Source organism: Parabacteroides vesiculifaciens (genome assembly GCF_049860805.1).
Classification (GTDB): domain Bacteria; phylum Bacteroidota; class Bacteroidia; order Bacteroidales; family Tannerellaceae; genus Parabacteroides.
Map to the genome: position 1 here is coordinate 2,652,888 of NZ_CP187555.1, position 57,671 is coordinate 2,710,558.

At 44.8% G+C, this 57,671-nt stretch carries 41 protein-coding genes, 3 tRNA genes and 1 pseudogene (2 of these 45 cut by a window edge); 29 read left to right on the forward strand and 16 right to left on the reverse strand.

Features of this window, described 5'->3' with window-relative positions:
* The 6 genes and pseudogenes from tnpC to ACPYIV_RS10880 all read right to left on the reverse strand — a co-directional run.
* Positions 1-459: the beginning of an IS66 family transposase gene (gene tnpC, locus ACPYIV_RS10855; RefSeq protein ID WP_425882967.1), read on the reverse strand. Its footprint begins 1,122 nt before the window's first position; only the first 459 of its 1,581 coding nucleotides appear in the window; its start codon is at positions 457-459; its stop codon lies beyond the left edge, outside the window.
* Positions 460-520: 61 nt separating this feature from the next.
* Positions 521-1,054, reverse strand: coding sequence for an IS66 family insertion sequence element accessory protein TnpB (tnpB, locus tag ACPYIV_RS10860; RefSeq protein WP_336527059.1), 534 nt, complete (start codon positions 1,052-1,054; stop codon positions 521-523).
* 295 nt (positions 1,055-1,349) lie between these two features.
* Positions 1,350-3,170 (reverse strand): reverse transcriptase domain-containing protein, encoded by a 1,821-nt coding sequence (locus tag ACPYIV_RS10865; protein WP_425886488.1) that lies wholly within the window; start codon positions 3,168-3,170, stop codon positions 1,350-1,352.
* Between the two features lie 565 nt (positions 3,171-3,735).
* Positions 3,736-4,737 (reverse strand): annotated as a pseudogene (locus ACPYIV_RS10870) (phage integrase SAM-like domain-containing protein); the annotation flags it as partial.
* A gap of 243 nt (positions 4,738-4,980) precedes the next feature.
* Positions 4,981-5,054 (reverse strand) — tRNA-Asp (locus tag ACPYIV_RS10875).
* Positions 5,055-5,065: 11 nt separating this feature from the next.
* Positions 5,066-5,142: transfer RNA gene (locus ACPYIV_RS10880), tRNA-Asp, on the reverse strand.
* A 430-nt stretch (positions 5,143-5,572) separates the two neighbouring features.
* Between ACPYIV_RS10880 and hisH the strand changes: the two genes are divergently transcribed.
* From hisH to ACPYIV_RS10925, 9 genes are all read left to right on the forward strand, one after another.
* Complete coding sequence (gene hisH, locus ACPYIV_RS10885; protein ID WP_293734781.1) at positions 5,573-6,163, forward strand: imidazole glycerol phosphate synthase subunit HisH; 591 nt, start codon at positions 5,573-5,575, stop codon at positions 6,161-6,163.
* 6 nt (positions 6,164-6,169) lie between these two features.
* On the forward strand, positions 6,170-6,889 hold the full coding sequence (hisA, locus tag ACPYIV_RS10890; protein ID WP_293734780.1) for a 1-(5-phosphoribosyl)-5-[(5-phosphoribosylamino)methylideneamino]imidazole-4-carboxamide isomerase: 720 nt from the start codon (positions 6,170-6,172) through the stop codon (positions 6,887-6,889).
* Between the two features lie 18 nt (positions 6,890-6,907).
* Entirely contained in the window at positions 6,908-7,663 is a 756-nt protein-coding gene (gene hisF, locus ACPYIV_RS10895) for an imidazole glycerol phosphate synthase subunit HisF (protein WP_301704150.1), read from the forward strand.
* A 75-nt stretch (positions 7,664-7,738) separates the two neighbouring features.
* Complete coding sequence (gene hisIE / locus ACPYIV_RS10900) at positions 7,739-8,335, forward strand: bifunctional phosphoribosyl-AMP cyclohydrolase/phosphoribosyl-ATP diphosphatase HisIE (protein WP_005640797.1); 597 nt, start codon at positions 7,739-7,741, stop codon at positions 8,333-8,335.
* 5 nt (positions 8,336-8,340) lie between these two features.
* Positions 8,341-9,018, forward strand: a complete 678-nt coding sequence (locus tag ACPYIV_RS10905; RefSeq protein WP_425882969.1) for a cell division ATP-binding protein FtsE — start codon at positions 8,341-8,343, stop codon at positions 9,016-9,018.
* Between the two features lie 64 nt (positions 9,019-9,082).
* Positions 9,083-10,396 carry an aspartate kinase gene (locus tag ACPYIV_RS10910; RefSeq protein ID WP_293734776.1) on the forward strand — a complete coding sequence of 438 codons (1,314 nt, stop codon included), beginning with the start codon at positions 9,083-9,085 and terminating at the stop codon, positions 10,394-10,396.
* Between the two features lie 117 nt (positions 10,397-10,513).
* Positions 10,514-11,671, forward strand: a complete 1,158-nt coding sequence (lysA, locus tag ACPYIV_RS10915; protein ID WP_293739604.1) for a diaminopimelate decarboxylase — start codon at positions 10,514-10,516, stop codon at positions 11,669-11,671.
* Positions 11,672-11,985: 314 nt separating this feature from the next.
* The gene (locus ACPYIV_RS10920) at positions 11,986-12,597 is read left to right on the forward strand and encodes an outer membrane beta-barrel protein (protein ID WP_425882972.1); all 612 of its coding nucleotides are present in this window, start codon (positions 11,986-11,988) and stop codon (positions 12,595-12,597) included.
* Between the two features lie 947 nt (positions 12,598-13,544).
* Entirely contained in the window at positions 13,545-14,723 is a 1,179-nt protein-coding gene (locus ACPYIV_RS10925) for a glycosyltransferase (protein WP_293731834.1), read from the forward strand.
* Between the two features lie 2 nt (positions 14,724-14,725).
* On the opposite strand, the gene ACPYIV_RS10930 is transcribed toward ACPYIV_RS10925, so the two are convergent.
* From ACPYIV_RS10930 to ACPYIV_RS10965, 8 genes are all read right to left on the reverse strand, one after another.
* The gene (locus tag ACPYIV_RS10930; protein ID WP_425882974.1) at positions 14,726-15,970 is read right to left on the reverse strand and encodes an ABC transporter permease; all 1,245 of its coding nucleotides are present in this window, start codon (positions 15,968-15,970) and stop codon (positions 14,726-14,728) included.
* A 13-nt stretch (positions 15,971-15,983) separates the two neighbouring features.
* The gene (locus tag ACPYIV_RS10935; protein ID WP_425882976.1) at positions 15,984-17,183 is read right to left on the reverse strand and encodes a pyridoxal phosphate-dependent aminotransferase; all 1,200 of its coding nucleotides are present in this window, start codon (positions 17,181-17,183) and stop codon (positions 15,984-15,986) included.
* A gap of 63 nt (positions 17,184-17,246) precedes the next feature.
* On the reverse strand, positions 17,247-18,146 hold the full coding sequence (locus ACPYIV_RS10940) for a YitT family protein (RefSeq protein WP_293731832.1): 900 nt from the start codon (positions 18,144-18,146) through the stop codon (positions 17,247-17,249).
* 137 nt (positions 18,147-18,283) lie between these two features.
* Positions 18,284-18,640, reverse strand: a complete 357-nt coding sequence (locus ACPYIV_RS10945) for a hypothetical protein (RefSeq protein WP_293731831.1) — start codon at positions 18,638-18,640, stop codon at positions 18,284-18,286.
* Positions 18,641-18,960: 320 nt separating this feature from the next.
* Positions 18,961-20,139 carry a DUF4221 family protein gene (locus tag ACPYIV_RS10950; protein WP_293731830.1) on the reverse strand — a complete coding sequence of 393 codons (1,179 nt, stop codon included), beginning with the start codon at positions 20,137-20,139 and terminating at the stop codon, positions 18,961-18,963.
* A 6-nt stretch (positions 20,140-20,145) separates the two neighbouring features.
* Entirely contained in the window at positions 20,146-22,464 is a 2,319-nt protein-coding gene (locus ACPYIV_RS10955; protein WP_425882979.1) for a hypothetical protein, read from the reverse strand.
* A gap of 104 nt (positions 22,465-22,568) precedes the next feature.
* Complete coding sequence (locus ACPYIV_RS10960; protein ID WP_293740879.1) at positions 22,569-23,744, reverse strand: MFS transporter; 1,176 nt, start codon at positions 23,742-23,744, stop codon at positions 22,569-22,571.
* Positions 23,745-23,774: 30 nt separating this feature from the next.
* Complete coding sequence (locus ACPYIV_RS10965) at positions 23,775-25,658, reverse strand: ABC-F family ATP-binding cassette domain-containing protein (RefSeq protein ID WP_425882982.1); 1,884 nt, start codon at positions 25,656-25,658, stop codon at positions 23,775-23,777.
* 346 nt (positions 25,659-26,004) lie between these two features.
* Here ACPYIV_RS10965 and nhaD point away from each other — a divergent pair, with 346 nt between their 5' ends.
* The 3 genes from nhaD to ACPYIV_RS10980 all read left to right on the forward strand — a co-directional run bounded on the left by nhaD (position 26,005) and on the right by ACPYIV_RS10980 (position 28,815).
* On the forward strand, positions 26,005-27,435 hold the full coding sequence (nhaD, locus tag ACPYIV_RS10970) for a sodium:proton antiporter NhaD (protein ID WP_293740880.1): 1,431 nt from the start codon (positions 26,005-26,007) through the stop codon (positions 27,433-27,435).
* Between the two features lie 170 nt (positions 27,436-27,605).
* On the forward strand, positions 27,606-28,238 hold the full coding sequence (locus tag ACPYIV_RS10975) for a hypothetical protein (protein ID WP_293731826.1): 633 nt from the start codon (positions 27,606-27,608) through the stop codon (positions 28,236-28,238).
* Between the two features lies 1 nt (position 28,239).
* Positions 28,240-28,815, forward strand: a complete 576-nt coding sequence (locus ACPYIV_RS10980; RefSeq protein WP_425882984.1) for a uracil-DNA glycosylase family protein — start codon at positions 28,240-28,242, stop codon at positions 28,813-28,815.
* A 107-nt stretch (positions 28,816-28,922) separates the two neighbouring features.
* Here ACPYIV_RS10980 and ACPYIV_RS10985 read toward each other — a convergent pair whose 3' ends face one another.
* Positions 28,923-30,425, reverse strand: coding sequence for a glutamine synthetase family protein (locus ACPYIV_RS10985; RefSeq protein WP_293740882.1), 1,503 nt, complete (start codon positions 30,423-30,425; stop codon positions 28,923-28,925).
* A 137-nt stretch (positions 30,426-30,562) separates the two neighbouring features.
* Here ACPYIV_RS10985 and ACPYIV_RS10990 point away from each other — a divergent pair, with 137 nt between their 5' ends.
* A complete protein-coding gene (locus ACPYIV_RS10990; RefSeq protein WP_425882986.1) occupies positions 30,563-30,775 on the forward strand; it encodes a hypothetical protein in 213 nt (70 codons plus the stop codon).
* 444 nt (positions 30,776-31,219) lie between these two features.
* Positions 31,220-31,292, forward strand: a tRNA-Trp gene (locus ACPYIV_RS10995).
* A 10-nt stretch (positions 31,293-31,302) separates the two neighbouring features.
* Here the strand turns inward: ACPYIV_RS10995 and ACPYIV_RS11000 are convergent.
* Positions 31,303-31,638 carry a helix-turn-helix domain-containing protein gene (locus ACPYIV_RS11000; protein ID WP_293740884.1) on the reverse strand — a complete coding sequence of 112 codons (336 nt, stop codon included), beginning with the start codon at positions 31,636-31,638 and terminating at the stop codon, positions 31,303-31,305.
* 537 nt (positions 31,639-32,175) lie between these two features.
* Here ACPYIV_RS11000 and ACPYIV_RS11005 point away from each other — a divergent pair.
* The 15 genes from ACPYIV_RS11005 to ACPYIV_RS11075 all read left to right on the forward strand — a co-directional run.
* Positions 32,176-35,211 (forward strand): SusC/RagA family TonB-linked outer membrane protein, encoded by a 3,036-nt coding sequence (locus ACPYIV_RS11005; protein ID WP_425882989.1) that lies wholly within the window; start codon positions 32,176-32,178, stop codon positions 35,209-35,211.
* A 12-nt stretch (positions 35,212-35,223) separates the two neighbouring features.
* Positions 35,224-37,131, forward strand: a complete 1,908-nt coding sequence (locus tag ACPYIV_RS11010) for a RagB/SusD family nutrient uptake outer membrane protein (RefSeq protein WP_425882991.1) — start codon at positions 35,224-35,226, stop codon at positions 37,129-37,131.
* Positions 37,132-37,222: 91 nt separating this feature from the next.
* Complete coding sequence (locus ACPYIV_RS11015; protein ID WP_293740887.1) at positions 37,223-37,639, forward strand: hypothetical protein; 417 nt, start codon at positions 37,223-37,225, stop codon at positions 37,637-37,639.
* A gap of 640 nt (positions 37,640-38,279) precedes the next feature.
* Positions 38,280-38,507, forward strand: a complete 228-nt coding sequence (locus ACPYIV_RS11020; protein WP_425882993.1) for a carboxypeptidase-like regulatory domain-containing protein — start codon at positions 38,280-38,282, stop codon at positions 38,505-38,507.
* A gap of 26 nt (positions 38,508-38,533) precedes the next feature.
* The gene (locus tag ACPYIV_RS11025; RefSeq protein ID WP_425882995.1) at positions 38,534-41,413 is read left to right on the forward strand and encodes a SusC/RagA family TonB-linked outer membrane protein; all 2,880 of its coding nucleotides are present in this window, start codon (positions 38,534-38,536) and stop codon (positions 41,411-41,413) included.
* 12 nt (positions 41,414-41,425) lie between these two features.
* Positions 41,426-43,360 (forward strand): RagB/SusD family nutrient uptake outer membrane protein, encoded by a 1,935-nt coding sequence (locus ACPYIV_RS11030; protein ID WP_293739247.1) that lies wholly within the window; start codon positions 41,426-41,428, stop codon positions 43,358-43,360.
* Between the two features lie 603 nt (positions 43,361-43,963).
* A complete protein-coding gene (locus tag ACPYIV_RS11035; protein WP_293731813.1) occupies positions 43,964-44,347 on the forward strand; it encodes an HU family DNA-binding protein in 384 nt (127 codons plus the stop codon).
* 27 nt (positions 44,348-44,374) lie between these two features.
* A complete protein-coding gene (locus tag ACPYIV_RS11040) occupies positions 44,375-46,462 on the forward strand; it encodes a BT4734/BF3469 family protein (RefSeq protein ID WP_425882998.1) in 2,088 nt (695 codons plus the stop codon).
* A gap of 249 nt (positions 46,463-46,711) precedes the next feature.
* Positions 46,712-48,913 carry an alpha-galactosidase gene (locus ACPYIV_RS11045; protein WP_425883000.1) on the forward strand — a complete coding sequence of 734 codons (2,202 nt, stop codon included), beginning with the start codon at positions 46,712-46,714 and terminating at the stop codon, positions 48,911-48,913.
* A 127-nt stretch (positions 48,914-49,040) separates the two neighbouring features.
* On the forward strand, positions 49,041-49,754 hold the full coding sequence (locus ACPYIV_RS11050; RefSeq protein WP_425883002.1) for a hypothetical protein: 714 nt from the start codon (positions 49,041-49,043) through the stop codon (positions 49,752-49,754).
* Positions 49,751-52,504 (forward strand): carboxypeptidase-like regulatory domain-containing protein, encoded by a 2,754-nt coding sequence (locus ACPYIV_RS11055; RefSeq protein ID WP_425883004.1) that lies wholly within the window; start codon positions 49,751-49,753, stop codon positions 52,502-52,504. Before ACPYIV_RS11050 ends, ACPYIV_RS11055 begins: the two co-directional genes overlap by 4 nt.
* Positions 52,505-52,507: 3 nt before the next feature.
* Positions 52,508-53,665 (forward strand): DUF4249 domain-containing protein, encoded by a 1,158-nt coding sequence (locus tag ACPYIV_RS11060; protein ID WP_293731808.1) that lies wholly within the window; start codon positions 52,508-52,510, stop codon positions 53,663-53,665.
* 12 nt (positions 53,666-53,677) lie between these two features.
* Entirely contained in the window at positions 53,678-55,369 is a 1,692-nt protein-coding gene (locus ACPYIV_RS11065; RefSeq protein ID WP_425883006.1) for a hypothetical protein, read from the forward strand.
* Between the two features lie 86 nt (positions 55,370-55,455).
* Positions 55,456-56,622, forward strand: a complete 1,167-nt coding sequence (locus ACPYIV_RS11070; protein ID WP_293731806.1) for a Gfo/Idh/MocA family protein — start codon at positions 55,456-55,458, stop codon at positions 56,620-56,622.
* Between the two features lie 32 nt (positions 56,623-56,654).
* On the forward strand, positions 56,655-57,671 hold the start of the coding sequence (locus ACPYIV_RS11075) for a glycoside hydrolase family 2 TIM barrel-domain containing protein (RefSeq protein ID WP_301704346.1). The gene runs 2,082 nt beyond the window's last position; only the first 1,017 of its 3,099 coding nucleotides appear in the window; the start codon lies at positions 56,655-56,657; its stop codon lies beyond the right edge, outside the window.

Here is a 57,671-nt window from a genome sequence, read left to right on the forward strand (position 1 = left end):
CTGTCCTATATGGCGACAAGACGACAAGTCCCCTGCCGGGTCCAGAATCTCCTGCCGCCGAGGAATATCCAGGGGGAAAGGCTTACGGATATTTCCTTTATGTTTCTTCTTTTTGAACCCGTCGCGATCATGCAAGTAGTTTTTCTCTTCCTTTTCTACTTCCCCACGTGCTTTTTCACGCACGGTTTCCACCGGAGCCGAGTCTACCGGCGTTTCCCAGCAGATATTCAACTGGGAGGGATCCCGGGGAAGTCTTTTTTCGCTTTTGGGACTCCAAAGGCGGCGTTTGAGGTCGTAAATCTCCCACACATACTGTTGGTTCAGGTCCAATAAGCGCTGACGTTCGAGTAGCCATTGCATCCGCTCCTCCTCTAACGCCTTGCGTCGGGCAAGCAGCGCTTGGTAATCGGCCAGCGGGACCTTGACTTCGGGGACTTTATTTGCCGTCTTTGTTTTCATCTCTTTCACGTAATAAAGATACGAATAATATTTGATATTATGGCACTGATTTATAAATATATTACTTGCTTTTACGCCTTTTTTTCGGACAATCGAGCAACCGGACGAGAGAGGTACGGTTTACCTGTTCGTAAGATTGTTTTTCAAATTGCCGGGGAAGGTCATAAGTCCCTTCCGAAAGATGGTAAAGGTAAACCCGTTCCTGGTTAGGGGACAGGTAATATACTTTAAGCTGCTTGTGTCCGCCGTTGATGAAGACATAGATTTCCCCCTCTTTCGGATAATGTCCCAAACGGCTGTTCACGATGCCGCTAAGGCACGGGATGCCGGCATGGAAATTCTTCAGGGGAAACAAATAGACACGGTCCGTTGAGGGAAGGCCATAATGCCGGTCTTCTTTACTTTTGACAAGATCGGATACGTTATAAATGCCCAAGCTCTCCGGAGAAAAGCGGTAATGGTGAATCCTGAAGCGGACCGCACCGCCCGATTGGTAACGCAGGTACTCGAAGGTTATTTCATTCAGTTCACCCGGTTCTGACAACATTGATAACAATTGGGCGTTTTCAAAGATTTCTTTTTCACGATTTTTCATCTGAGTCCTTTTTTTTGTTTTTTCGGAACAAAGATAAAGAGCACATATAATTAGAGGAGGATGTACTGGGGCGGATGCTTACGATACATCATTGGCGAGAAAAACTACGGTAGCCGCAGTATGGCGTGCTACATGTGTAGTTAAGCGTTTGGTAATGCCGCATAAATCAGCGATTTCTTTTAGTAGGCTAGGCCCGCAGCGCTTTTCCACCTTTCGGTGGTAAGTTTCCGCTAACCTGCCCCCGAACCGTACGTACATGTCTCCATGTATACGGCTCTCCATTGTCAACATCACTTTACTTATCATAGCTTTTATGGATTAATGCATCGCAATCATGACAGACTGCGAGAGTTTTACGATGGCGTTTAATCATCACAACATTCCACTTGGTGTCAGCTTTAAGCTGATTGATGTTGCGTATGTGATGCATCACAAGGTCTCCTATTGCACCGCATAATTCACACTTTCTCTCTTTGAGCCTTTCCACAAGTGTGGGGGCAGGAAGATACATGGTGTTCGGTATGTTGTCGTAATGGTTATCCTCATAGATGTCGGTGAAGCGTTTGCATCTGAATCCGCCGTTATACCATACTCTTTGTTTCGCATTGCCTTTGCTATCCTTATAAGGGATAATCACATCCGTTCCGTCTTTGTACTTTTCAAGTATTTGTCCGACGGTTCTTTTGTGCTTGCGACCGAGAGTTTTGAGCATACTATACTTCATGAAGTAATTGAACTTCCACCCCCAATAGCCGATATTGTCCGCAATGGAATAGTAGTTGTAGAATCCCCGCAATTCAAGATTGTATTGCGCCAGGATATCTGCGTCTTGTCTATTTACCATATACTTACGAGACGAAGGCTTAAGTGTCTCTTTTCTGTTTACTTGTGTGATAAGCACAGCATCATAGTATTGAAGACGCTTAAGTACAGTTTCGTAAGAGACTTTCAACACAATTGTTCCCAGCCACGGGCGTCGTTGTAGTCCACTCCGTGTGCGTGTGTGGTCCATAGAACGGCGTGCATTGATTTCGTACCCAAGGAATTTTGCAGGTTCCTGTGCGTTCGTAATCAAGGTCTTTTCCTGCGACATCTCCAATTTGAGTTTATCACTCATGAACGTCGTAATATCAGCCTTGATTTTCTCGCATTCCTCTTTGCTGCCAATCACTCCTATAAGAAAGTCATCGGCATACCTCACATACTTCAATCTTCTGAACGCATCGTCTATGTCCCTTGTTGCTGGAATATCCAGCATCTTCTTGCGCATTTCGGCAATTTTTGATTTCAGTTCAACCTTGCGGTTTTCATCCGTTTCTGCTTCTAGTTTCCATCGTAATACATTCCTTTGATTCCGGTTACGCTGATACTCTTGGGTTAGTCTACGTCCTCTGCCTCTATTGAAGTTATCGGCATACTCCTTTATATACTTGTCGAACTTGTCAAGGTAGATGTTAGCCAAAATAGGGCTAATGATACCACCTTGTGGTGTTCCAGAGTAGGTGTTGTTGTATGTCCATTTCTCCATATAGCCTGCATTTAAGAATTTGCGGATTAATCGCAGGAACCGTTCATCGGAGATGCGCTCTCTGAGGATATCAATCATAATGTTATGATCAATATTGTCAAAGAAGCCTTTGATGTCACCTTCGATAAACCATCGTGTTCCTTTGAATGTCACCTTTATGTCTCTTAATGCCGTGTGGCAACTTCTATTGGGGCGGAATCCATGCGAGGTATCTTCAAAGTGTCCCTCGTAAATGGCTTCCAGAATCATATGCACTACCTCTTGCACAAGTTTATCCTCAAAAGATGGAATGCCCAGCGGGCGATTCTTCCCATTCTTTTTAGGAATATACACTCGACGTGTCGGGTGGGGCTTATAAGATTCATCCCTCAGACTTGCCACTATTTTCTGTATACGGTCAATGCTCATTCGGTCGATGGTTCTACCATCGCTGCCGGGCGTCATATTACCTTGATTGGCATATTTACGCTGATAGGCAATGAAGAACATCTGCTCATTAAACAGAATCCGGTAGAGTCTTTCGTATCGGTAATCCGAATCTTTGCTATGTTCGCATAAAGCGTTTAATACTTGCTGTGGATCTCTCATACGTCTCACACGTTTTCCTTAGTTTGTATTAAGTTGACAACTGCTTCCCTTCGCCATGTGCAAGGCGTTACCTTGCTCGGACTACTACGGAAGCTCCGTTTCCATATCGGGTATTCAGTATCTTTATACATAGCCCTTGTTTCCATAGGCATCCCGATTTAGGAAATCCCCGTTTAGTTTCGTAATGACTATTAGCGCGACAGACTGTCGGATGCGACTTTCGTTCTTTTCTCCGCTTATTGCGGTTGTGCCGTAGCTATGTTCTATGCTCTCAAAGGCTACCTGACAAATGAGAGAGCCACGGTGTGACAATACAACTGCCTTTCGTCACAAGTCCAACATGCCTCACTGAACTATCGTTCAACCAGTATAGGTTTCATCCTCGTGTCTGTCTTTCTCCCCAGCGATGCACTCGCTCTTGGCAATTAGGGCGGCCATGCTGCAACCGACATGCGATACTCCCCATTGGGTTTCCCCGCCGGATAAGTCGGTTGGGAGTAGACTTAGAATCTAGTCTAGTCTCTTGCTAAAGAGACATTCATTACGCAACCTTTACGGGCGCACAGTAAGCATTCATACGCTGATTACTAATTATGGGTAAAAGCACTCCTTTCTTTATGCATTCTGCATTATCTTCATATTTCCTTAATATCCTTTGAGGAATGGATAAAACGGGAATGTTACACATCTGATTAGTTTTCTGCCGTGCCTTGCGTATCCACAAAGCACCGTTATTGTCTTTTATCAGGTGTTCACGGCTTAACTGCTGCACATCGACAAAAGCAAGTGCGGTAAAACAGCAAAAGACAAAAATATCCCTTACCTGCTCTAAACGTTTGATAGTAAATTCTTTGTTCATCAAAACATCCAATTCTTCACGTGAAAGGAACTCTACATTAACTTCTTCCTGCTTGAAGTGGATGCCGTAAAACGGGTTTTTCTTTATCCAGTCGTTAGCCAAAGCAATACGAACAACTTTTTTCAAGTTCTTCAAATGTTTCAATGCAGAGTTGTTTTGGCAATGCTTCTCTGTTTTCAACCAAAAATCAAAATCACGAATAAATTGCCCATCCAGTTCTGCCAGCATTATATCATCACGGTGGTAGCAACTACGGATATATTCTTTCAAGCGGTTTATTGAAGTATCAAACTTAGTAACGGTGCTTTCCGTATATTCTTTGCCAATCAGGGCACGACATTTTTCGTTATGCTCTGCATACACTTCCAGCAAGGTGCGCTGTACCTTGTCCCGTCCGTAGAAACAATCCTTTATAATATCGGCTGTTATCGGTTTGTTGTCTATCTCCAATTCACGGTGTATCTGCAATACTTTGGCACGAACCGTATTGATATAGTGGTTCAGTTCGATGGCTACCCGGTCTTTTCCTTTGGAACATTCCTTTTTCTGATTCCATAAATCTACGGGAATGCTCCGTTTAATCATAACTTCGGCTACTCGCTTGTTTACGGTGATGCGCATACAAATAGGAGCTTCACCGTTTTTCAGAAGTTTTGATTTCTTGATGATGAACAATACGCTTAGTGTGTTTCTTTTCACTGCTCCCATAATTCTTTGATTTTTAAGTGGTACAAAATTAGTTTGCTACACTCAAAAACCAGCTACGCAAAAAGCTGACAATCAAAGACAAAAGCGTCAATTCGTGGGAGCAAAAACAGCTTTCAAAAAGTCCCACGAATAAGCCACGTGAGAACTGCCTGAAACTGCTATTTTTTGCCGAAGTAGAGAAAAAGAAAAAGCTCTGAAATCCTTGAATTTCAGAGCTTTGCTTTAATTTTGTATTTACTTTTGCGGTGCGTACGGGACTCGAACCCGTGACCCCATGCGTGACAGGCATGTATTCTAACCAACTGAACTAACGCACCAAAATGTTTTTTGGCGGTCCGGACGGGACTCGAACCCGCGACCCCATGCGTGACAGGCATGTATTCTAACCAACTGAACTACCGAACCATTACTTTTTCAAGTGCTATTCCTCTGAATTGCGATGCAAAAGTAGGTGGTTTATTTGAATTATGCAAGAGTTGCACACATATATTTTTTATTATTTTTCAATCATCTCTGATAATAAACCTCTTACACCGAAACTTTTTTATTTATATTCTGAAAGACACATCCGTTGTAGTCTTGGTATTATTCCATAGTTCCGTCTGTTATGTATTGCAGCACCCTTATTAAGCGAAAAATATAGGAACAGAAGAATCCATTTTTGCCAAAAAGAAACGAATTCCAAGCAGATTCATAGCCGATACAATAAGCCAAGAATGGCAAACACGGCAGTTTATCACGAATAACATCTATTCTGCAACTTTTCATAAAGCAGACATCTATATGTCATGATAATTTGTTAGTTTTGCAGCTCAATATAAAAAAGGAAGCAACAATGGATGTCGCCATTATCAAATACAATGCCGGAAATATTTATTCTGTGAGTTATGCACTGAAGAGACTGGGAGTCGAAGCAACGGTCACAGCAGATCCGGAACTGTTATGTAAAGCGGACAAAGTGATCTTTCCGGGGGTCGGTGAAGCACAGACCACGATGGAGCACCTAAAAAAACATAAACTGGATGCGATTATAAAAGGATTGAAGCAACCCGTTCTGGGCATTTGCCTCGGCATGCAATTGATGTGCCGCCATTCGGAAGAGGGAGATGCGGAATGCTTGGGCATTTTCGATACGGAAGTAAAACGTTTCATCCCGCAGCAACATGCAGATAAAGTCCCGCACATGGGATGGAACACGATTACGAATGTTAAAGGCGAACTGTTCAACGAGCAATTGGAGAACAAGTTTGTTTACTTCGTACATAGTTATTATGTACCCGTAAACGAATGCACCGCCGCCACAACCGAATATATTCTTCCGTTCAGCGCTTCCTTGCATAAAAACAATTTCTATGCGACTCAGTTCCACCCGGAAAAAAGCGGTTCGGTCGGCGAGGTTATATTAAGTAACTTTTTAAAACTGTAATGTGATATGATAGAGTTGATTCCGGCAATAGATATGATCGACGGGAAATGCGTACGCCTCACCCAGGGCGATTACGACACCAAGAAAGTGTATAACGAAGATCCTCTCGAAGTAGCCAAGATGTTTGAAGATCATGGCATCCGCCGCCTGCATGTGGTAGACTTAGACGGAGCGCGGCAAGGACGGATCATCAACTACCGCACATTGGAACGGCTGGCGACACGTACTTCGCTTATTATCGATTTCGGAGGCGGACTGAAACAGGAAGGAGATCTGGAAATAGCTTTCGAAAGCGGTGCGCAGATGGTTACCGGAGGAAGCATCGCCGTGAAGAACCCGGAAGTATTCACCTCCTGGATCACCAAGTTCGGTCCGGGGAAAATAATCCTCGGAGCAGATGCCAAAGATAAAAAGATCGCGATAAGCGGATGGGAAGAGACGACAGACAAAGAGTTGATCCCTTTCATCCGGGATTATTACGACAAAGGAATCACGAAGACAATCTGCACGGACATCAGTCGCGACGGCATGCTGCAAGGCCCTGCCATCGAATTATATAAGGAGATACAGGAACAAATACCTCTGCTCTACCTGATAGCCAGCGGAGGCGTCAGTTCCATACGAGATATTGAAAAACTGGCTGAAGCAGGTATTCCGGCTGTCATCTTCGGTAAAGCGATTTACGAAGGAAAGATACAGCTGAATGATTTGATCCGCTTCACCTGATAAAAACAATAATTATATATGCTTGCCAAGAGAATAGTACCCTGTTTGGACATAAAAGATGGAAAAACCGTTAAGGGAATCAATTTCGTAAACTTCCGCGATGCCGGCGACCCGGTTGAACTGGGAGCACAATACAGCCGGGAAGGAGCGGACGAATTGGTATATTTAGATATAACCGCTTCGCACGAAGGGCGTAAGACATTTACGGAACTGGTAAAGAAGGTTGCGGCCAATATCAGCATCCCTTTTACGGTCGGGGGCGGCATCAATGAGCTGAAAGATGTGGACCGCTTGTTGAGTGCCGGAGCCGATAAGGTTTCCATCAATTCGGCAGCCCTGCGCAACCCGAAGTTGATCGAAGAGATTGCCAAAAACTTCGGCAACCAGGTTTGTGTGGTAGCCATCGATGCCAATTTCGAAAACGGCAATTGGATATGTTACCTGAACGGCGGACGTATTCCGACGGAAAAGGATCTTTTCCAATGGGCTTCAGAAGCGGAAAGCCTGGGAGCCGGAGAAATCCTGTTTACCAGTATGACACACGACGGAGTGAAAGACGGCTACGCCAACGAAGCGTTGGCTACGCTGGCTGACAACCTGCACATCCCGGTCATAGCTTCGGGAGGAGCCGGGAAAATGGAGCACTTCCGCGACACATTCGCTCTGGGAAAGGCGGATGCGGCGTTGGCGGCAAGCGTGTTCCATTTCGGGGAAATCGGCATAGGAGCTTTAAAAGAGTATCTCCATAAAGAAGGGATCAACGTCCGCATTTAATATAACATATCATGGCGGATCAATTCCGCCATGATATAAATACCGATACGAAAGTATATAACAACAAGATAGAAAATGAAATTAGATTTTGAAAAAATGGGCGGCTTGATTCCCGCCATCGTTCAGGACTACAACACAAACAAGGTATTGATGTTGGGCTTTATGAACGAAGAAGCTTACGAAGAGACAAAAGCAACCGGTAAAGTAACATTTTTCAGCCGTACGAAAAACCGTATCTGGATGAAAGGCGAAACCAGCGGAAACACCTTGCAGGTAGTCACCATCGCAGCCGATTGCGACAACGACACACTGTTGATCAAAGCTATTCCCGCCGGTCCCGTATGCCATACCGGCGCCGATACTTGTTTCGGCGAAAAGAATGTGGAAGACATCATGTTCCTCAAATATTTGCAGAACTTCATCGAACAGCGCCGCCAGGAAATGCCGGAAGGTTCCTACACCACTACCCTGTTCCAGAAAGGTATCAACCGCATGGCACAAAAAGTGGGCGAAGAAGCTGTCGAAACAGTTATCGAAGCCACTAACGGAACAGACGACCGCCTCGTCTACGAAGCTGCTGACATGATCTACCACCTGATCGTATTATTGACAAGTAAAGGACTTCGCATCGAAGACCTCGCACGCGAATTAAAAAGCAGACATAAAGGATAATAGCAATGGAAGAGACAACCCTGCTCAAACTGGATAAAGTGGAAATCTGCCGTGAAGAGAACGTAATCCTTCATGAAGCCTCCTTTACGCTCCACAACGGAGAATTTGTGTATGTGATCGGAAAAGTAGGTTCCGGCAAGAGCAGCCTGTTGAAATCTTTGTACTGCGAGATTCCCATCAACCAAGGGGACGCATGGCTGTTAGACTATAACCTCTGTAAGATGAAACGGAAAGACATTCCCTACCTGCGCAGGAAATTAGGCATTGTCTTTCAGGATTTCCAGCTTTTGACCGATCGCTCGGTACACAAAAATCTCGAATTCGTCCTGAAGGCGACCGGATGGAAAAAGAAAAGCGAAATAGACGAGCGGATCGACAACGTGCTGTTCCAGGTCGGAATGCAGGATAAAGGCTACAAGTTGCCGCACGAGCTTTCGGGCGGCGAACAGCAACGTATCGTGATCGCCCGTGCCTTGCTGAACGATCCGGTATTGATCCTTGCCGACGAACCGACCGGAAACTTAGACCCGGAAACAAGCGGGCAAATCGTACAGCTTCTGCACGACATTTGCCGCAAAGGAACGGCTGTCGTCATGACGACCCACAACTACACGCTGGTACATAATTATCCCGCGCGTATAGTAAAATGTGAGAATGCCTGCCTAAGTGATGTTGGAGAATAATTTTTTATGTAACTTTGCACACGCATTTAAAGCGAAGAAGAACAAATTAATATAGTAAAAGAAAATGAAAGTTTTAAAGTTTGGCGGTACTTCTGTGGGATCTGCACAGAGAATAAAAGGTGTAGCAAAACTGATTACGGGAGAACGTAACATTGTAGTCTTGTCTGCCATGTCCGGTACAACCAACTCATTGGTTGAAATCTCGGATTACTTGTACAAGAAAAACCCTGACGGAGCAAACGAGGTCATCAATAAACTGGCGCAAAAATATTACGGCCATATTGAAGAACTCTACAGCACCGACGAATATAAGCAGAAGGCCAAAGAACTGATAAAACATCATTTCGATCATATCCGCACGTTTACGAAAGATCTTTTCACACTGTTCGAAGAAAAGGTGGTCCTGGCACAGGGCGAACTGATCTCTACCGGTATGATGAACCTCTACCTGAACGAATGCGGCGTAAACTCCGTTCTGATTCCGGCATTGGATTATATGCGTACGGACAAGAATGCAGAACCGGATCCCGTCTACATTAAAGAAAAGCTCGTCAAGCTATTGGACGAACACAAGGATGCAGACCTCTTCATCACACAAGGTTATATCTGCCGCAATGCTTATGGCGAGATCGACAACCTGCAACGTGGCGGCAGCGACTACAGCGCCTCTCTGATCGGTGCGGCTATCGGTGCGGAAGAAATCCAGATATGGACAGACATCGACGGTATGCACAACAACGATCCGCGCATCGTTGAAAAGACATCGCCGGTTCGCCACCTGCATTTCGAAGAAGCTGCCGAACTGGCTTACTTCGGAGCCAAGATTCTGCATCCGACCTGTATCTTGCCGGCCAAGTTGAACAACATCCCTGTCCGTTTGCTGAACACGATGCAGCCGGAAGCTCCGGGTACCATGATCTCCAACATGACGGAAAAAGGGAAGATCAAAGCTGTCGCCGCAAAAGACAATATCACTTCCATCAAGATCAAGAGCGGCCGTATGCTGCTGGCTACCGGCTTCCTGCGCAAGGTGTTCGAAATATTCGAAAACTACCAGACTCCGATCGACATGGTAACCACTTCCGAAGTGGGTGTTTCGGTTACGATCGACAGCCGCAAGCATCTGGAAGAGATCGTGGACGACCTGAAGAAATACGGAACGGTTACGGTGGACGAAGATATGGTAATCGTTTGTGTAGTAGGTGACCTGGAATGGGAGAACGTCGGCTTCGAAGCCAGCATCGTCCAGGCGATGAAAGATGTTCCGGTACGGATGATCTCGTACGGCGGCAGCAACTACAACGTCTCGCTCCTTGTGAAAGCCTCCGACAAGACGAGGGCATTGCAAGCATTAAGCGATCATTTGTTCAACAACTAACAGTACATACATAAGAAAATTTCAGGCACGGATTACATGGATTACATAGTTTGAGCGAACTCAGAAAACAGTGAAATCCGTGTAATTCGTGCCTATTTTATATACTAATTACCATATATGTTAAAAGGGAAATTTCCAATAGACAAATTCAAGGCTTTGACAACGCCTTTCTATTATTATAATATCGAGCTGCTGAAAGAGACGCTCGATATGGTGAAAACGGAAGCCGGAAAGTATGGCTATCATGCCCACTATGCAGTCAAGGCGAACGCCAATCCCCGTATCTTGTCTGTTATCGCAGAATACGGCCTGGGAGCCGATTGTGTGAGTGGCGGTGAAATACAGGCTGCACTCGATGCAGGTTTTCCTGCCGGCAAAATCGTTTTTGCCGGTGTCGGCAAAGCGGACTGGGAGATCAACTTAGGACTTGACAACGATATTTTTTGCTTCAACGTCGAATCGGCTGCAGAACTGGAAATATTAGATGAACTGGCTGCTGCCAAAAATAAAGTGGCCTCGATCGCCCTCCGTATCAATCCGGAAGTAGACGCCCATACACATGCCAAGATAACGACCGGCATGAAGGAAAACAAATTCGGTATCAACCTGAGCCAGCTCGGGCAGGTGTTAGACTTAGTCAGCCGCCTGGAACACGTCAAACTGATCGGCATCCATTGCCATATCGGTTCGCAGATTACAGATATGGCTGCTTTCCGTGGCCTGGTAATCCGTGTCAATGAAATTCAGGAAGAGCTGGAAGCGCGTGGGATAAAGGTTGAAAACCTGAACTTCGGTGGCGGCCTCGGCATCGACTATTATCACCCGAATCATTTGCCCATCCCGGCATTCGACAACTATTTTGCCGTATTCAACAAACTGCTTGAGCTTCGTCCGGGACAGCAGGTTCATTTCGAACCGGGACGTTCCATCGTCGCACAATGTGGTTCGCTGATCTCAAAAGTGCTGTATGTGAAAGTCGGTGAAACGAAGAAATTCTGTATTTTAGACGCCGGCTTCACCGAGCTGATCCGCCCAGCCATGTACGACGCATACCACCGCATGGAAAATATCACCAGCGACGAAGAAGTTGAAGTTTATGACGTTGTCGGCCCGATCTGCGAATCGTCCGACGTGTTCGGCAAAGACATCGAACTGAACCGCGCCCACCGTGGCGACCTGATCGCCCTCCGCTCCGCAGGCGCTTACGGCGAAGTAATGGCTTCGCAATATAACTGCCGGAAGTTGCCGGTGGCTTATTATTCGGACAGGTTATAAACAAGAAAACCGTCCTGTTCCCGCGCTTGACGCGGGATCGCACTAAAACTGCCCCTATAAACATCTGATTGATAAGGCCGGTTCTTTTGCAGCCCCGCGTCAAGCGCGGGGACAAGGGGGCTTTTATTTTTCACATTTACTTACTATCTATTACTTTCTATCAATTTAAAACCTTACATCTGTAATATTTATTTACCAAGTCTAACATTATAAAATTACCGCGTATGAAAACACATGCAAACAATCCTCCAAATTCAGGTTGTATCTCTACATTACAAATGATCAATATACAACCCTAAAAACAGCCCATCATCATGAAAAAATTTGTTTATCTCTTTTTAATGATATTTGGTATACAGTCCGGCAGCACAGCACAAAGTCAGTGGTCTTTCGGGCCTAAAATCGGTTTGGGAATATCAGATGTGTCGGTTACAGGCATAGACCATAATTCTCGTACTGGCGTTACTGCCGGGTTATTTGGAGAATACAGGATTCAGAACTTCGCATTAGAAGCTGATTTTTTATATGCGAACCAAGGTTTCAAATGGAATACGGATGCTATTGAAGAGAACTATCTGCTAATTCCTCTGAAAGTCAAATTATATATGCCTTACATATTGAAAGGACTAAACATTTTTGCCGGACCGCAATTGGATCTTTGCATAAAAAGAAACGATTGGATTTGGCTATTGATGTCCGGCGAAGATGGGGCAGGAACGGGTAAACAAAACATTCCCTATCAAAACACATTAGCCTCCATCACTTTCGGCTTAGGCTATCGCTTCGACTTCGGGCTGGACCTGGCATTCAGTTATAATGCCGGTATCGTCTCAAATGTAAAAGAGTACTCCGACAAGAACCGCGTTTTCCAAATCACCGCCGGTTACGACCTTTGCAAGCTGTTCAAGCTTTGCGGGAAGAAATAGGATCGCATCCTTAGCCATAAAAAGAAAGCGGAGATGGCAGGATCTCCGCTTTCTTTTTATATTGTATTTCTCAATCAGAGCAACCGCACCAAATCTTGTGTAATGCTTCATATTATCGTTTTTCCAAAATCATCTGTCACTCTATCACAGATCAGTATATACGATTTGATATTCAATGGATATGCAAGTGATAGAAGCCTGTTTTATCTATCACTTATCTATCACCCCTCTATCACCCCGGATTTTGACAGATACAAAGATTAAAATAAAATACAATTAAAAATCAGAATGTTATACCGATTTCGAGAGAAAAAGATACCTAACTTCAGCCTTGAAAGATAAGACTTTATTTGTGTAAATACTGCTATAAATAATGCAAATCACGTAATAAAATTCACCCTACACCCCCATGTAGCTATTTCCGACATCCGGGTCTTACGCTCCATAGACCCGGATGTCGGAAATAGCTACATGGGAGTGTAGACCAAATTCTCTCCCGGCTTTTGCTTTGAAAAGCCTGCAGCTTATGTAAAAAAACTTAGGTTAATGCGCGATTTAATATTTGTTTAGCCTGTTTTTACATTTGTTTGGCCGATGTAATCAAAGTGGACTTTTGAGGGAGAATATTTGTAATATATTAACTATTAGCAATATACAAAATATATCGCAATCAAAGAGTGATAGATAGTGATAGTAGCGTGATAGATGTAAATTGCATGTATCACTTTATATACATATTGATTATCAAAACCTGTATAACGTTCAGTGATAGAGTGACGGATGATTTTGGAAAAACATAATAATGAATAGCCCATCCCATCTACTGAATTTTGGTGCGGTTGCCCTGCTGTAAAATTAAGACAGGCTTTTATATAGGCTGGCAACCACTTTACTGCGATAAAATCAAAAATCCTCCGTACATTTGTATCTCCAAAGACAAGATATCGATGAGCGAAAATTTACTTACATTCTCTGCCCTTGAACTATTCCTGGCCGGAATTACAGGCGTGTTGTTTATCATACAAATACTTTATTATCTGGTGACATATGCGCGTCCGCTACGTGCTGCGAGGGAAGCGGAAAGCAGAGTACGGGTTACGGCAGACAAGGAAGTCAAGCCTGTCTCCGTCATTGTCTATGCCCACGGCGAGCCGGAAGACTTACGCAATAACTTACCGGCTTTTCTGAACCAGGACTATCCGGATTATGAAGTGATCGTCGTAAACGACGGTTCCGATGCCGAAAGCGAGGATGTTCTCAAACTATTCTCAAACGAACATAAACATCTCTACTATACCTATGTGCCTGCCGGCGCCCACTACCTGAGCCACAAAAAACTGGCACTCACAATGGGAATCAAAGCATCCAAGCACGACATCCTGCTTTTCACCGAAGCCGATTGCCGCCCACTCGGCCCTAAATGGATAGCGACAATGGCCGGTACTTATAACCCGGAAACCGAAATTGTGCTGGGTTTCTGTACATATCGCCATACGAAAGGATTCTTTCAAAAGTTAGTCGCATACGATAACCTTATGAACGGTTTGCAAATGCTCTCTTCCGCCCTCTCCCATCGTCCTTATACGGGAAACGGGCGAAACCTATCCTACCGCAAACAGTTGTTTTTTGCCCGTAAAGGTTATTCCAAATCCCTGTACCTTCACGCCGGAGCGGACGATCTCTTTATCAACGAAGCCGCCACCGGCACCAACACACAGGTACAATATTCACCGGACGCCCTGACTGAAATGGGCAAAATAGAAGATTCTGGCATCTGGAAAGAGATGAAGGTATCCCGTGCCGCCACAGGACGCTATTACAAAGGAAATGCTTTGCTCTTTTACCGGATGGACAATTACAGCAATCTATTGTTTCTCCTTACTGCCGTCGCGGGTTTTATCACCGGTATTTTAGGGAACTGGTTGGTTTCCATACTAACAGGATTGCTTTTGGTCCTCCACTTTACGGCAAAAGCAGTCGTCCTTCGCAAATCGGCCCTTCTCTTGCAACAGAAACCACTGACAGCTTGGTTACCTGTTCTGGAAATCGCACAACCGGCCTATAACCTGTACGTCCGCATATACCGCTTGTTCAAATGGAGAAAGGATTTTACAACTAAAATATAGCTTTACTCGAACCGTATGCTTTTAGCAGGTTCGATGCGGGTAATCAGGTAAGAGGGTCCCAGCATCATCAACATGGCAGCCGCCAACGTACCGACATTCAACAGGATAAGGGAAACGACATTCAAATCGATGGGAACCGCATCTAAATAATAGACGGAAGGATCGAGCTTCACGACACGGAAACAGGATTGGACGAGGCAAAGCGCGATTCCGATCACATTGCCCCAAATCATTCCTTTGCCGATCAGGAAAAAGGATATATAAAGGAATATCTTACGGATGCTGGTGTTATTTTCTCCTAATGCTTTCAGAATACCGATCATGTTCGTCCGTTCCAGGATGATGATCAGCAACCCCGAAATCATGGTGAAGCCGGCAACGGCAAGGATCAGTATAAGAATGACCACCACATTGATATCCTGCACATCCAGCCAGTCGAATATCATCGGGTTCAGTTCCTTGATGGAACGGGTATAATACATATTGCCATTCCGGTCCTGTTTCTCGGCAAGATCGAAATACAAATCTTCGGCAATCCGGTCCAGATGATCATAATCGTCCACCTGCAGTTCCAAGCCGCTCACCTCGTCGGGAGCCCAACCGTTCAGGCGGCGTATTTGGCGGATATCGGCAACCACAAACAGTTTGTCGTAATCGACAAAGCCCGTCTCATAAATACCTGTTATACGGAATTTACGGGCACGCACTTCATCTTGCACAAAATAAGTCAAAAAGGAATCGCCCACTTTCAATCCCAACAGGTTAGCCAGAAACCGGGAGATCAACACATCCGTTGACGCCTTATCGGCAGGAAGGGTAAACAGCTCGCCCTCTTTCAGATTATTACGGAAGAAAGTCCAGTCGTAGTTCTCATCCACTCCTTTCAGGACAATCCCCTGGAAATCGGTATCCGTCTTCAGGATTCCCGGCTTCGTGGCAAAAGCCTCCACGTGCGTAATACCCGGGAAAGACTTCAGATAATCCAGCAACGTATCGCTTACCGCGATCGGAGTCGATTCGTAAGAAGCATTATTATCGAAGTTCGTGATCTGGATATGGGAGCCGAAACCGATCACCTTGTTCCGGATCTCCTTCTTAAAACCAATGACTATAGCAACCGAAAGGATCATGACAGCCAGCCCCAGGGCTATTCCGACCATCGCGATACGAACAACAGGAGGAGTAGCCTGCCGGTCTCCCTCCTTACTGAAATAGATGCGTTTTGCTATAAAATACTCGAAACCCAAGATAATTATTCATTTATACTGTTCTTCCCGGATAAGCCTCCAATGCCTTCTGAAGCACCACGAGCGCCTTCGCCAGGTCTTCTTTTTTCAGTACGTACGCCATACGGACTTCGTTCTTACCCAACCCCGGAGTCGTGTAGAAACCGGTAGCCGGAGCCATCATGACCGTCTGCCCTTCATATTCGAAATCACTCAGGCACCAGGCACAGAACTTATCGGCATCATCGACCGGCAATTTGGCTACCGTATAGAAAGCCCCCATCGGAATCGGGGAGTACACACCCGGAATACGGTTCAAGCCGTCGATCAAACATTTACGCCGTTCGACATACTCATCGTACGTTTCACGTGCATATTCCTCGGAAGCATCCAAAGAAGCCTCGGCTGCAATCTGTCCGATCAATGGCGGGCTCAGGCGTGCCTGACAAAACTTCATAACGGCACTGCGGACTTCGGCATTCTTCGTGATCAGCGCACCGATGCGGATGCCGCATTCCGAATAACGCTTGGACACCGAGTCGATCAGCACCACGTTCTGCTCGATCCCTTCCAGATGGCAAGCCGAGATATAAGGCGAACCGGTGTAGATAAACTCACGGTAGACCTCATCCGAGAAAAGATAAAGATCATATTTCTTCACGATATCCCGGATCTGGTTCATTTCACGACGGGAATATAAATATCCGGTCGGATTATTGGGATTACAGATCAGGATCGCTTTGGTACGCTCGTTGATCAACTCTTCGAACTTCTCCACTTTAGGAAGGGAAAAACCCTCTTCGATCGTTGTCGTCACCGTACGGATCACCGCCCCCGCCGAGATTGCGAAAGCCATATAGTTGGCATAAGCCGGTTCGGGCACGATAATCTCATCACCCGGATTCAAGCAACTCAGGAAAGCGAACAATACCGCCTCCGAACCGCCTGTCGTAATGATAATATCATCCGCCGTCAGATTTATATCGTACTTCTTATAATATCCCACTAATTTTTCACGATAACTGCGATATCCCTGGCTCGGGCTGTATTCCAACACCGAACGATCGATCGTCCGGATCGCATCCAATGCCGCTTGCGGGGTAGGCAGGTCAGGTTGACCTATATTCAGGTGATATACATGAACACCTCTCTGTTTGGCAGCATCAGCCAACGGGGCAAGTTTACGAATAGGGGAAGCCGGCATATCGGCTCCTCGTTGTGAAATATTAGGCATTACTTTTACGGTTTGTTTTTAGAATGAGGCAAAGATAGGAAATAATTTTCAACTTTCAACTGTTTAGATTCCCGGACGCGGCGAATCCTTACTTGCATGCATAGTCGAAATAAAGGCATTCGGATCGATTTCCTTCACCTCATCTTTCAAACGGGGCAGGTCTTTACGCTCGGCAATGGTAAAGATGATTTCTTTTTCCTTCCCTTCATACATACCACGTCCGTGCAAGAAAGTACCGCGCATTCCCATCTTCCCGACAATCAGGTCTTTTATCTCTTGCGTTTTCTTCGATACGATAAAAACCGCCCGGTTGGGGTTCTCGGTCTGGAACATTTCTACAATCTTCCCGTACACGAAAATAGCAAACCAGGAATACAAAGGGACAGCCCAATCCTGAAAAACAATCAATCCCAGCAAAACCACCAGAGAATCGAGGACGATAATCATATTGCTGACCTTCAAGTTTGAGTTATTGGCAATCACACGTGCCAGAACATCCGTTCCCGCACTGGTACTCTGGGCCCTGAATACGCAAGTCACCCCGATACCCAGAATCGCTCCTCCATAAAAACAGGCGATAAAACTATCGTTCTCTACCAACGGCTGGTTTCCAAGAACATAAGACAATGAATCCGTAAAGATGGAGATCAGCACAAACGTCACGATCGTTTTAGGACCCGACGCCAACCCGATCTTCTTCATCGCCAGGATCATCAGCGGGATATTAAAACAAAGGGCCGTAGCACCCATCGGCAATCCGTCGGGCATAAAAGAAAAAAGATCTTTTGTTACATAATGCAGGACGATCGAGATGCCATACACACCTCCCGGCACAATCTTGTAGGGAGCCAGGAAAAGGACATAACTAAGTGCTTGAAAAAAAGCACCGATAACGATCAAAGTGTAGTCTGCTACATTTCTTTTCAAAGCGGCATTAGAGGCCAGATTAAGCGGTTGTTCCATGTTTGCGTTGTTGTTCGATTTTTGTGTTGTTCATTATTTGTTAAAACAGCACAAAGATAGATAAAAAAGAAGAGATTGTACACATAAAGCATACAATCTCTTCAGCTATCAAAAATAACCTGATCCGGATCGAATTATCAGAAATTCAAGGCACGGTTATTATTATTTGTCACATTCAACAGAATCACATATTTGCGATACTGTTCCGGTGTAAGAACCTTCTTCATCAACTTCAGATTTCCATAGACTGCCTGACGCATCTTTTTGTCACGTATCTTTTCACTTGCCCGGAGGCTTTCTCCCTGCATATCCAGGAAGTACTCGTTGATGTTTGCTACCTCATTGGCCTGGTAAGAAGACAACTGCAAATAGTTGCTCAATTTTTCAAAGTTAATAGCAAACGGTTCTTTACTCACATTGTTACGGTTCTCGCGTGCAAACCCCATTGTTGCACATAATAAAACGGCTGCTACAGCCATACCTAAACGTCTCATAATACCTAAACATTAAATTGTTAAACCTAAACACAGGGGCCCTTTGCCCCTTCTCTTTTTACCTTTTATCTTTTTGTTTCTGCAAATATAACAATGTGTTTTATAACATTGTTCTTGGATATGGCAAAATATTGTTAACAATTAGCAAATTGGATATCATTTAACATTTTAGACATCTTTTTGAGACGTAAATGAGATATTTATTACAAATAAGATACAATACCACTCGTTAATAGATCTAATCGATAATCACATAAACACAATCTATTAAAGCCAGTTTACCCCGTTTGTCACCCTTTGCGCCCGATTCTTATTCCCTGCTACAGGTCTTTCAGATTAAACAACCCGAAAGTCAGATAATCGTCATCTTCGGGTTCGACACCGATATGCTCAATATTCAAACCTTCGGCGGTAACAAAAGAATTCGTCCAGTTCCATTCCTGCCCCGTACCGATTTCCGTCTCGCCCAGATAACGGAATTGATCGTCCATCACGATAATGGTCAACGGTTTTCGATCAATAGGAGTTTTCATATCCGCATCAGGCAGTCCACGTTGCAAATAGCGGTAATAGACTTTGCGGAACGGGTCGTAAAGGAGAGCAGCGTATAAATCCTGCTCCAAAAAGCAAGCATAAACAAGTTCGTCCGGCGTACGCTTCGCTTCATGGTCGATAGAGCGGATCGTCCCGGCAGCATTACCGCCACCATAGACTTTTGCCTCGGCATCAGTATTCCAATCCGAAATATAAAGGTCATGCGAGCAGGTGAAGCTATGAACCATCTTTCCTTCGGGGCTGATAGCCGGATAAGGTTGCAGAATCAGGTCGCCACCCCAATTGTAGCCGTTGCCGAACAGTTCTTCCGGATAAAGATGGTGGTATTCCGTCTTGTTAGTCGCCAGATCGATACAGGCGGTAAAACGGAAATTTTCCCTGTCCGCCAAATTTTCCGGGAAAGGAGACATACCGGGCAAAATCAAATGATTATCGATCAACATCAACGGTACGACAGGAGAAAACATATATTGCGGGTTATGCAACGCCCATTCTTTATCTTCCTTATCCAACAAAGTAACACGGTTATGCACACGACCGCTACTGTCCGCCAAAGCGATCTCGATCAACGGACGGTTGAACACGTAGATCGAATCCGGGCTTTTGATATAATAAGCGCCCGCACTCATGATCGCGTCGGCTCCTTCGCGTTCAAATGCGATCTGCTTAAGATAAGTCGTATCCGAATAGCGGTAGAAATAGATCGCATTCTTCCGGTTGTTCAGAAAGGTCAGTAAACAATCGCCCGCCTCATCGGTGCAAACCTGGATATAAGGAGGTTTAACTTTCGTATCCGTATCGAGCCGGAATCTCTTTTCACCCGTTTCCACCAGTTGTTTGGTAGCCGTTAACTTCCCCCTGAACTCGTTCTTCACACTTTTCCCGTTGCCGGAACAAGCTGCCAACAACAGCAATGCCAACAAATAACAATAACAACTTTTCATATCATTCTATTTTCTTATCACTCTGAATTCGCACTTACCGGAACCAAGCAGTCCTGTTCCATCCACCCCTTCCGCCACTCCGGTAAAACCGGTATTGATATCGGAGCAATAGAAAGAAACCTCTGCTTCTCCTTTCTCATCCGTTATCACAGAAGGTTCCCATAACAAAGTATTGCGGGCATCGGGTGTCGACAATTGCATATCTATTTCGTCCGGCTTATAAAATTCGCGGGCAGCGTAGTAGCCTTTTGTACGCCAAAGATTGTTCCGGCGAAGGAGCTCCTCTTCCGAATAAATAGGGCCATGATAAATAACAGTTTGTTCATCTTCCACAATAAACCATTTCCCTCCATCGAAATATTTGGGTTTAATAATCCGATAAGCTTTCCCCTCTACGGGTTTACTTCGTTTTTCCAGAGGAACGATATATGCATTAGGACAATAACGAGGATCATGATGTACCGTATACCCATCTTTATAATTTTCCAAATGTCCTTCCGGACAAACCCAGGGCATATCTATATCCATCTGTGCCAAACTGTCTAAACGTCCCATGAACTTATCCCTGAAAGGTCTACGCGCCTTGCGGGTAACCACAACCTCATCCAGCAAGATCGTACTGTCATTACTTACGACCGGCATATCGAGAATCGTTTCTTTTACTGACTGGGATAGATCGATAAGCGGGTAATATCTATTTTTCTTTTTCCTTATACTATCGATTTGAGAGAAATAATCTTCTATTTCAAGTTTAGGTTTAAGTTCTTTCGATAACATCGGTTTCAAATACACATAACCGCCCCGAAGCTCTTTCAACATATCCGTACCAACAGTGAAAAAACCGGCTGAATCGGCCCATACATACATTGAATTACCGTCTGCCCCGGATATCTGGATAAGCTGTTCCGTCCCCTGCGCTCTTTTTCCTTTTTTCTTGCTGCCGATAGATTGCATACCTATTATCTTATCGGACAAAAACAGATTCTCCCGATCAGGGGCATTTTCCATATTCCAGACATACCGCCTCCAACCCTGAGTCAGCAACAATAAATCCATTGCCTGCATACGATCTTTATTCTTATCGTCGAAATAATAAAGCGGATTATGAACCTTTCCCCGTATCTGGGAGGATAGATAACAATACGCCAGTATATCCACAGGATCTGCGGGGTTGATATACGCCTTATCAAATACGCTGATGCCGAGATTCGCTTTTACCGGCGCTCCGCCCTCATCCGTGACCTTTATTTTTAAAGTCGCTTTTTCACGAATGGCATATGTTTTCTTATCCGGTTCAATATTTACCCGTAACTTCTTTTCCGGATTCACATAAACCAACCTCTCGGCAACCGGTTGCATACTGCCATTAAATAAGGTAAACTCTGCGATCCCCTGATAAAGAAACTCACTTAGGGGAATTTTTATTTTTACCCGGTCCTTCAATATCCCCTTTGCTACGCAACAAACCATTCCACGGATTTGCCCTAACAGGCAGACCTCCTGAGCAGGTGCTCCCTCCGTTTGCGAAATAAAAAACTCCAGATACTTCTTGCTTTGTTTAAACAAACGCAACGTCATTCCTTGAATATAAATCTCCGGTAAAGAATAATCTGTACCATTATCCAACGCTATATGGTATTTCTTCTCCGAATCAGGAGTAAAGAAGAAAGCACCCATTCCGTCATGACTACTTGCAAACCGGACGACAGGGGTATTGCCTTCATATAAAAGCCCCTTCACCTCTACCGGATAGCCTCTGCCATCTGTAGCTTTAAATGCCACACGGGAAGGCAATCCCGAAACCAAGTTCCCCCCCTCCGGAAAAACAGTAAACCGCAAACTGTCTTTCTTAACACTCTCCGTTTGTTGGTTGTCATGGGCAATATTTTTGACAACCCTTAATTTACGGGAAGAAATAATGCCTGTCGTATCCTTGTGGAAGGAGTGGCGGGTATAGGCTTCCAGGAAATAATCGCCCTCGGCCAGTTTCTCATTTATATAAACGTGGCCTAATGCCATACCGTTTTCCACCGGGTATTTTTCTTGCCAAACTACGCTATCCTTACTATTTATCATTTGCAGATACAAGGTCCGGCTCTGACCGGACATAGCGAAAGACTGCGCATTCAACTGATAGGCTTTGAACCAAAGGTCTTCACCTGTCTCATAAATGCCCTTACTGGTTTGGAGATAGATAAGTTCGGAAGGAAAACCGGCATATTCTTTATTGATAGAAGCGACCCACGCCTCATCAACCACTTGCTGGCAAAAGCACGGCAAACAGGTATATGTCAGTAAAAAAAGGATTAACAGAATGTTTTTCATACAGCCGATATTTTGACTGGCCTTTTCATAATTCATTTGCATGAATAGGGCGAAAGCATCCTGAAGTATTTGGCCGCAATTTGTTTTCATAATATAAACTTTTATCAGATTAATAATTTATGCTTCTCATACGATGGCTTAACCCAACGCAGATAAACGCCGAGCGAAGCCAGGCAACAACCGGCTCCAACTCCATAAGCCACAGCCAGCCCGGCATAGGAAGCGATAAAACCGGCCGAAAGCATTCCGATACCGACTCCCAAATCAAAAGAAGTCAGATAAGTAGAGGTTGCCGTGCCGCGCATATTGTGCGGAGCGACATTGACAAAGAGGCATTGGAAAGCCGGAACTCCCACTCCGTACCCGATGCCGATCATCAGGGCGCAGGCAAAGAAAACCCAAGGCTGGTGGACAGTCGCAAACACGGCAAATGTCACCAACAAGCAGACGGAAGAGCAGACCGACACCCAATGGATTTTCCCATGATCGACCAACCGCCCGGATATCAGGCGCGACGTTCCCACCCCGATCGCCATATAAATAAAGAAGTAGCCCGGATCGGCCACCTCTATTTCCTTCCCGTACAGAACGACAAAAGAGGTAATCATCCCATAAGGAATCGCAACCAGGATATAGGCAAGCGCCGCCGGCAATGCCTTCACCAGGATAAAGCGGTCGAGGGAAAAATGCGGACGCGGAACCTTTTCCCGCTTCGGATAACGGATCAGGCAGACAGAACCGACTCCGATAAAAGCCGCCACCCATCCTATCGAGACAACCGGATGAAACCCTCCTTTCCCATAAATGGCAACTGCCGCCAACGGAGCCAGCGACATGGCTAAGTTGATCGTCAGTCCGTAAAACCCCATTCCCTCGCCACGCCGGGAAGAAGGGATCACATCGATGGCAATCGTATTGCCGGCAACCGAAGTCAGCCCCATAAAGCCGCCCTGTATGAAACGGACAGCCATAATAGTCAGCATGGTCGTGGCAATCAGATACCCGCCGAACATGAAAGCAAAAACAAAAAAGGCAAAAAGATATAACGGCTTACGCGAGAAGCAATCCACCAGAAAACCCGAAAAAGGACGGACGCAGAGCAGTCCGATCGTATAACTGGACAACGCGATCCCCACATTTGCCGTATCGATTCCCAGAACTTCCACGAGATAGACCGGCATCGTCGGCATCAGCATATAGAAGGAGAAGTTCATCAGGAAATAGGAAATGCAACATTGCACAAAATTCCGGTTCCACAATATAGGTCTGCGATCCTCCATTTTACAGATTTCAGATAAATTTTCATTTACTTACGCCAGCTCACTTAACTCCAGCCAGCGCATTGTTTTTTCGTCTATTTCTTCAATTACTTTTGCGATCCGTTCGGATTTGGCCAGCAGCTCGTCGTTGCTTAATGTACCGCTGCTCATGGCCGTTTCCAACTCGGCTTTTTCGGCTTCGAGTTGCGGGATTTCGATCTCGAGCGCTTCAAACTCCTTACGTTCCTTAAAAGTCAGTTTCTTTTTCTGTTCCTTTTCGGGACGCGACGTTTTCTCCACGACGGGAGCCATTTTTGCCTGGCGCGCCGCTTCAGCCTCTTTTTCCTGCCGATCCAGCTCCTCTTTCCAATCGCGGTATTGCGTGTAGTTGCCCGGAAAATCCTTTATATCGGCATTGCCGCGGAACACCAACAGATGATCGACCACCTTATCCATAAAATAACGGTCATGCGACACAACAATCGCACATCCCTTGAAATTACGCAGATATTCTTCCAACACATTCAGCGTGACGATATCCAGATCGTTCGTCGGCTCGTCCAGCACAAGGAAGTTCGGGCTACGCATCAGGACCGTACAGAGATACAATCGGCGTTTCTCCCCCCCGCTCAACTTGTAGACATAACTATGCTGTTTCTCCGGAGCGAAAAGGAAATAGTTCAGGAACTGTGAAACCCCCATCTTCTTTCCGTCACCCAGATCGACATATTCGGCGATATTCTGTACCACATCGATCACCTTCATCTGTTCGTCAAACTGGAGGCCGTCCTGGCTGTAATAACCGAAGCGGACCGTCTCGCCCACATCAAAACGGCCGCTATCGGGTTCCACTTCCCCCATCAACATCTTGATAAAAGTGGACTTTCCCGTTCCGTTATTCCCGACAATCCCCATCTTCTCGTAACGGGCGAATATATAGTTGAAATCTTCCACGATCTTCAGATCGCCGAAACGCTTCGAGACATGTTCCGCCTCGAAAATCTTCGATCCGATATACGAAGCCTTCACATCCAGATTGACGCTTCCGGCTTCATGCTGCTGTTTGGCTTTCTTTTCGAGTTCGTAGAAAGCATCGATCCTGTATTTCGCTTTTGTCCCGCGCGCCTGCGGCTGACGGCGCATCCAGTCGAGCTCCTTACGGAGCAGGTTGCTGGCGCGGTCCACCTCAGCATTTAACGCATCCATACGTTCCTGGCGCTTTTCCAGATAATAGCTGTAATTCCCCTTATACTGGTAAATCTGTTTCCGGTCTATCTCGATAATCTCGCTGCAGACGCGATCCAGGAAATAACGGTCGTGCGTCACCATCAAAATACTAATGTTCGCGCGAGAAAGGTATCCTTCCAACCATTCGGTCATTTCCAGGTCCAGGTGGTTGGTCGGCTCGTCAAGAATAATCAATTCAGGGTCGGTGATCAACACGTTTGCCAAAGCCACCCGTTTCAGCTGGCCGCCGGAAAGCGTTTCCACCTTTTGGTCGAAGTTCCGGATCTTCAACTGCCCCAAAATCTGCTTGGCACGCTGTTCATAATCCCACGCTTTCAGATTATCCATCCTGAGCAGGATATCTTCGAGGTTGGAATGATCGCCGCTCGCCATCGCCTGTTCGTATTCGGCGATCAAACGCACCGTCTTGTTCGGCGAATAGAAACACGCCTGCAAAACAGTCAGGCCATCCGGATAATGCGGCGTCTGCTCCAGATAGCCTACCCGCAAGTCGTTACGAAACACAACCGCACCGCTGTCATACTCTTCTTTTCCGGCTATAATATTCAGTAAAGTTGTTTTCCCCGTACCATTCTTGGCTATCAGCCCGACTTTCTGCCCCTGCGCGATTCCGAAAGTGATATCTTCGAATAAAACCAAATCGCCGAAGCTTTTAGTCAGCTTGTCTATTTGTAAATAGCTTATCATATATTCATATCTGCTTTAAATGCAGGACAAAGATACAAAAAGATCAGGCACGGCGGATGGTATTATTTTGTATAATTCATGCCAGTCTAATTTGTCTTCGCCAATGTCGTGCATATTTTCGACGTTGTCGTGTATATTCCCGACATTGTCGTTTATATTCTCGACGTTGTCGAAAACAAATTACATAAGCATCCGCGGAGCAACTTCCCTGCATGGAAACTCCGGTTGCCCTGCGACGATTCAAACATATATGCCGGACAAATCTAAACAATCACCTTAACAAAGGTGTTTCTCTCATAATAAATTCTTAATTTTGTCACGTTGAATCAAATTTAATAAACATACTATGTTGACAACAATGATCATCGTGTTCCTGGTCGGATATTTGCTTATTGCTCTGGAACATCCGCTAAAAATCAATAAAGCGGGAACAGCACTCCTGACCGGAACAATCCTTTGGGTTTTATATACATTGGGCTCTCCACAATTTATCCCGACCGCTTCGGCTGAGGAATTTAAACTTTTTTTAGATGCATTTCCGTTTATGAAGGATCTGCCCTACGCAGACCAGTGCATCCGCTTTGTCATCGACCACCAGATACTGGACAGTATCGGCGAGATAGCGGAAACTCTGATTTTCCTGATCGGGGCGATGATCACCGTGGAGTTGGTCGATTCCCACGGAGGATTCATGTTTATCACCAACCGTATCACCACCAACAGCAAACGGAAACTATTGTTCGTCATTGCCACGATCACATTCTTCATGTCGGCTGTCCTGGATAACCTGACTACATCTATCGTGATGGTTATGTTGATCCGGAAACTGATCGGTAACTACAAAGAACGCTGGATTTTCGGCAGCATCATCGTGATTGCCGCCAATAGCGGCGGGGCTTGGTCGCCCATCGGCGACGTAACGACGATCATGCTGTGGGTAAGAGGGAATATCTCGACTTCGGCAACGATCCCGCATCTATTCCTGCCGAGCCTCGTATCAGCATTGGTTCCGGTACTGATCATATCCCGCTATTTGCACGGGAAAGTTACACCGCCCAACGCTTTCGAGGAAAACCGGGACAACCTATTATTAAAGGTATTGAAAGCAAACGAGAAACTGGCGATCCTTTGTATCGGCGTATTCTGCCTGTTGTTCGTTCCGGTATTTAAAACAATCACGCATCTGCCCCCGTTTATGGGGATTTTGATGGGAGTCGGGATCTTGTGGGTATTCACTGAATTGATGTACCGGCGGACACCCATCAACGAAGACCTTAAACTCCGTTTATCAAAAGTTGTCAGCCGCATCGACGGGGCTACCCTGATGTTCTTCCTCGGTATCTTGCTGGCTGTGGATGCGCTGCGCTGTAGCGGAGTTTTGGGCAGTTTTTCCATCTGGTTGGACGATACGATCGGCAACGTTTATGCCGTCAACCTGATTATTGGAACGCTCTCTGCCATTGTCGATAACGTTCCGCTCGTTGCCGGAGCCATCGGCATGTATCCGGTTGCCTCGGATGCGATGGTTGCGACGGCTGCCGATCCGGTTTATATAGCCCATTTCGTACAAGACGGCGTGTTCTGGCAATTCCTTGCCTACTGTGCAGGTGTGGGCGGCAGTATGCTGATCATCGGGTCGGCAGCCGGAGTCGTCGTGATGGGATTGGAAGGTATTAACTTCATCTGGTATCTGAAAAGAATCTCGCCGCTTGCTTTGGCAGGCTATTTGTCGGGGGCAACTGTCTATATCCTGCAAAATATGATCTTAGACATATAGGTTCGAATATTCATCATGGGATCTCATCAAAAATTCGGATGACAGCCCGCTGCCTTGGTTCACGGAAACATTCCCGGAAATGACGATTGAGCGAATTGAGTAGAAAGAATTTCTGTCGACGGGACAAGTTTTAGTATATTTGTCCCCCAATTATCATAACGAACATACAAATGAATATCATTTCTAAACTATTTAAAAAGAAAGAAGAAACAGAAGTCGTATCGAAAGGCTCCGTCGAGGAGTTCGTTACGCTCATCCGCGTGTACTACCAGGCGGTTATGGCTGTGCAGTTAGGTATCACCAACCTCAACATACTGAACGATATGGCGTTGTTCAAACGAATGTTGAAGATTCCGACGCAGAACAACAAGTTGGGTATTGCCGAAAAATCCCGTTCCCGTAAAATCCTGATACAGGAATACGGACTGAACGAAAACTTCTTTAAGGAAATCGACGCTTCCATTAAAAAGAACTGCAAGACGCAAAACGACATCAAATCTTATTTCATCATGTACCAGGGGTTCAACAACGACCTGTTCTCCCTGCTTGACAACCTGATGCAATGGAAGTTCCGCTTCTCCATGTTGGTAAAAAAGCTGTTATATTCGCAGACACAGAAGACCATCCACGAAATCGTAACCCGCTCGGAATGGAAAGATGTCGGTGTGCAGAAAGTTGCCTGGAGAATACGGAAATACAAAGAGACGCTCGGCTATTCGGAAGAATGGATGACCGACTTCGTGTATAACGTCGTACTGATGGCAAAAGAGGATGCCAAAAGAAAGAGGAAAGAAGACAAATAATATGGTTGTAGAGCAGCATCCTTTAGGATTCTTCCTTCCGGAAAACACGAAGTTATTGATGTTAGGCAGTTTCCCGCCTCCGCGCACCCGCTGGTCGATGAATTTCTATTATCCGAATATCCAAAACGACATGTGGCGGATACTCGGATTAATCTTTTATAAGGATAAAGAATATTTCTTAGAGACTAAAAAGGCTTTCAGCGAAGAGAAAGCAAAAGCCTTCTGCCGGGAAAAAGGGATCGGAATCGGTGATACCGCCGTGGAGATTATCCGCCTTAAGAACAATGCATCCGACAACTTCCTACAGGTTGTCACCCCGCTGAACCCGGTTGAAGTATTGGCAAAAATCCCGGAATGTGAAGCAATTGTCGTAACGGGACAAAAGGCGATGGACACACTAATAACCATGCTCCCTCCGGTAGAAGAGCCCAAAGTCGGCTCCTACTCCCGTTTCATCCTGTCAGGCCGCATTTTCCGCCTCTACCGTATGCCCTCTTCCTCACGTGCTTATCCCAAGCCTTTGGAGGAAAAGGCAGCAGTGTATAAACGGATGTTCGAGGATTTAAGAATGGTGTAATGGTTGTTTCGTAGGGGCAGGGCTTTGCTCTGCCCATTGAATCCAGGCAAGGTGGACATTCTTTACATCGGGCGGAGTAAAACCCCGCCCCTACGGTAAATCATCATTTACCCGCAATGAAAATACCGGTTTACCAATTCAAGCATTCCTTCCGGATCATTTTTCAGGTCTTCACGCAATGTCGTGTCATTATAACTTTCCAGTTTCTTAATGATACCATCGATCATACTCGGACTAAAGACATTATGCTGTTCGAATACCGCCCTCTGCTGTTGCAGGCGTTTGGCTGAAGCGGCACAGCTATCCGGCAACTGATCCAATGTTTCCAGACGCGCCTTGTTTTCTTCCTGATGAATATTCACGTTCACATACGTCTTTTCTGCCACATCCAAAGCATCCGGGATTTCAAATCCATACCGGCAAGCAACCGCCAGTCCCGCCAGCAACTGATATAAATCAGCCGATCCGTCCGGTGAACGCATCTCGACCGTCTGCTTCTGTGCCGTATCATAGTGGCTATCTGCCTCCAACGGATTTGCAAGCGAACACATATCCTTCTTGGCAGCCCATCCTAACGGGACGCGCACCAATACGGAACGGTTACGATCGCCCCAACAAATATTCGTCGGAGCCTCCTGGTGAGGAACCAGACGGAAATAGGAGGTCGGATTCGTATTACCGAAAGCCGTAATAGACGGAGCCAGCTTCATCATACCCGCAATCGCTTTACGGGCTGTTTCCGACAAAACGCCATCCTGCAGCATCCGGTTCTTGCCATCCTTCATAATACGCATATGTATATGCAGGCCGGAACCCGCTTTTCCCGCCGTTATCTTCGGGGCAAACGTTATATTTAATCCATATTCGTATGCCAGATTACGGATCACCCATTTAGCGATCATCAACTGGTCGGCAGCATCTTCCACCCGTGTCGGCAGGAACTCGATCTCATTCTGTTCATAGATTTTACCATTCAATGTAAAATTACCGACTTCCGAATGTCCGTATTTTATCTGTCCTCCCGCTTGTGCGATGTATTGCATACACTGCGTACGGAACTGATTGAATTTGGCATAAGGCCCCGATTCATGATAACCACGCTGATCGGTTGCCGGGAATAATTCTTCCTCTTCCGCAATCACATAATATTCCAACTCTCCCATCGCCTCGAACTCCATACCGGTCACATCCGTAAAAGCCTTGCTTGCCTTATGCAATGTATATTCAGGCGAACTTTCCAGCGGTTCCCCATCCTTATTAAAGAACGAGCACAGCATACTCAATGTCGGCAATTCTGAAAACGGATCGATAAACGCCGTACGGAAACGCGGAATCACATACAAGTCACTGCTACCCGCCTCGATAAACGAGAATAGGCTGGAACCGTCCACACGCTCCCCGCAAGTCAGGATTGCGTCCAGATAGGCTGCATTGTTAATAACAAAATTCAATGTTTTCAAACGCCCGTCACCGGCAGGATACATAAAATTCACCATCCGGATATTCTTATTCTTAATATACGATACGATATCCGCCTTTGTAAATTCGGAAGATGGCTTTTGGAGAAACTCAACCAAGAGGTTGGCATTCATGTCTAATTCGTCTTTCATGTCTTTGTTGATTGTTTAAGATTACTCAATGTTCACAAATATATTCAAAACATTCCCAATATACAAAACAAGGAAAACCTTTTATATTCGATTTATCTTTCTTATCTTTGTAAAGGCTGACAATAAAAATAAAGTTTATGGTAAAAGAGATTAGCATAACGGATATGTATATGAGTGTTCTATCCTCCCTCACTGCAGACGAAAAACTTGATTTAATCAGCAAACTTTCCGAATCTCTCAGAAAGACAAAGAAAGAAAAAAAAGTTGCTGTTGACCCTTTCGCTTGTTACAAAGGAGATTGGGATGATAATCTTCCACGTACATTCACTCGAAAAGTAGAATCTTGGTAAATACAACATGAAAAATATCTACTTGACACAAATGTTCTTATCTCTATGTTCAAGAACAAAGGAAGAGTTCGCCAGCATATAATGGGCAGGTATTCAAAACTGTTTTATTTCTGAAATATCTATCGCAGAACTATTTTATGGTGCTGCCAAAGGAGGAAAGCGACAGAATATGGATGATGTAACAAATGTTTTTACAGCAATTTGATGTGCTACCTATTTTCCCTAATCTAAAATCTTATGGGCAAATTAAGGCCAGCCTTGAATGCAAGGGACTACGAATTGATGATTTTGATATCCTCATAGGAGCCACAGCTCTCCAAAATAAACTCGTTATGGTCACTGCTAATATCGGGCACTTAAATCGCATTCCAAACCTTAAAATTGAAAATTGGGAATAAGAAATTTGTTTATTCAAAATATTCTCTTACCTTTGCACCCGCAAACACGGAAGTAGCTCAGTCGGTAGAGCACTGGTCTCCAAAACCAGGTGTCGGGAGTTCGAGCCTCTCCTTCCGTGCAAATGGAAATCATCTTGATTTCAGCAACTCTGCAATCTGCTCTCCAAACACAATATTTAATATCTGGTCTTTTTTATCGCTGTTCAATTTTATTTGCAGAACAGCTTCGGTCGACATATCATTTCCTTTAGAAGGGACATATTTATCCGGAAATGTTATAATATCTATTACAGAGACCTGCAGCACCTTTGCAATTTGCAATAAAGTATTATACTTCAATTCCCGTTCTCCTGACATAATCAGACTGAAGCCAGCTTGTTTCATTCCGATCTGTGCAGCAATATACTCTTGCGAATAGCCTTTGTTTCTTCGAATTGTATCTATATTATCTAATATACCGTTCATATAACCAAATTAGCGATTGTCTTAAAACAAAATAAGTGTATCGCGCAATATTTTATTGCAATTATTTTTGCATATATAACATTTTGCAATATCTTTGCCGCAGATATAATTTAAAACTATTAACAAGGGATGTGTTTACTTTAAGTAAAAGGCCTTTCTTTCAATAGTTTGTTAACTTAAAAAGAATTCATTATGAGACCAATAGTCATTCAAACACAAAAGAAAAGTTGTATTGCTGAATTTATCAGCTGTACGGTTTGTGGTACAATCATCGAAAAACGGCTTAATTACTTTTAGCAACCACCACCTTATTGTAATATTTTCCAACAAGCAGCAATTAAATTTTCTAAAATATATGTTCAACTTAATCCCAATTGCCTATGATATAGCAAAAGTCTAATTCTAATTTTTTAAATCGGATAGCAATATCCTTATTGTTTTTTTAACCTTATATTCATTTAATAAAGAAAGAACATGAAAGACTCTTCTTTGAAAACACATTCTAAACGAAGCGGTATCATAAACAACCTCTTCCGAATGTTAACCTTATTACTTTTTGTACTATGTACAACAGTTGTTTTTGCACAACAAAAACCTATCAAAGGTACAGTTGTCGATGCAACAGGCGAACCGCTTATCGGCGTAAACGTATCTGTAAAAGGTACGACTATCGGTACGATCACCGACGTCGATGGTAAATACTCATTGGAAGTTCCTGCAAAAGGGACACTTGTATTCTCTTTTATCGGCTATAAAACTGCTGAAATTCCTATTGGCAGCCAAAGCGTAGTGGATCAAACATTAAACGAAGACACCCAGAATATCGACGAAGTTGTAGTCGTGGGTTACGGCGTTCAGAAAAAAGCATCTCTTACTGGTGCTGTCGCCACTTTGAAAGGTGAAGAACTGAAAGCCTCTCCGACAACCAACCTTACCAATGGTATGGTTGGCCGTATGCCAGGTGTGATCGGTTTCCAACGTTCAGACGAACCGGGAGGCGGCGGAACAACCATCCGTATCCGTGGTACAAACTCTTTGGGAAGCAAAGACCCGCTGATCGTTATTGACGGCGTGCCGGGACGTGCCGGAGGTTTGGACCGTATCAACCCCAATGAAATCGAATCCATCTCCGTATTGAAAGATGCAGCCGCAGCCATCTACGGTTCACGTGCTGCAAACGGTGTAGTTTTGGTAACAACCAAAAGAGGTAAAGAAGGGAAACCTACTATCACCTATACCGGCAATATGGGGTTTGCATCTCCCACACGCTTACCGGAAGTTTGCGACGCTTACGAATATTCTGTTTTACTGAACGAAATCAGTACAAACGCTGGTGGTTCCCCGAAATACACGGCAGAAGACCTCGAACTTTTCCGCAACGGACAAGATCCTTGGGGACATCCCAACACCAACTGGTATGACGAAGCAATCAAAAACGTTTCTCCTATCTACCGCCACGATGTCAGCATCAGCGGAGGTTCCGACAAGTTTAAATTCTATCTGAATTTAGCTGCTAACGGCGAAGACGGTATTTATAAAAAATCTGCCAACCGCTATGACCAATATAGCATTCGTGCTAATATCGATGCTAAAATCAACCAATACATCGATCTTTCCTATGGAACTATTTCCCGTATGGAAATCCGTCACTATCCGACTTACGGAGCGACCGATATCTTCAGCGCATTAGTTCGTTCGAAACCGAATCAAACGGGTTATTGGCCTTCAGGTGAACCGGGTCCGGATATCGAATATGGCCACAATCCGGTAGTTATGGGTACAGATGCAACCGGTAAGGATAACCAAAAAGACTACTACTTGCAAAATACATTGAAGATCAACATCAAAATTCCGGGTGTGGAAGGTTTAACATTGACAGGTAGCGGAACATACGATAAATACTTCAAAAACCGCCACTATTTCAAAACTCCTTATATGCTTTATTCCTGGGATGGCAATGAAGAGCACAAACTATCAGCAGGTCAAAAAGGTCCGGCAACACCTGAATTAACAGAAGAACGTACGGATCAGACTTTCTGGATGGCAAATGCGGTAGCCAACTATAACCGTACATTCGGTGACCATACCATTGGTGTTACCGTAGGTCTTGAAGCAGAGAAAAGAGATCAGAATTTCGTGAAAGCTTTCCGTAAGTACTTCCTGTCTTCTTCCAAAGAAGACATGGACTTGGGTGGTGTCAGTGAAATGACCAATTCGGGAAATTCATGGAAAGAAGCCCGTCTGAACTATTTCGGACGCGTATCTTACAATTATCTGGAACGCTACTTGGTTGAATTTGTTTGGCGCGCAGATGGTTCTTATCGCTTCCCTACAAACAAACGATACGGATTCTTCCCCGGAGTTTCAGCTGCTTGGCGTGTTTCCGAAGAAGGATGGTGGAAAGAGAATGTACGTTTTATCGATTATTTCAAACTACGCGGTTCTATCTCACAAACGGGAAATGACGCTCTTGTTGACACAAATGGTAACCTGGATCGCTCAATACAGTATTTGAACACATACAAATTTGCGGGGTATTACTTATATGGAAACTCTTATGCTCCCTATTTGGAACCAACCCGTACTCCGAACCCCAATATTACTTGGGAAGTTGGAACAACTTACAACGTTGGTTTAGACTTTAAGTTTTTGCAGAACCGTTTATCATGGGAAACCGATGCATTTTATCACAAGCGTACCAATATGTTGATCTATCGAAACGCATCTCTGCCTGAAACTTCCGGTATCACCTTGCCACGTGAGAACTTAGGTGAAATGTGTAACCGTGGTTTCGAATCATTGATTAGTTGGCAAGACCGCGCCGGTAAAGTTAATTACAATGCGTCAATCAATATGACCTACGCAAAGAACAAGATCTTGTATTGGGATGAAGTTCCCGGTGTTCCGGAATATCAACAATCGACAGGGCACTTGGCAAACACAGATCTTTATTATGTATATGACGGTGTATTCAAAGATCAAGCAGAAGTAGACGCAACAAAAGCGAAATGGAGCGGCGCTCGTCCTGGAGATATCAAATTCAAAGATGTAAACGGAGACGGAAAGATCGATGCAGACGACAGAGTCCGCAGCAAGAAAAATTCAGAGCCGAAATTTGTAGCCGGTATCACATTAGGAGCCAATTGGAATAACTTCGATTTCATGATGTTGTTCCAAGGAGCTGTCGGCGGTGAAACGTATGTTTGGCGTGAACGTGCCGGTGAAGCAGGAAACTTCTACAAAGAAACATATGAAAACCGTTGGACACCGGAAAACCCGAGCAGTGTTCATCCACGCATATTCAACCGTGAAAATGAATATTGGGTATCCAACAGAAACACCTATTATTTGAAAAACACGGATTATTTACGCTTGAAAAATTTGGAAATAGGTTATACATTCAACCTTCCGGGCATACAAAAGGCCGGTATTTCCAATTTGCGTATTTATGCTAACGCGACAAACTTATTCACGATTGACGGTGTAAAAGTTCAAGACCCGGAAGCAAATGATACAGGTCGTGAATATCCACAAAGACGCGTGGTAAACTTCGGTGCAACAATCACATTCTAAATTTAAGACATTATGAAAAATATTAATAAGATATTAATTGCTTTGGCTCTCGGGTCAACCATATCGCTAAGTTCATGTTCGGACTTTATGGATATTTCACCCTCCAATGAGTATGAAGAAGAAGAAGTGTTCACTTCCGCCGGATTGACAGAAGCACTTGTTAATCGTGTATATACGTATATAAAAGACGGAGCAAAAGAGCATACGACGGACGGCTTGACCGACGATGCCTACTTTACACATAATTACGGACAAATCGCCGTCAACGAAGCGAATGTTTCGGAAAGCGACTTGCAATGGTATGATAATGACAATTGCCCATTCAAATGGTCACATCGATACAAAGGCATACGATATGCAAACCTGATTATCAAAAACATCGGAAATGTACCGCATGACGACAACTATGATTTGAATCAATTAAAGGGTGAAGCCCATTTTCTTCGTGCGTGGTTGTATGCCGAACTTCTGAGAGGTTTTGGAGGTGTTCCTTTAGTAACGGATGTGGTTGGAGATATGAACGATGTAGAAGCCATGAAGCAACCTCGAAACACGATCAAAGAATGTTTGGAACTGATCCTGTCTGACTGTAAAGCAGCAGAAGAAAATTTGCCAGAAACCGTTTCGGATGCAGATCTCGGCCGTGCAACCAAGTATGCGGCAACCGCATTGAAAGCAAGAATACTGCTACACGTGGCAAGCCCATTGTATGCAGATCGCACCATAAACACACTGGCTTGTAACCAGTATGACGGAGACCGAACGGAACTTTACCGTCAAGCAAAAGCCGCAGCCGATGAAGTAATAAACTCCGGTTTATTCGCTTTAGTTAATTGTCAAGGTGGTATCAATACAGAAAGAGCCAATAAATGGAATAAGATCATGACCACCAACAACAGTGAACAGATCTGGACTCGCCAATTTGGTCAATTGTCAATGGATGGTGTTGATCGGAACCAGCTTCCTCTACAACACGGCCCGAACGGTTACCACAACTGGTCAGGTATGACACCGACACAAGACTTGGTTATGGCATTCGAATATGAAGACGGCACCCTCGGAACCGGTATGACCAAGACAGGCGACTACCAGTTAGGCAACCCGTACAACGGTCGCGAACCTCGCTTCTACGCGACTGTAGGTACAGATGGAAACGAATGGGGACGTCCGCGTCCGGCAGATGCAAAAGGTTTGGACCCGACACCATTAGGCCGCTTGCAATGTGGTTACTATGAAGTAACAGACGGCGATGCCAACATCGAACTGACCCTTCCGAACGGCAATACAGTCAAATTCAAAGGGATGAACGGTATTGATACCCGCAAAGGCCCGATCGAAGATTGGAACGGTTCTTGGACCGGTTATTATGAACGTAAGTTGATCGATCCGACTGTCGATGGACAAAACTATCCGCAAAATGTACCTTGGACATTCCTTCGCTTAGCCGAAATGTATTTGGTCGCAGCAGAAGCTTGCGTTGAGTTGAACGAGTTAGAAGAGGCTACCAAATATCTGGATGCAATCCGCGGACGTATCGACCTAAAACCGACAAAAGAAGCTTTGACTGCACAAGGTAAATCATTCAACCAAGCAGATATGCGTGAATTCACACGCCACGAACGCCGTGTTGAGTTTGCCTACGAAGGACACCGCTACTTCGACGTTCGCCGTTGGATGATTGCACCGGAAACAAACAACAAAGAATTGACAGGTGTACTTGTTTTTGCCAGATTGAAACCGGGTAAAACAGCCAATAAGCCATATATCCACAACGAAGAAACATGGGATTACCACTACTATATTCAAAGTTTGAAATTCCGTGAAAACCGTAAATGGGATAATAAGATGTATTTTGCACCGATCTCACGCAACGAAATCAATCGTAACGAACTGCTGGAACAAAATCCCGGCATGAAATAGTAAGAAATCGTCTCCGTTTTAGACGGAGACGATTTCTTTTCAAACTATAAAATCAAATATTAATCTTACACTTTAAAATATTATCAGTACAATGAAACTAATAATTGTAATACTTTTTGTACTACTTACATCAAATTATACAATAGGACAGTCACTCTCTGTTAATAAAACAGAAAATATAGTACCAATGACTTCAACACCATGTGACAATAACACACCTGTATCTGGTTATATATGTCCATCAAGCTTAGGTGCACCTGCTATCAAGTACTATAGAGAAAGTACCGCTGACCACTCATACAGTTTTACAGGGATTTGCTCCGGAGCTACAGAATATGAATGGCATGTACAACCAGAATCAAACGTAGAGAAAATATATTATCGTGGTAACAACGAAATTCTTGTAATTTTTAAAACAAGCAATATGACCACTCATATCGTTTGCCGTGCAAAATGCAATGGAGTTTGGAGTGAATATACTGTAGGTAGTGTCAATATTACTTTTTAAAATATCATTTTAGACTACGTATCATATAGTATAATACATATTATATTAATAGACAATCGAGCCTCTTGTTCAAAATCAAATATATTGAGATTTGGATAAGAGGCTTGATAAATGAAAAAATCATACAGAAAAACCTTAAAACCTAAATATAAACCATACCATAAAAAGAAACCAGCTATTTTATATACTAAACTACAATCAGTGTCATTATTACATTTTGCACATATATACTTTTCTTATAAAATGACAACTTTCTAATTATCCACATATTACATCTTTACAGACAGCCTCTTCTAAATTACAAAACGCAATAAACAATTACACGCCCAAACATTTTTATACATTTATTTTGATTCAATCTCATTTTTGTCCACTTTTGCTCCCGGAACAAGTTCAAAAATGTTAACAGGGCTTGTGTTTCTTTACGGAAACATCTCCATAAAAAACTCAGTGTTAACCTGAAAAGTTAAATAACATGCAGCCAAGTAAAAATTCGTCAATGCAATTATTATTTACATACATACGTCTAATTAAACAGTTATCGCCTATGAAAACATAGCTCAATTCATCTATTCACAAAACGGATAAATCATTATCCATTAATGTTTTTAACCTTATATTCATTTAATATCTCTAAAACATGGAAAGATATTCTTTAAACCATTTTGTCAGGACGCTTAGCATTTTTCTGCTTTGTGTCATGTTTACAGCTACGGCATTTGCACAGCAAAAAACTATAAAAGGTACCGTAGTGGATGCGACCGGTGAACCTTTAATCGGTGTTAACGTATCAGTAAAAGGGACTACAATCGGTATAATTACCGACATTGACGGTAATTATACGTTGGAGGTACCCTCCAACGTATAATTACCGACATTGACGGTAATTATACGTTGGAGGTACCCTCCAAGTCGACTATCGTATTTTCTTACATCGGTTATCAAACACAGGAAATCCCTGCTGGTAATCAATCAACGATCAATGTAACTTTAAAAGAAGACACTCAAAAACTGGAAGAAGTTGTAGTTGTCGGTTATGGTACACAAAAGAAAGTAACCGTTACAGGTTCTGTTGCCAGCGTATCCGGTGAAGAACTGAAAGCTTCTCCAACTACAAACTTAACCAACGGTATGGTAGGCCGTATGCCGGGTGTCATCGGTTTCCAGACAGCCGACGAACCCGGTGGTGGTGGTACGACAATCCGCATACGTGGTACAAATTCACTGGGGAGCAATGACCCATTGGTTGTTATCGATGGTGTACCCGACCGTGATGGCGGTATGAACCGTTTGAACCCAACTGAAATCGAGTCTATTTCTGTATTGAAAGACGCTTCAGCAGCTATTTATGGTGCACGTGCCGCCAACGGTGTAGTTTTGATTACGACCAAGCGCGGTAAAGAAGGTAAGCCAGTCGTTTCATTCAATGCAAGTGCCGGTTTCTCACAACCTACCCGTTTACCGAAAATGACTAATTCATACGAATACGCAACCATGTTGAACGAAGTTCTTCCGGGTTCTTTCTCGGATGAACAACTCGAAGGTTTCCGTACGCACGCCAATCCTTGGAAATACCCGGACACTAACTGGTTTGACGAAATCGTAAAAACCGCTTCTCCCATGTACCGTGCAGATATCGGTGTATCCGGTGGTACAGAAAAAGTGAAATATTATGCAAACTTCGGAGCAAACGGTGAAGACGGTTTGTACAGAAATTCTGCTAACCGATACGACCAGTACAGCTTGCGTACAAACCTGGATGTCAAGACCAGTAAGTATGTAGACTTCCAGTTAGGCATAACAGCTCGTTTGGAAGACACGAAATATCCGGCTAAAAGTGCTGGCGACATTTTCGGTGCTGCCCGTCGTTCCCGTCCGGACCAAGTAGCATGGTGGCCTTCAGGCGAACCGGGTCCTGCAGTTGAACGTGGTGACAACCCGGCCGTAACCAGTACAGACTTAGCCGGTTTCGACCACCAAAAAAACCAATACATCCAAAACAATTTGTCGGTCAATGTAAAAGTGCCTTGGATCGAGGGTCTGACTTTACGTGGAAACGGTTCCTACGACATCCACTTCAAAAACCGCCGGTGGATGAAAAAACCGGTTTACTTGTACACATGGGATGGTACGAATGAAGGTAGCGAAGGATTAAGTGCTTCCAAACAATGGTTGGACACTCCACAATTGGAACGCCTGCACTCAGAACAATTAGGCTGGATGTTGAACGGATTGATCGATTACAACCGTACATTCGGACAACACACAATCGGCGTGACTTTCGGTATGGAAGGACAGAAAAAGCAATATGAAGAAACATGGGGATTCCGTCAAGGTTTCATCTCCGATACAAAACCGGAATTGAACTTAGGTGGTGAGGAAGGCCAGTCCGCAAAAGGCTATTCCTGGAAAGAAACCCGTTTGAACTATTTCGGGCGTGCCTCTTACAACTATCAGGAACGCTACTTGTTTGAATTTGTTTGGCGTGTAGACGGTTCTTACCGTTTCCCGAAAGAAAGCCGCTATGGCTTCTTCCCCGGCGTTTCTTTAGCATGGCGTGCTTCTGAAGAAAATTGGTGGAAAGAAAACATCCGCTTTATCGACTACTTCAAACTGCGTGGTTCGGTTTCCCAAACCGGTAACGATGCATTGGTTGACGGAGACGGTAACTACGACCACACCATCCAATATCTGACCACCTACGCATTCAACAATGCCGGTACCGTATTCGGCGGCCAGGAAAACAAACGCCTTTACCCGAGCCGTACTCCGAACCCAAATATCACATGGGAAGTGGGTACAACTTACAATGTCGGTTTGGATTTCAAATTCTTGCAGAACCGCTTGAGTTGGGAAACTGACGTTTTCTATCACAAACGTACTAACATGTTGATCTCCCGCAATGCTTCTCTGCCTGAAATCACCGGTATCACATTGCCTCGTGAAAACTTGGGTGAAATGAAAAACAGAGGTTTCGAATCATTGGTCAGCTGGCAGGATAAGATCGGAGAAGTCGAATATGGAGTATCTCTGAACATGACCTATGCACGCAACAAAATCACTTTCTGGGATGAAGTACAAAATGTACCCGAATACCAATTCTCGACCGGCAGACCGGTAGGTAGCCGCAATATGCTGCTCTATGTTGCAGACGGCATTTTCCATACACAAGCAGAAATCGATGAAGCACGCGCAAAAGGTTTGTTATATTCAGACAACACCGTTCCGGGCGATATTCGTTTTAAAGATATGAATGGTGACGGTAAAATAGACGGTTTGGACCGTATCCGTCCGGAAAAGAACCAGGAACCTCGTTTTGTAGCCGGTCTGACATTGACCGCCAAATGGAAAGGTTTCGACGTGATGATGTTATGGCAGGGTGCAACCGGTGCCGAAGTATATATCGAAACATGGTCCGGCTTGGTTGGTAACTTCCTGAAGAGCGACTACGAGAAACGTTGGACACCGGAAAACCCATATTCTGAAGGGCCACGCACATGGGACCGTGAAAACCAGTATTGGATCAACAACGACAATACCTATTTCATGAGAAACGCCAACTACCTGCGTCTGAAAAATGTCGAATTGGGTTACACATTCAGTCTCGAAGGACTGAAAAAGGCAGGCATTTCCAATTTGCGTCTCTATACCAACGGAACCAACTTGATCACTATCGACGGTGTTAAGGATGCAGACCCGGAACAGCGTGATGCCAGCTTAGGTGGTTATCCTTTGAGAAAAATTATCAACTTCGGAGTTCAAGCAACATTCTAAAATGTAATTATTATGAAAACAAGACTAAAATATATCTGCCTTTCGGCAGCAGCCGGACTGACACTTTCACTCAGTTCATGTTCCGACTTTATGGATCTGACCCCGGAAGACCAGTATGACGAAACGACAGTCTGGTCGGATGCGGATTTGACTAAAACGGTTGTCAATGATGTCTATTCGTATGTATGCGACATCGCCCAAGAAGTAAACACTTCCGCTTGGACAGACGATGCATTCTTTACACATGTGTATGGATGCCGTGATATCAACGAAGCAACTGTTTCACCCAGTAACTTAGGTGCTTACGACCGAGACGACTGCCCGTTTAAATGGAGCAAGCAATACAAAGGGATCTATCGTGCCAACTTGATCTTGGCAAATATCGACAATGTACCTGAAAAAACCGGTGTCGACCTGAATGTATTGAAGGGAGAAACTTATTTCCTTCGGGCATACATCTACGCTGAGCTGCTTCGCGGCTTCGGTGGTGTGCCTATCGTAGACAAAGTGTATAGTATTGAAGAGGCTTCAGCCTTGGAACTGCCGCGTGCCAATGTAGCCGATGTGATGGATTTCATTTTGAAAGATATCGAACAAGCAGTCAGTTTATTGCCGGAACAACAAACCGGTACTAATTTGGGACGTGCCACAAAAGGTGCAGCCAAAGCATTAAAAGCACGTTTGTTGTTGCACGTAGCCAGCCCGTTGTTTGCAGATCGTTCAATCAACACGTTGGAATGCAACCAATATAACGGCGATCGCCAAGCACTGTACCAACAAGCTTTGGATGCAGCCAAAGATGTCATAAACGACAGCAACTACTCTTTGATCGATTGCAATGCCGCCACAATCAAAGAAATTGCATCCAAATTCCACGAAATCATCATCACGAACAATGCTGAAACCATTTGGTCAAAACAGTATGTGAACAAGGACTTGAATGCAGACAACTGGGTTCGTAACCGTGTAGCCTTATTACATGGGCCGAATGGTTACCATAACTGGGCCGGAACAGCTCCGACACACGACTTGGCGATGGCTTTTGAAATCGAAGACGGTTCATTGCCTACAAATCTGTTGACACCGGGAGAAGAAACAAAAACCAACCCGTATAAAAACCGTGAGCCGCGTTTTTACGCCACTATCGGTTACGATGGTGCAGAATGGGGACGCCCCAGAGCTTCCGATGGGGCTGTGTTCGACGCAACTCCACTGGGTAACCTGCAATTCGGTTATTACGAGTTAAGCGAAGGCGGTAACGATGTCAATGCCATATATTCGGTAGACGACGATAATACCCCCATCAAACAGGAAAAGTTCAATGGTATGGTAGGTGTTGATACCCGCATGGGACAGATCGAAAACTGGAACGGTACTTACACTGGTTATTTGGAAAAGAAATTGATTGATGGTTCTGTTGCAGCCAATGAACATAACTTCCAAACTTGTCCGATGCCCTACCTACGTTTAGCAGAAATGTATCTGATTGCAGCAGAAGCCTGCATCGAATTGAACAAATTGGACGAAGCTGCCACTTACTTAGATGCTCTCCGTGCCCGCATCGGCCGTCCGGATACAAAAGCGACTTTGGCCGTTCGTGGAAAAGCATTCAACCAGAACGACCTGCGTGAATTCTTGCGCCATGAACGCCGTATAGAATTGGCCTACGAGCAATCACGCTACTACGATTTACGCCGTTGGATGATCGCTTCGGAAGCTGGGAACAAAAAGTTAACAGGTATCACAATCGTGGGTCGTCTGAAACCGGGTAAGACAGCGAAACTGCCTTATGTACACGATGAAGATGTTTACAACTACACTTGGACTGTCCTCAATCTGAATTACATTGAGAAACGTAAATGGGATAACAAGATGTACTTTGCTCCTATCAAACTGGAAGAGACACTGCGTAATAAAGCATTGGTACAAAACCCTGGTTTTGAATAATCCAGGTTATTCAAAATAAAATAAAGGAGGGTGGCAAGCCGCCCCTCCAATTTATTTTAGGCACGAAATTCGAATTCTTATACAAGTCTTTGAATTTCGTGCCTAAATCATATCAACCAGTACGCCTACTTTTGTTTTGACTCTTTTGATACATTTATCTATTTGCCCCCGCTCACAACAGTCAGCAGTTTTATACATATACTCTTTTCACCATTTCCTCTATCACTCTATCACACAATCAGCATAACAAACTAACAATCAACAAACAACAGTGTGACACATCCCCTTTTCATCTATCACCACTCTATCACCCATCTATCACACCTCCTTTGCCATCCCCCAACCTTCACTCCCCTTTCCGACAAACAAGAATAAATCAATATTTTCAATAAAAAACTTACTGATTTTCTTGCATTTACTCTATATTTTTATTATATTTGTAAGGACTTAAGGTCATGTACATCCGGGTGTTCCTTACCCCTACACCCCCATGTACAGACCACCTTCACCCGGGTGTTCAGAAATGTAAATCCGGGTGTAAAGAAAGTTAATCAGGCACTTCTCTGAGTTTTATTCATTGGTTTTATCAAAAAAATACAGCTTATGTCACATTCTTATGTAGTACGCCCCAAAGTGGACAAGAGTGGAGAAACAGAAAAAATCCGCTATTATGGTGTTCCGGTAACTTCCGGACAAGTATCGACCGAACAATTGGCTGAGTGTATCTCTACCCGGTGCTCGCTTTCAAGAGGCGATGTGCTGGCTGCCATAACCGAGATTGGACGGGAGATTCAGTTCCAATTAGATATGGGGTACACCATAAACCTGCACGGCATAGGGACATTGTTCCTTTCCGCCGGAAGCGAAGGATATGAAGACCCGAAAGACTGCACGCCTCATCGGGTAAAAGCCAAACGACTATGTATCAAGGCAGATCCGGAAATGAAAGAGTTCATGAAGAACCTCCGGTTCGAAAGATGGAAATAATAATGATCAATGATTTAATAAATTAAGATGAAGATAACTTTATATCGATACGAAAAGGGAACACTTGTGATGCGTTCCGTGGAAATGGAAAAACTTTTAGCCGCATTGCGGACAGAGAATCAGAGCAAGCCGGTCAGTACCATGCGCGACAGAGTCATGTTTGCGCTGCCCGGCACACAAAACAGCTTTATACAAAAACTTCCGACAATCGTTTTCGGAGGGACTTTCCGCAAAACAGGAGAGTCACGTCCCCCCATGCGTAATTACACCGGATTGATTCTACTTGAGGTGAACCATCTTTCGGATACACAAGAGGCGGTTCAGATCCGGCAACAAGCAGCCGGAATGCCGCAAACGCTGTTGACTTTCATCGGTTTCAGTGGAAAAAGCGTAAAGATAGTGGTTCCGTTCACACTTCCGGACGGGACACTTCCGCGCTCATTAGAACAGATCAAACGGTTTCATTCGCAAGCCTACCTTACGGCTGTCAAATATTACCAGCCGCAACTCGAACGTAACATTACGCTGAAAGAGCCGGTTCTGCGCTACGGATGCCGCATGAGCTATGATCCTCAACTGATGTACAATCCCGATGCCGTTGCGATCCGGATCGAGCAACCTGCACACATGCCGGAGACGGGGAAAATCCGCATCATCCCGGAAGCACCGTCCGACCCGTTGCAACGGTTGATGCCCAGCATGACACGCAACTACCGGATCGCCACCCTCTTCAGTGCCGCAATGGTAGACGCCATCCGGAAAGCTGGCCGGATAAAAGACGACAACCTGAAACCGTTTTTCACCCAACTGGCACAAAATTGCCTGAATGCCGGCATCCCCGAAGAAGACGCCGTCCAATGCGTACTGCTTTATAATGATCTGATTCCAAAGAAGACGGAGATAAGAATGACGTTTCGTTCGGTCTACCTGTTAAAAAAAGCACTCTCCGCACAAGCCGTCCTGCCCGAAATCATGTCGCTAACCATGCAGCTGGAAGAATTTATGCTGCGCCGTTACGAGATCAGATGCAATAAAATGAGCGGCGAAGTGGAATACCGGGACAAATCGCTGCTACGTTTCACTTTCAGCCCTTTTACCCGGGAGGCCCGCAACTCTATTTGCACGGAAGCGCATAAAGAGGGGCTCAATGTATGGGATAAAGATATCGAGCGATATGTCTATTCGGACAATACGCCCGCCTTTTTCCCGATAGAAGAATATCTCGGGCATGTACCCGAATGGGACGGTGCGGACCATATCCGGGCGCTTGCCAAGCGTGTGCCCTGCAATAATTCACAATGGCCAGGCCAGTTCTACCGTTGGTTCCTCAGCATGGTGGCACACTGGCTGGGGCTGGACCGGGAGCACGGAAACAGCACCACCCCTCTGTTAGTCGGCGACCAGGGCTGCGGCAAATCAACCTATTGCCTCAATATCCTGCCGCCCGAACTACGACAGTTTTATACCGACAGCGTCGACTTCAGCAAACGCCGGGATACGGAGTTGGCATTGCACCGCTATGCCTTAGTGAATATCGACGAGTTCGATTCTATCAAAGAGACGCAACAAAGTTATCTGAAACATGTCCTGCAAATGGCCAACGTCAACACCCGGCTCCCTTACCAGACGGCCAACCGCAACTTGCGGCGTTATGCCACTTTCATTGCGACGAGCAACAATTTCGATATTCTGACCGATCCGACCGGAAGCCGGCGGTTCATTTGCATCGAGGTGACAGGAACCATCGACTATATACAGCCGATCGACTACGAACAACTCTATGCACAGGCTATGGAAGCACTCGCAAACGACGAACGCTATTGGTTCACGCACGAAGAAGAAGCTGAAATTGTTGCAAACAACCGCCAATTCCAGCAAATACCGGCCGAAGAACAACTGTTTCTCCAATATTTCCGCATCCCGAAGGAAGAAGAAACAGGCGAATTTCTGCTGGCAACAGAGATTTTAGAGCGGATCAAGCACAAAAAGCGCGATTTTAACTATACAAAAACCATTATTGCCAACTTCGGACGGCTCTTGAAACGGAACAACATCCCATCAAAAAGAAGCCGCAAAGGGACTATATATCAAGTCGTTGAAACAAATAAGCCCTAAGATTCCAACTATCCGGGTGACAGAAGTGTGATAGATATGTGATAGATGTGTGATAGATATTTTCAGCATCTATCACACTCTATACAATTAATACACAACATCTTAACAGGCAAGTGTGATAGAGTGATACTGATTTTCGGTTTTACCTTTATCGTACAAGCAAAAAAGTTGAAAACAAATACCTGATTAAGAACAAAAAATACTACCTTTGGTAGTATTATACAGTGTTAATTCTAAATCTCAAATAGTATGACTAACAGAAAATTCTTCACAAAAGCGCTGTTCATTAGTAGTTGCTTGTTTGTAACATCCGGTTTGTTTGCCGGAGAAAAAGATGTATTGCTTTCGACCCCTAATACATCCCTGTTATTATCGGCCCCACAAGACCAGGAATTAAAGATTGTTTATTATGGCGATAAGATACAGCCGGGAGAGATCGACGATGTGTATAATTCAGGGGTAGCCTTGAACCGTCCGGCTTATCCCGTATTCGGAGTCGGCTGCGATGCCGAATGTGCCTTGATGGTGACGCACCCCGATGGAAATATGTCGCTCGAAATGGTGGTGGCCGATGTGTCCCGGGAGGAACAGCCGGATGCCCAACTGACAACTATCACCATGAAAGATAAGGTCTATCCGTTCGAAGTCAAAGTGGTCTACAAGGCTTACAAAAAAATGGATGTGATTGAAACCTGGTCCGAAATCGTCCATCAGGAAAAGAAACCGGTCACGTTGAATATCTTCTCTTCCGGTTATCTACCCATACGCCAGGGGAATGTATGGATCTCACATCTGCATGGAACATGGGGGGCAGAAGGAACAATGACAACCGAACCGCTCCATCCGGGAATGACCGTGATCAAAAACAAAGACGGGGTACGCAACTCGCATACCAGCCACTCCGAAGTGATGATTTCGCTGGACGGCAAACCGCAGGAAAATGAAGGACGCATTATCGGAGCAGCTCTTTGTTGGAGCGGGAACTACAAACTGCGTCTCGATACGGAAGGAAGCAGGTATCACGACTTCTTTGCCGGGATCAACGAAGAGGCTTCCGCTTACCGGCTTGAGCCAAAAGAGGTGTTCACGACTCCCGAACTGGCACTGACTTACAGCAAAGAAGGATTAAGCGGCGCCAGCCGTAACTTCCATCGTTGGGGTCGCAATACCCATATTGCGCATGGCAATAAAACACATGACATCCTGTTGAATAGTTGGGAAGGTGTTTATTTCAATGTCAACCAGAAAGTAATGGATCAAATGATGGGGGACATCGCTTCGATGGGCGGCGAACTGTTCGTAATGGACGACGGTTGGTTCGGTGACAAATATAAACGTAACATCGATACGGCTGCCTTGGGCGACTGGGTAGTCGACAAAGCGAAACTCCCGGGCGGCATTGCCGATTTGGTTGCAGCGGCTAAAAAACATAATGTAAAGTTCGGTATATGGATTGAACCGGAAATGACAAATATCTACAGCGAGCTGTATGAAAAACATCCGGACTGGATCGTCTGTCCACCGAACCGGACGGCCAAACCGGGACGCGGAAGGACACAATTAGTACTGGATCTATCCAATCCGAAAGTGCAGGATTTCATATTCGGTGTTGTCGATAACCTGATGACCGAGAACCCGGAGATAGCCTATATCAAATGGGATGCGAATATGAATATCATAAACTATGGATCCTCTTTCCTGACAGGCGATAAGCAATCCCATCTGTATATCGACTTCCATCGTGGCTTTGAAAAAGTGTGCCAACGCATTCGTGCCAAATATCCGGATCTGGCCATCCAGGCTTGTGCCAGCGGAGGCGGACGTGCCAACTACGGAGTCATGCCTTACTTCGACGAATTTTGGGTAAGCGACAATACGGATGCATTGCAACGGATTTACATGCAGTGGGGGACCTCTTATTTCTTCCCCGCAGTGGCAATGGCTTCGCACGTCAGCGCCGCCCCCAACCATCAAACCGGGCGCATACTACCTTTGAAATTCCGTTTTGATGTAGCGATGACGGGGCGTCTCGGCATGGAGATACAACCCAAGAATATGACTGACGATCAAAAAGCATTTGCTAAAAAGGCTATTGCCTCTTACAAAGAAATCCGTCCGGTTATACAAATGGGCGACTTGTATCGCCTGATTTCTCCTTACGACAAAAAAGGGGTTGCTTCCCTGATGTATTGCAGCCCGGAAAAAGAGAAAGCGGTATTTTTTGCCTATAAGTTAGAACATTTTGTAAACCAGGTTGTCCCCCGTTTTCGCATGGCCGGACTCGATCCGAACAAAAAATACCGGATCGAAGAATTAAACCGGACAGGCAACCGCCCGCTAAGTGTCGAAGGTAAATCCTTCTCCGGTTCTTTCCTGATGAACGAAGGCATAGAACTGTATCTCATGCGGGAATACGCAAGTTGTGTGCTGAAATTGACGGAAGTACGGTAAATAAAAATCAACCTGTTACTTTTACCTCAATAAAAAAGTAACAGGTTATTTATTGCATAATATATTACGTAATGCAATATTATTATTATCTTTGGTGCTGTTATCCTTTATCAAATAGAATCTATTTATGAAAGCAGGAACTTCAGTAATTCTACTATATCTATCCATCGGAATGCTGCACGCGCAACAAACCGGTACTAACAAGGGATTGCCCGGCAAGTTTGTGCAGGATTACTTTTCCGTGGCACAGGAATATGCCCTCATTTATAACGGAAAAGAATATTTACGCTATGAGAAAGAAACGACTAATCATCCATATCTGTTATATGCAGAGTTCAAAGAAGGGACAATTAGTTACGGCGGGATCGTCTATCCACAGGTTCCCATGAAATTAGATTTATTCCGGGACGAACTCGTTTTGCAATCGCCGAATAAGCTCTATCCCGTTATTGCCGAAAAAGAACGAATCGATTATATCCTGCTAAACGGTTACCGCATCATCAACCCGTCAGCAAGAGGATGGCAAAACCAGATCGGCAACGAATATGTGGTATTGCTATCCGATAATATCTATCCGGTTATCAAAAAATATCTGATCACCTATGAAGAAAATGTGAACGGCCTTACAGTCGAAGCCTCTTTCCGTATAAAGGAACGATTCTATGTGATCAAAGAAAACACCTGTTATCCCGTTAAAAATAAACGGGCGCTGTTCAACCTCTTCCCGGATAAAAAGAAAGAACTGGGACAATATGCCCGGGAGCAGAAACTGAATTTCAAAAAGCAACCGGAGCAGGCTTTCGTTACGATTGTCAAACATTATGAAGCATTAAGCAGATGAAAGCGACACGAATCGGTTACATTACAATCACATTGATTATCTGTTGTTTCCCTCTATTTTCCCAACAGAATGTCAGCATTCACGCCGAAAAGCAACCGGCGTTAGAAGTATTCCGCCAGATAGCCGCACAAAGCGGGTTGACGATCTATTATAATCCCGTGGATGTCGATTCGCTGATCGTCACGCTCGAATGTAAAAATATGCAACCAGCCGAAGCTATACAGCAAGCCTTGGAAGGCAGCCATTTGCAAGTATTCCCGTTTGCCGATAAATATGTATTTGTCCTGAAAGACAAAAAGCTGATAACCTCTCTTCCCGACAATTTTTTTGAAAGTAGCAGGAAAGAAGAAGAAGAGAAATCTAATTTTGCCGCTGTCCTGAATAAGCAGAAAGAGCAGAAAGCAACCTCGGAAAACAAAGTTTATACCATCGGAGACGCTTCAACTTCCGGTTCCGGAAAAATCAAACTAAGCGGCCACATGACTGACTTCCGTACCGGCGAGCCGGTCGTTGGTGCTGTTGTTTATATCGAGAATCCGACCATTGCCGCGACAACCGATGCATTCGGCTTTTACACTTTACTCTTACCGGCCGGACGTCATAATCTGCAGATCAAAGGGATGGGGCTGAAAGATACCCAACGGCAAGTGATGCTCAACTCTGACGGGCAACTCGACATTGAACTGGAAGAACAAGTCTATTCACTGAAAGAAGTAACCATCACTTCCGACAGGATAGCGAATGTCCGTAGCAATATATTAGGAGCTGAGCGTGTCAACTTCAAGGAGATAAAGAACATACCGACTGTATTCGGTGAAAAAGACGTGATACGGGTAGTCATGATGTTGCCGGGCGTGAAAGCGGTGGGCGAAGCCTCAAGCGGATTCAATGTGCGGGGAGGATCGACCGACCAGAACCTGATCTTGTTCAACGACGGCACGATCTACAACCCGACGCATTTATTCGGCCTGTTCTCGGCTTTCAACGCCGATCTGGTAAAAGATATCGAACTATATAAAAGCAGCATCCCGGCAAAATACGGAGGCCGTATCTCGTCTGTGCTGGAAATTAACGGCAGGGAAGGGAATAAAAAGAAATTCACGGGATCGGCAAGTCTCGGACTTTTAACCAGCCGTATCACACTCGAAGGACCGATCGGCAAGAAAACTTCTTTTATCGCCGGAGGCAGAACGACTTATTCGGACTGGTTGCTAAACCTGCTGCCGGAGAAGAGCGGTTACAAAGATGGGAAAGCCGGATTCTACGATCTAAACCTGATTATAGATCATAAGTTTTCCGACAAAGACAACTTATATGCCAGCGGATATTACAGCCACGACCATTTCTACTTCGATTCGAACGAGCGATACAGCTACACCAATGCCAACGGTTCGTTAAAATGGCGGCATGTCTTTCCGAACCGGATGACCGGGACTTTCAGGGGCGGATACGACCATTACGACTATCTGACTAAAACAGAAGAAAACCCGGCAGAAGCCTACAAACTGCATTTCGGGATAGACCAGGTTTTCGGAAAGCTGGATTTCACTCATTACCTGAGTGAAAAACATACGCTTGACTTCGGGGGCGGGACGACTTACTTCCGGTTGAATCCGGGGGAAAACTTGCCAAACCATCCGGAATCGTTGGTTACACCGGACAAACTACAAAAAGAACAGGCGATGGAGACCTATTTTTACCTGGCAGACAGATGGGAGATAAACGACCGGCTGTCGGTAAGTGCCGGCTTACGCTACATGATGTTCAATGCGATGGGACCCCGGACCTATTCTCTCTACGATCCCACCCTCCTACCCGGCGAAGGGACAGAAACAGAGTCTAAGACGGTCAACGGCTTTCGCGCCTTCAAGACCTATCATGCCCCGGAAATCAGGCTGTCCGCACGCTATGCTTTCGATAGCGACTTCTCTGTCAAAGCCGGATTCAACACACTGCAACAGAACATACACAAGCTATCGAACACCACCATCATGTCGCCTACCGACACCTGGAAACTGAGCGATGCGAACATCAAACCGCAAAAAGGGATGCAGGTGGCAGCCGGATTATACAAAAACTTTATGGGGAACAGCATCGAGACTTCGATCGAGGCGTATTACAAAACCATGAAAGATTATTTGGATTACCGGAGCGGTGCACAACTAACCATGAACCATCATATCGAAACCGATGTGATCAGCACGCAAGGAAAAGCCTACGGGGTAGAGCTGATGGTGAAAAAGACACAGGGTAAACTGAACGGCTGGGTCAGCTATTCCTATTCGCGCACACAACTGAGGCAGCATGATGCCCGCATATCCGATCCGATCAACGACGGCAACTGGTATCCGGCGGATTATGACAAGCCGCACGAAGTGAAATTTGCCGGCAATTACAAATTTACACAACGATACAGTTTTTCTTTAAACTGTGATTACAGCACAGGACGTCCGGTAACATTACCGGTCTCCAAGTTCAATTATGCAGGAGGTGAATTTGTTTATTACTCCGGACGCAACCAATACAGGATACCGGACTTTTTCAGGATGGATATCGCATTCAATATCGAACCGAGCCATAAGTTGACATTGCTTACACATAGTACATTTTCCATTGGAGTATATAACGTGACCGGAAGAAAGAATGCTTACTCCGTTTATTACATATCCGAAGACGGGAAATTGCAAGGCTACAAGATGGCTATATTCGGAGCCCCTATCCCTTATTTGTCTTACAATATAAAATTCTGAACCATGAAAAAGTTATCTATAAAACTATATATTATTTTCTACTGTACGATGATCGGTTTGGTAACCGGTTGCATCACTCCCTACGAACCCGAGGTGGAATGGATCAACGACCTTTTAGTTGTAGAGGGTGCTATTATTGCTCCTTACGGAACCAACATCAAACTAAGACGGGCCAATGACGGATGGAGCAGCAGCTATGATCCGGACAAAGCAATGGCGACGGTTACGCTCATCACCGACGACGGAGCTGTTGTGGCAACTGCCCAAAACAGCTCCACGGGTGAATATTCCATCACTGATTCCATAGCCTTCCAACCCGGAAAAAAATATGCAATCCACATCCTGTTGGGCGGAAAAGAATATCAGTCCGATTTTGTGGAACCGCAGATCACACCGGAAATCGATGAAGTCAATTACCAATATAAAGAGCAGGAAGAAGTCAATATCAGGGTTTCAACTCATAACGACAACCCGGACGCTTCGCGTTATTACCGCTGGAGTTATCAGGAAGACTGGGAAATCGTCTCCGACTATTTCGCCCAATACACCTGGAGCTACGAAACCGGCATCCGGAAAATGAATCAATTTTCTCCCGATAACATACATTATTGCTGGGGGAGCAAGACCTCTAACCGGATCATATTGGGCAAATCGGACAATCTGTCTGAAAACAGAATAAAAGACCATACAATCTTGAGTTTGGAGCCTTTTAACAGCCGCTTTTCCTATCTATACAGCATATTAGTCAAACAACAGACCCTCGACAAAAAAGCGTATGAGTATTTCGACAATATGCGGAAAAATGTGGAACAAACAGGGGGAATATTCGCACCCCAACCGACAGAAATAAAGGGGAACATCACCTGCTTAAGCGATCCGAAAGAGATTATTATCGGATACATCTACGCCACTACCGAATTGTCTTACCGTCTCTACATAAAAGCGGAAGAGGTCCCTGGTATGGGAGAAATCTTTGATTGCAGAGAGAAAAAGACATTTATCGAGGGAGAATTGGATAAAGCCTACGGACAAGGTATGGCAATCCTTTCGGAAGGAGATAAAGCCGGAATTTATATCTGCATAAGCAGACGGTGCGTAGATTGTACCGCCCGGGGAGGGAGCAAAAACAAACCGGATTTCTGGCCGAACAATCATCAATAAAAACTGTATGTAATGAAAACAATGATATCCACCAAACAAATACTGCTATTGGTCCTGCTTATACTAATCGGGACGAGCAACGGATATGCTTCATATCAAGAACGGGCATACCTCCAAACCGACAAGCGATTTTACATTTCCGGAGAATTGCTCTGGTTAAAATTATACACGACTAACATTGAAGGGAAATTAAGCTCTTTCAGCAAAGTCGGTTATGTCGAACTGTTGAATGACTCCATACCGGAAGTACAGATTCGCCTGGATCTGACAAACGGGACGGGAAGTGGCTGGATGGAACTGCCGGTTACTTTGCCAACCGGCTATTACCGGCTGGTCGCTTACACCCGGTATATGCAAAACGAAGGGGAAGATGTATTTTTTGAAAAAAGAATTACAGTCGTAAATCCTTATCTGCCACAAGAAACCCCGACGCAGCCCGGAACAGAAAATCATTCTTTTAAGTTGCCTGACCGGATAAAATCAAACCATACCATAACGATATCGACAGACAAAGATTCATATCGACCAAGGAATAAAGGGATTATCCACATCCAAGGATTACCCGACGACTCCATTTCCTTTTCGGTTTCTGTTGCCGGTGCAGATCCGGTACAGGCCACGGCACCATCTATTCAGGATTGGAAAGAAAGTCTTTCCACAAAAGGTTCGGCCGGCTTCACGGCAAGAGTTCTCCCGGAGTATGAAGGGCCTATCTATGAAGGGCAGCTCATAGACCGAAGTAATAACCAGCCGGCAACGGAATATGGCATCGCCGGATTACTTTCGTTTCCGGGAGAAAATATCCAAGTCTTCAACGGGCAAACCGATAAAAACGGACATATCACTTTTTATACAGGCATGACACATGGAAAAAAAGAGATGGCTACAGTTGTATTGAATACATCCGGAAAGTCATACCGGATCGATCTGCAATCGCCATTCGCCAGGCAGCGATCCGAAACATTCCCGCCTATCTATCTTGATTCCACCTGGCATCGATATCTGTTAGAAAGGAGTCTGGGGGTACAGGTTATGCAGGTCTATACCGGCGACTCTATCAACCGGATAGAAAGCGCCAACCCTCATGGGTTTTCAAAACCTTACAAATCTTACATTCTGGATGAATATACCCGTTTCCCTTTTATTGAAGAGATATTGACGGAGTTCATCCCTATTGCCAGAATCAATAAAAAGGATGGTAAACGGACCTTCTCCGTTCTAACGGAAAAGATGGACAGATTCTCCACACAGACACTTGTATTGTTCGACAATATACCCATCACGGACCAGGAACAGATATACAATTACAACCCGTTATTACTAAAAAAAATAGATGTTTATCTGGGGCACTATATTTTCGGCGGACAACGATTTGACGGTATCTTATCTTTTTCAACATACAAAGGTAATTACCAGGGTATAAAGTTGGATCCGGCAACTCAATTGTTCGATAAAGGATCTACACAGGCTACCCGCTATTTTTATATGCCGGCCTATGAGGGCAAAGACGTTAAATCATCTGGCAAACCCGACTTCCGGCATACCCTACTCTGGATTCCATCCTTACAAAGTAATGGGCAGAGAGAAATAACGGTTCCATTCTACACATCCGATTTGCCAGGTGATTACGTAATTACAGTCGAAGGAATCGGGAGAGGCGGAACTACTGTAAATGCGACTTATACGATACAAGTGAGAAATTAATTATCACAAAATATATTGTACATATTACAACATTTTGTAATTTTGGGCAATATCTCAATTCATTAAATTGCTAATTTAAGAATATCATGATGAACAGAAAATTAAGAATGGGAATGGTTGGCGGAGGAAGTGACGCCTTTATCGGGGCAATTCACCGCCGGGCAGCCTTTATGGACAACCAGATTGAATTAGTTTGCGGATGTTTCAGCGTAGACCCTGAGATATCCAAAAGTTCCGGTTTATCTTACTTCCTGCCGGAAGACCGGATTTACAGCACGTATCAGGAAATGTTCGAACACGAAATGACCTTACCGGAAGGAGAACGGATGGATTTTGTCACGATCGTGACTCCCAACCGCTGGCATTTCGAACCAGCTATGATGGCACTCGAAAGAGGGTTCCATGTAGTCGTAGATAAACCGATGACGTTCTCCCTCGAAGAGGCCAAACAGCTGCAGAAAAAGGTTGAAGAGACCGGACTCGTACTGGCTCTGACACATGTGTATTCGGCCTATCCTGCCGTAAAAGAGGCAAAAGCCCGCATCGCTAACGGAGAACTCGGAAAATTGCGCCGCGTATATGTGGAATACACGCAAGGATGGCTTTCCGAACGTATCGAATTGTTAGGAGGCAATAATGCCGGATGGCGTACGGACCCGAAGCGTTCCGGTAAAGCGGGTTGCGTAGGCGATATCGGAACACATGCCTGGCATCTGAGTGAATATATTACCGGACTAAAAGTCAAAGAGCTTTGTGCTGATTTGAAAGCATTCGTTCCCGGACGTCCGATCGATGACGACGGGGCAGCATTCCTTCGCTACGAAAACGATGTGACAGGTGTTTTGACTGCAACACAGATCGGAACAGGCGAAGCTAATAATATCCGTATCCGTGTATACGGAGAAAAGGGCGGACTGGAATGGCGCCAGATGGAGCCGAACACGCTGACCTTGAAATGGAGAGATCGCCCGACTGAAATATTAAATATTGGCAACAACGGTTACCTGACCCCTGAAGCCCTGTGGAATACCCGAACTCCTGCAGGACATCCGGAAGGCTTCATCGAAGCTTTTGCCAATATTTATCGCAATTTCTCACTCACTGTCAGAGCCATCAAAAACGGCGAAACGCCCAGCGGGGATTGCTTAGATTTCCCGACGGTATACGATGGTGTAAGAGGCATGCAATTCATCGAAACAATGGTTGAAGCCGGATATAACGATAATGTAAAATGGCAAAAATGGATTGATTGAAATCCAGATAAACCGTAAATAAATAACATCTTATGAAACTAAACGTACTTGCTTGCTGCCTGTCCCTACTCGGGACGGCAGCTTTCGCTCAAAAAAATGAGTGGAGAGACCCTAACGTAAATGAAATAAACAGGGCTCCTATGCACACCAACTATTTCGCGTACAAAAACGAGAATAGTGCACTGAAAGGATGTAAAGAATCATCCGAAAATTTTATGACCTTGAACGGCAATTGGAAATTCTTCTGGGTTAAGAATGCAGATATGCGCCCGACAGATTTTTATCAGGTGAATTTCAATGATAAAGGATGGGATAATCTGAAAGTACCCGGTTTATGGGAACTGAACGGTTATGGCGATCCGATCTACGTGAATGTAGGTTATGCCTGGAGAAGCCAGTTCAAAAACAATCCGCCCGAAGTGCCTACCGAAAACAATCACGTAGGTTCTTATCGTAAAGAAATTACAATTCCGGCAGACTGGAAAGGGAAAGAAGTCTTTGCGCATTTCGGTTCTGTCACATCGAATATGTATCTTTGGGTAAACGGACAGTTTGTAGGTTACAGCGAAGATAGCAAACTGGAAGCGGAATTCAATCTGACCAAGTATCTGAAACCCGGAAAGAACCTGATCGCATTCCAAGTATTCCGCTGGTGTGACGGCACTTATCTGGAAGACCAGGATTTCCTTCGTCTTTCCGGTGTAGGCCGTGATTGCTACCTGTATGCCCGCACTCCGAAATATATTCAGGATATCCGCGTAACTCCGGATCTGGATGCACAATACAAAGATGGTACATTAAACGTTTCCCTGAACCTGAAAGGTAGTGGAACGGTCGATCTGAAACTGTTAGACAAGACCGGCAAGGAAGTCGCCACATCATCTGTTAAAGGTTCCGGCAAAATCACCACTGACATGGCGGTAAGCAACCCTGAAAAATGGACTGCCGAGACGCCGGTTCTCTACACCCTGACCGCAACATTAAAAGAGGGTAACAACGTGGCTGAAGTAATTCCGGTAAAAGTCGGTTTCCGCAAGATCGAACTGAAA

Bases quoted from the DNA above. Each gene is read 5' to 3' on its own strand.
- hisH (WP_293734781.1), top strand. From the start codon at position 5,573: ATGGATGTCGCCATTATCAAATACAATGCCGGAAATATTTATTCTGTG.
- ACPYIV_RS10935 (WP_425882976.1), bottom strand. From the start codon at position 17,183: ATGCCTAATATTTCACAACGAGGAGCCGATATGCCGGCTTCCCCTATT.
- ACPYIV_RS11015 (WP_293740887.1), top strand. From the start codon at position 37,223: ATGAAACTAATAATTGTAATACTTTTTGTACTACTTACATCAAATTAT.
- ACPYIV_RS10955 (WP_425882979.1), bottom strand. From the start codon at position 22,464: ATGAAAAACATTCTGTTAATCCTTTTTTTACTGACATATACCTGTTTG.
- ACPYIV_RS11030 (WP_293739247.1), top strand. From the start codon at position 41,426: ATGAAAACAAGACTAAAATATATCTGCCTTTCGGCAGCAGCCGGACTG.
- ACPYIV_RS10960 (WP_293740879.1), bottom strand. From the start codon at position 23,744: ATGGAGGATCGCAGACCTATATTGTGGAACCGGAATTTTGTGCAATGT.
- hisA (WP_293734780.1), top strand. From the start codon at position 6,170: ATGATAGAGTTGATTCCGGCAATAGATATGATCGACGGGAAATGCGTA.
- ACPYIV_RS11070 (WP_293731806.1), top strand. From the start codon at position 55,456: ATGATGAACAGAAAATTAAGAATGGGAATGGTTGGCGGAGGAAGTGAC.
- tnpB (WP_336527059.1), bottom strand. From the start codon at position 1,054: ATGAAAAATCGTGAAAAAGAAATCTTTGAAAACGCCCAATTGTTATCA.
- ACPYIV_RS11055 (WP_425883004.1), top strand. From the start codon at position 49,751: ATGAAAGCGACACGAATCGGTTACATTACAATCACATTGATTATCTGT.
- ACPYIV_RS10980 (WP_425882984.1), top strand. From the start codon at position 28,240: ATGGTTGTAGAGCAGCATCCTTTAGGATTCTTCCTTCCGGAAAACACG.
- ACPYIV_RS11010 (WP_425882991.1), top strand. From the start codon at position 35,224: ATGAAAAATATTAATAAGATATTAATTGCTTTGGCTCTCGGGTCAACC.
- ACPYIV_RS11040 (WP_425882998.1), top strand. From the start codon at position 44,375: ATGAAGATAACTTTATATCGATACGAAAAGGGAACACTTGTGATGCGT.
- ACPYIV_RS11005 (WP_425882989.1), top strand. From the start codon at position 32,176: ATGTTAACCTTATTACTTTTTGTACTATGTACAACAGTTGTTTTTGCA.
- ACPYIV_RS10910 (WP_293734776.1), top strand. From the start codon at position 9,083: ATGAAAGTTTTAAAGTTTGGCGGTACTTCTGTGGGATCTGCACAGAGA.
- ACPYIV_RS10905 (WP_425882969.1), top strand. From the start codon at position 8,341: ATGGAAGAGACAACCCTGCTCAAACTGGATAAAGTGGAAATCTGCCGT.
- ACPYIV_RS10920 (WP_425882972.1), top strand. From the start codon at position 11,986: ATGAAAAAATTTGTTTATCTCTTTTTAATGATATTTGGTATACAGTCC.
- ACPYIV_RS10985 (WP_293740882.1), bottom strand. From the start codon at position 30,425: ATGAAAGACGAATTAGACATGAATGCCAACCTCTTGGTTGAGTTTCTC.
- ACPYIV_RS10975 (WP_293731826.1), top strand. From the start codon at position 27,606: ATGAATATCATTTCTAAACTATTTAAAAAGAAAGAAGAAACAGAAGTC.
- ACPYIV_RS10950 (WP_293731830.1), bottom strand. From the start codon at position 20,139: ATGAAAAGTTGTTATTGTTATTTGTTGGCATTGCTGTTGTTGGCAGCT.
- ACPYIV_RS11020 (WP_425882993.1), top strand. From the start codon at position 38,280: ATGGAAAGATATTCTTTAAACCATTTTGTCAGGACGCTTAGCATTTTT.
- ACPYIV_RS10940 (WP_293731832.1), bottom strand. From the start codon at position 18,146: ATGGAACAACCGCTTAATCTGGCCTCTAATGCCGCTTTGAAAAGAAAT.
- ACPYIV_RS10945 (WP_293731831.1), bottom strand. From the start codon at position 18,640: ATGAGACGTTTAGGTATGGCTGTAGCAGCCGTTTTATTATGTGCAACA.
- lysA (WP_293739604.1), top strand. From the start codon at position 10,514: ATGTTAAAAGGGAAATTTCCAATAGACAAATTCAAGGCTTTGACAACG.
- ACPYIV_RS10965 (WP_425882982.1), bottom strand. From the start codon at position 25,658: ATGATAAGCTATTTACAAATAGACAAGCTGACTAAAAGCTTCGGCGAT.
- hisIE (WP_005640797.1), top strand. From the start codon at position 7,739: ATGAAATTAGATTTTGAAAAAATGGGCGGCTTGATTCCCGCCATCGTT.
- nhaD (WP_293740880.1), top strand. From the start codon at position 26,005: ATGTTGACAACAATGATCATCGTGTTCCTGGTCGGATATTTGCTTATT.
- ACPYIV_RS11000 (WP_293740884.1), bottom strand. From the start codon at position 31,638: ATGAACGGTATATTAGATAATATAGATACAATTCGAAGAAACAAAGGC.
- ACPYIV_RS11045 (WP_425883000.1), top strand. From the start codon at position 46,712: ATGACTAACAGAAAATTCTTCACAAAAGCGCTGTTCATTAGTAGTTGC.
- ACPYIV_RS10925 (WP_293731834.1), top strand. From the start codon at position 13,545: ATGAGCGAAAATTTACTTACATTCTCTGCCCTTGAACTATTCCTGGCC.
- ACPYIV_RS11035 (WP_293731813.1), top strand. From the start codon at position 43,964: ATGTCACATTCTTATGTAGTACGCCCCAAAGTGGACAAGAGTGGAGAA.
- ACPYIV_RS11050 (WP_425883002.1), top strand. From the start codon at position 49,041: ATGAAAGCAGGAACTTCAGTAATTCTACTATATCTATCCATCGGAATG.
- ACPYIV_RS10990 (WP_425882986.1), top strand. From the start codon at position 30,563: ATGGTAAAAGAGATTAGCATAACGGATATGTATATGAGTGTTCTATCC.
- ACPYIV_RS11065 (WP_425883006.1), top strand. From the start codon at position 53,678: ATGAAAACAATGATATCCACCAAACAAATACTGCTATTGGTCCTGCTT.
- hisF (WP_301704150.1), top strand. From the start codon at position 6,908: ATGCTTGCCAAGAGAATAGTACCCTGTTTGGACATAAAAGATGGAAAA.
- ACPYIV_RS10865 (WP_425886488.1), bottom strand. From the start codon at position 3,170: ATGAGAGATCCACAGCAAGTATTAAACGCTTTATGCGAACATAGCAAA.
- ACPYIV_RS11060 (WP_293731808.1), top strand. From the start codon at position 52,508: ATGAAAAAGTTATCTATAAAACTATATATTATTTTCTACTGTACGATG.